The organism is Alcanivorax sp., from assembly GCF_002726155.1.
In the GTDB taxonomy this organism is placed as follows: domain Bacteria; phylum Pseudomonadota; class Gammaproteobacteria; order Pseudomonadales; family Alcanivoracaceae; genus Alcanivorax.
The window spans coordinates 1-55,692 of sequence record NZ_PBSH01000017.1 but is presented as its reverse complement, the minus strand read 5'-3'; the positions used below and the strand labels follow the sequence as shown (position 1 = coordinate 55,692).

54 protein-coding genes (1 of these 54 only partly in view) are annotated in these 55,692 nt (G+C 57.9%); 36 read left to right on the top strand and 18 right to left on the bottom strand.

Going from position 1 to position 55,692, the window contains the following annotated elements; all coding sequences use genetic code 11:
- Positions 1-1,775, top strand: partial view of a type II secretion system secretin GspD gene (gspD, locus tag CL546_RS05285; protein WP_290493459.1) — the 3' portion only. Its footprint begins 307 nt before the window's first position; the window shows 1,775 of its 2,082 coding nt (coding positions 308-2,082); the start codon falls outside the window, past its left edge; its stop codon occupies positions 1,773-1,775.
- Positions 1,776-1,958: 183 nt separating this feature from the next.
- On the opposite strand, the gene CL546_RS05280 is transcribed toward gspD, so the two are convergent.
- Positions 1,959-2,978, bottom strand: coding sequence for a tetratricopeptide repeat protein (locus CL546_RS05280; protein WP_290493457.1), 1,020 nt, complete (start codon positions 2,976-2,978; stop codon positions 1,959-1,961).
- On the bottom strand, positions 2,962-4,461 hold the full coding sequence (locus CL546_RS05275; protein WP_290493456.1) for an adenylate/guanylate cyclase domain-containing protein: 1,500 nt from the start codon (positions 4,459-4,461) through the stop codon (positions 2,962-2,964). Before CL546_RS05275 ends, CL546_RS05280 begins: the two co-directional genes overlap by 17 nt.
- Before the next feature lie 218 nt (positions 4,462-4,679).
- Here CL546_RS05275 and CL546_RS05270 point away from each other — a divergent pair, with 218 nt between their 5' ends.
- Both CL546_RS05270 and CL546_RS05265 read left to right on the top strand, forming a co-directional pair.
- On the top strand, positions 4,680-5,648 hold the full coding sequence (locus CL546_RS05270; RefSeq protein WP_290493454.1) for an alpha/beta fold hydrolase: 969 nt from the start codon (positions 4,680-4,682) through the stop codon (positions 5,646-5,648).
- The gene (locus tag CL546_RS05265) at positions 5,638-6,135 is read left to right on the top strand and encodes a nucleoside triphosphate pyrophosphohydrolase family protein (protein ID WP_290493452.1); all 498 of its coding nucleotides are present in this window, start codon (positions 5,638-5,640) and stop codon (positions 6,133-6,135) included. The genes CL546_RS05270 and CL546_RS05265 overlap by 11 nt, the downstream gene beginning before the upstream one ends.
- A gap of 200 nt (positions 6,136-6,335) precedes the next feature.
- On the opposite strand, the gene CL546_RS05260 is transcribed toward CL546_RS05265, so the two are convergent.
- Complete coding sequence (locus CL546_RS05260; RefSeq protein WP_290493451.1) at positions 6,336-8,342, bottom strand: SDR family oxidoreductase; 2,007 nt, start codon at positions 8,340-8,342, stop codon at positions 6,336-6,338.
- A gap of 234 nt (positions 8,343-8,576) precedes the next feature.
- Here CL546_RS05260 and CL546_RS05255 point away from each other — a divergent pair, with 234 nt between their 5' ends.
- The 6 genes from CL546_RS05255 (at position 8,577) to CL546_RS05230 (ending at position 13,350) form a co-directional block, all read left to right on the top strand.
- Entirely contained in the window at positions 8,577-9,209 is a 633-nt protein-coding gene (locus tag CL546_RS05255; protein ID WP_290493450.1) for a TetR family transcriptional regulator, read from the top strand.
- Positions 9,210-9,324: 115 nt separating this feature from the next.
- Positions 9,325-9,654, top strand: coding sequence for a hypothetical protein (locus CL546_RS05250; RefSeq protein ID WP_290493449.1), 330 nt, complete (start codon positions 9,325-9,327; stop codon positions 9,652-9,654).
- A gap of 68 nt (positions 9,655-9,722) precedes the next feature.
- Positions 9,723-10,406 carry a nitroreductase gene (locus CL546_RS05245; RefSeq protein ID WP_290493447.1) on the top strand — a complete coding sequence of 228 codons (684 nt, stop codon included), beginning with the start codon at positions 9,723-9,725 and terminating at the stop codon, positions 10,404-10,406.
- Between the two features lie 90 nt (positions 10,407-10,496).
- Positions 10,497-10,859: a putative quinol monooxygenase gene (locus CL546_RS05240; protein ID WP_290493445.1), complete on the top strand. Its 363-nt coding sequence runs from the start codon at positions 10,497-10,499 to the stop codon at positions 10,857-10,859.
- A gap of 188 nt (positions 10,860-11,047) precedes the next feature.
- Positions 11,048-11,977, top strand: coding sequence for an AAA family ATPase (locus tag CL546_RS05235; RefSeq protein ID WP_290493443.1), 930 nt, complete (start codon positions 11,048-11,050; stop codon positions 11,975-11,977).
- Positions 11,977-13,350, top strand: coding sequence for a vWA domain-containing protein (locus CL546_RS05230; protein WP_290493442.1), 1,374 nt, complete (start codon positions 11,977-11,979; stop codon positions 13,348-13,350). The genes CL546_RS05235 and CL546_RS05230 overlap by 1 nt, the downstream gene beginning before the upstream one ends.
- Before the next feature lie 36 nt (positions 13,351-13,386).
- Here the strand turns inward: CL546_RS05230 and CL546_RS05225 are convergent, their stop codons facing one another.
- The gene (locus CL546_RS05225; protein ID WP_290493440.1) at positions 13,387-15,807 is read right to left on the bottom strand and encodes a hybrid sensor histidine kinase/response regulator; all 2,421 of its coding nucleotides are present in this window, start codon (positions 15,805-15,807) and stop codon (positions 13,387-13,389) included.
- 136 nt (positions 15,808-15,943) lie between these two features.
- Here CL546_RS05225 and CL546_RS05220 point away from each other — a divergent pair, with 136 nt between their 5' ends.
- Positions 15,944-16,495, top strand: a complete 552-nt coding sequence (locus CL546_RS05220) for a porin family protein (protein WP_290493438.1) — start codon at positions 15,944-15,946, stop codon at positions 16,493-16,495.
- Positions 16,496-16,579: 84 nt separating this feature from the next.
- Here CL546_RS05220 and CL546_RS05215 read toward each other — a convergent pair whose 3' ends face one another.
- Complete coding sequence (locus CL546_RS05215; protein WP_290493436.1) at positions 16,580-17,914, bottom strand: ABC1 kinase family protein; 1,335 nt, start codon at positions 17,912-17,914, stop codon at positions 16,580-16,582.
- A 209-nt stretch (positions 17,915-18,123) separates the two neighbouring features.
- Positions 18,124-18,552: a phasin family protein gene (locus tag CL546_RS05210; protein ID WP_290493434.1), complete on the bottom strand. Its 429-nt coding sequence runs from the start codon at positions 18,550-18,552 to the stop codon at positions 18,124-18,126.
- 256 nt (positions 18,553-18,808) lie between these two features.
- On the opposite strand from CL546_RS05210, the gene CL546_RS05205 reads away from it, so the two are divergent.
- The gene (locus CL546_RS05205; protein ID WP_007148508.1) at positions 18,809-19,189 is read left to right on the top strand and encodes a hypothetical protein; all 381 of its coding nucleotides are present in this window, start codon (positions 18,809-18,811) and stop codon (positions 19,187-19,189) included.
- Positions 19,190-19,227: 38 nt separating this feature from the next.
- Here the strand turns inward: CL546_RS05205 and CL546_RS05200 are convergent, their stop codons facing one another.
- The gene (locus CL546_RS05200; protein WP_290493432.1) at positions 19,228-19,419 is read right to left on the bottom strand and encodes a hypothetical protein; all 192 of its coding nucleotides are present in this window, start codon (positions 19,417-19,419) and stop codon (positions 19,228-19,230) included.
- A 196-nt stretch (positions 19,420-19,615) separates the two neighbouring features.
- Positions 19,616-20,452 carry an SDR family oxidoreductase gene (locus tag CL546_RS05195; protein ID WP_290493430.1) on the bottom strand — a complete coding sequence of 279 codons (837 nt, stop codon included), beginning with the start codon at positions 20,450-20,452 and terminating at the stop codon, positions 19,616-19,618.
- 158 nt (positions 20,453-20,610) lie between these two features.
- On the opposite strand from CL546_RS05195, the gene CL546_RS05190 reads away from it, so the two are divergent.
- The 3 genes from CL546_RS05190 (at position 20,611) to CL546_RS05180 (ending at position 22,337) form a co-directional block, all read left to right on the top strand.
- A complete protein-coding gene (locus CL546_RS05190; protein ID WP_063537251.1) occupies positions 20,611-21,627 on the top strand; it encodes an AraC family transcriptional regulator in 1,017 nt (338 codons plus the stop codon).
- A 105-nt stretch (positions 21,628-21,732) separates the two neighbouring features.
- Positions 21,733-22,143: an HIT domain-containing protein gene (locus CL546_RS05185; RefSeq protein WP_290493428.1), complete on the top strand. Its 411-nt coding sequence runs from the start codon at positions 21,733-21,735 to the stop codon at positions 22,141-22,143.
- A complete protein-coding gene (locus tag CL546_RS05180) occupies positions 22,143-22,337 on the top strand; it encodes a CPXCG motif-containing cysteine-rich protein (protein WP_290493426.1) in 195 nt (64 codons plus the stop codon). Before CL546_RS05185 ends, CL546_RS05180 begins: the two co-directional genes overlap by 1 nt.
- A gap of 126 nt (positions 22,338-22,463) precedes the next feature.
- Here CL546_RS05180 and CL546_RS05175 read toward each other — a convergent pair whose 3' ends face one another.
- The 3 genes from CL546_RS05175 to CL546_RS05165 form a co-directional block, all read right to left on the bottom strand.
- A complete protein-coding gene (locus CL546_RS05175; protein ID WP_290493425.1) occupies positions 22,464-22,736 on the bottom strand; it encodes an Rdx family protein in 273 nt (90 codons plus the stop codon).
- A gap of 275 nt (positions 22,737-23,011) precedes the next feature.
- Positions 23,012-23,593 carry a YajG family lipoprotein gene (locus CL546_RS05170; RefSeq protein WP_290493423.1) on the bottom strand — a complete coding sequence of 194 codons (582 nt, stop codon included), beginning with the start codon at positions 23,591-23,593 and terminating at the stop codon, positions 23,012-23,014.
- Between the two features lie 26 nt (positions 23,594-23,619).
- Entirely contained in the window at positions 23,620-24,591 is a 972-nt protein-coding gene (locus tag CL546_RS05165) for a polyprenyl synthetase family protein (RefSeq protein ID WP_290493421.1), read from the bottom strand.
- A gap of 265 nt (positions 24,592-24,856) precedes the next feature.
- On the opposite strand from CL546_RS05165, the gene rplU reads away from it, so the two are divergent.
- The 4 genes from rplU to proB all read left to right on the top strand — a co-directional run bounded on the left by rplU (position 24,857) and on the right by proB (position 27,962).
- A complete protein-coding gene (rplU, locus tag CL546_RS05160; protein ID WP_007148862.1) occupies positions 24,857-25,168 on the top strand; it encodes a 50S ribosomal protein L21 in 312 nt (103 codons plus the stop codon).
- A gap of 45 nt (positions 25,169-25,213) precedes the next feature.
- Positions 25,214-25,474: a 50S ribosomal protein L27 gene (rpmA, locus tag CL546_RS05155; RefSeq protein WP_007149973.1), complete on the top strand. Its 261-nt coding sequence runs from the start codon at positions 25,214-25,216 to the stop codon at positions 25,472-25,474.
- A 126-nt stretch (positions 25,475-25,600) separates the two neighbouring features.
- The gene (gene cgtA, locus CL546_RS05150; protein ID WP_290493418.1) at positions 25,601-26,788 is read left to right on the top strand and encodes an Obg family GTPase CgtA; all 1,188 of its coding nucleotides are present in this window, start codon (positions 25,601-25,603) and stop codon (positions 26,786-26,788) included.
- Positions 26,789-26,855: 67 nt separating this feature from the next.
- The gene (gene proB, locus CL546_RS05145; RefSeq protein ID WP_290493417.1) at positions 26,856-27,962 is read left to right on the top strand and encodes a glutamate 5-kinase; all 1,107 of its coding nucleotides are present in this window, start codon (positions 26,856-26,858) and stop codon (positions 27,960-27,962) included.
- Between the two features lie 153 nt (positions 27,963-28,115).
- Here the strand turns inward: proB and rpsT are convergent, their stop codons facing one another.
- Entirely contained in the window at positions 28,116-28,382 is a 267-nt protein-coding gene (gene rpsT / locus CL546_RS05140; RefSeq protein WP_011587742.1) for a 30S ribosomal protein S20, read from the bottom strand.
- 247 nt (positions 28,383-28,629) lie between these two features.
- On the opposite strand from rpsT, the gene murJ reads away from it, so the two are divergent.
- The 12 genes from murJ (at position 28,630) to CL546_RS05080 (ending at position 42,029) form a co-directional block, all read left to right on the top strand.
- Positions 28,630-30,195, top strand: a complete 1,566-nt coding sequence (murJ, locus tag CL546_RS05135) for a murein biosynthesis integral membrane protein MurJ (RefSeq protein ID WP_290493411.1) — start codon at positions 28,630-28,632, stop codon at positions 30,193-30,195.
- A gap of 83 nt (positions 30,196-30,278) precedes the next feature.
- Positions 30,279-31,262, top strand: a complete 984-nt coding sequence (gene ribF / locus CL546_RS05130) for a bifunctional riboflavin kinase/FAD synthetase (protein ID WP_290493409.1) — start codon at positions 30,279-30,281, stop codon at positions 31,260-31,262.
- Between the two features lie 11 nt (positions 31,263-31,273).
- Positions 31,274-34,087: an isoleucine--tRNA ligase gene (ileS, locus tag CL546_RS05125; RefSeq protein WP_290493407.1), complete on the top strand. Its 2,814-nt coding sequence runs from the start codon at positions 31,274-31,276 to the stop codon at positions 34,085-34,087.
- The gene (gene lspA / locus CL546_RS05120; protein ID WP_290493406.1) at positions 34,080-34,625 is read left to right on the top strand and encodes a signal peptidase II; all 546 of its coding nucleotides are present in this window, start codon (positions 34,080-34,082) and stop codon (positions 34,623-34,625) included. Before ileS ends, lspA begins: the two co-directional genes overlap by 8 nt.
- Positions 34,618-35,088: an FKBP-type peptidyl-prolyl cis-trans isomerase gene (locus CL546_RS05115; protein WP_290493404.1), complete on the top strand. Its 471-nt coding sequence runs from the start codon at positions 34,618-34,620 to the stop codon at positions 35,086-35,088. Before lspA ends, CL546_RS05115 begins: the two co-directional genes overlap by 8 nt.
- Positions 35,089-35,206: 118 nt before the next feature.
- Positions 35,207-36,142 carry a 4-hydroxy-3-methylbut-2-enyl diphosphate reductase gene (gene ispH, locus CL546_RS05110; protein ID WP_290493402.1) on the top strand — a complete coding sequence of 312 codons (936 nt, stop codon included), beginning with the start codon at positions 35,207-35,209 and terminating at the stop codon, positions 36,140-36,142.
- Between the two features lie 249 nt (positions 36,143-36,391).
- On the top strand, positions 36,392-36,880 hold the full coding sequence (locus CL546_RS05105; protein WP_290493400.1) for a GspH/FimT family pseudopilin: 489 nt from the start codon (positions 36,392-36,394) through the stop codon (positions 36,878-36,880).
- Complete coding sequence (gene pilV, locus CL546_RS05100; RefSeq protein ID WP_290493399.1) at positions 36,880-37,398, top strand: type IV pilus modification protein PilV; 519 nt, start codon at positions 36,880-36,882, stop codon at positions 37,396-37,398. The genes CL546_RS05105 and pilV overlap by 1 nt, the downstream gene beginning before the upstream one ends.
- Entirely contained in the window at positions 37,395-38,123 is a 729-nt protein-coding gene (locus CL546_RS05095) for a PilW family protein (RefSeq protein ID WP_290493397.1), read from the top strand. Before pilV ends, CL546_RS05095 begins: the two co-directional genes overlap by 4 nt.
- Positions 38,120-38,659 carry a PilX N-terminal domain-containing pilus assembly protein gene (locus CL546_RS05090; protein ID WP_290493395.1) on the top strand — a complete coding sequence of 180 codons (540 nt, stop codon included), beginning with the start codon at positions 38,120-38,122 and terminating at the stop codon, positions 38,657-38,659. The genes CL546_RS05095 and CL546_RS05090 overlap by 4 nt, the downstream gene beginning before the upstream one ends.
- An 8-nt stretch (positions 38,660-38,667) precedes the next feature.
- Positions 38,668-41,583, top strand: a complete 2,916-nt coding sequence (locus CL546_RS05085; RefSeq protein ID WP_290493393.1) for a PilC/PilY family type IV pilus protein — start codon at positions 38,668-38,670, stop codon at positions 41,581-41,583.
- Positions 41,580-42,029 (top strand): type IV pilin protein, encoded by a 450-nt coding sequence (locus tag CL546_RS05080; protein WP_290493391.1) that lies wholly within the window; start codon positions 41,580-41,582, stop codon positions 42,027-42,029. Before CL546_RS05085 ends, CL546_RS05080 begins: the two co-directional genes overlap by 4 nt.
- Here CL546_RS05080 and CL546_RS05075 read toward each other — a convergent pair.
- A complete protein-coding gene (locus CL546_RS05075) occupies positions 42,026-42,538 on the bottom strand; it encodes a GspH/FimT family pseudopilin (protein WP_290493390.1) in 513 nt (170 codons plus the stop codon). The genes CL546_RS05080 and CL546_RS05075 overlap by 4 nt on opposite strands.
- Positions 42,539-42,641: 103 nt before the next feature.
- Between CL546_RS05075 and CL546_RS05070 the strand changes: the two genes are divergently transcribed.
- The gene (locus tag CL546_RS05070) at positions 42,642-43,757 is read left to right on the top strand and encodes an NAD(P)/FAD-dependent oxidoreductase (RefSeq protein WP_290493388.1); all 1,116 of its coding nucleotides are present in this window, start codon (positions 42,642-42,644) and stop codon (positions 43,755-43,757) included.
- Here the strand turns inward: CL546_RS05070 and CL546_RS05065 are convergent.
- The 3 genes from CL546_RS05065 to CL546_RS05055 are packed head-to-tail and all read right to left on the bottom strand — an operon-like array spanning position 43,697 to position 46,894.
- On the bottom strand, positions 43,697-45,097 hold the full coding sequence (locus CL546_RS05065) for a sigma-54-dependent transcriptional regulator (protein WP_290493387.1): 1,401 nt from the start codon (positions 45,095-45,097) through the stop codon (positions 43,697-43,699). The genes CL546_RS05070 and CL546_RS05065 overlap by 61 nt on opposite strands.
- A gap of 11 nt (positions 45,098-45,108) precedes the next feature.
- Positions 45,109-46,662 carry a sensor histidine kinase gene (locus tag CL546_RS05060; RefSeq protein WP_290493385.1) on the bottom strand — a complete coding sequence of 518 codons (1,554 nt, stop codon included), beginning with the start codon at positions 46,660-46,662 and terminating at the stop codon, positions 45,109-45,111.
- Complete coding sequence (locus CL546_RS05055; protein ID WP_290493383.1) at positions 46,652-46,894, bottom strand: PP0621 family protein; 243 nt, start codon at positions 46,892-46,894, stop codon at positions 46,652-46,654. The genes CL546_RS05060 and CL546_RS05055 overlap by 11 nt, the downstream gene beginning before the upstream one ends.
- A 389-nt stretch (positions 46,895-47,283) precedes the next feature.
- Here CL546_RS05055 and CL546_RS05050 point away from each other — a divergent pair, with 389 nt between their 5' ends.
- On the top strand, positions 47,284-48,909 hold the full coding sequence (locus CL546_RS05050; protein ID WP_290493382.1) for an NAD+ synthase: 1,626 nt from the start codon (positions 47,284-47,286) through the stop codon (positions 48,907-48,909).
- Between the two features lie 94 nt (positions 48,910-49,003).
- Here CL546_RS05050 and CL546_RS05045 read toward each other — a convergent pair whose 3' ends face one another.
- Positions 49,004-49,822, bottom strand: a complete 819-nt coding sequence (locus CL546_RS05045) for an outer membrane protein assembly factor BamD (RefSeq protein WP_007148454.1) — start codon at positions 49,820-49,822, stop codon at positions 49,004-49,006.
- A gap of 68 nt (positions 49,823-49,890) precedes the next feature.
- Between CL546_RS05045 and rluD the strand changes: the two genes are divergently transcribed.
- From rluD to clpB, 4 genes are all read left to right on the top strand, one after another.
- On the top strand, positions 49,891-50,865 hold the full coding sequence (gene rluD / locus CL546_RS05040) for a 23S rRNA pseudouridine(1911/1915/1917) synthase RluD (RefSeq protein WP_007148636.1): 975 nt from the start codon (positions 49,891-49,893) through the stop codon (positions 50,863-50,865).
- A gap of 15 nt (positions 50,866-50,880) precedes the next feature.
- Complete coding sequence (locus CL546_RS05035; RefSeq protein ID WP_290493379.1) at positions 50,881-51,285, top strand: hypothetical protein; 405 nt, start codon at positions 50,881-50,883, stop codon at positions 51,283-51,285.
- 14 nt (positions 51,286-51,299) lie between these two features.
- Entirely contained in the window at positions 51,300-52,055 is a 756-nt protein-coding gene (pgeF, locus tag CL546_RS05030; protein ID WP_290493378.1) for a peptidoglycan editing factor PgeF, read from the top strand.
- A 272-nt stretch (positions 52,056-52,327) separates the two neighbouring features.
- Positions 52,328-54,925: an ATP-dependent chaperone ClpB gene (clpB, locus tag CL546_RS05025; RefSeq protein WP_290493376.1), complete on the top strand. Its 2,598-nt coding sequence runs from the start codon at positions 52,328-52,330 to the stop codon at positions 54,923-54,925.
- An 81-nt stretch (positions 54,926-55,006) separates the two neighbouring features.
- Here clpB and CL546_RS05020 read toward each other — a convergent pair whose 3' ends face one another.
- Entirely contained in the window at positions 55,007-55,468 is a 462-nt protein-coding gene (locus CL546_RS05020; protein ID WP_290493374.1) for a DUF4124 domain-containing protein, read from the bottom strand.
- Between the last annotated feature and the right edge of the window lie 224 nt (positions 55,469-55,692).

Here is a 55,692-nt window from a genome sequence, read left to right as displayed (position 1 = left end):
CCAACACCACGGCCAAGCAGAGCAATCTGCCGCTGGTGGGCAAGAATGCAGCCGGTGGAGAAGAGTTGGTGACCCGGGTGATTCCGGTGGAAAACTCGCCGGTGGAAGAGTTGGTGCCAGTACTGCGCCCGTTGGTGCCCCAGTACGGCCACCTGGCGGCGGTGGGGTCTGCCAATGCGCTGATCATCAGTGATCACATGGACAACATCCGTCGCATGGAAGCGATTATTGCCAGCCTGGATAGTGCGGAATCCGAAGACGTTCAGGTGATCAAGCTCAAGTATGCCTTCGCTGGTGACATGGTGAAGATGCTCGAAAGCCTGACGCCGCAGACCGGTGGCCGCCGTGGGAAAACGCCGGAAGGTGGCGTTACGGTGGTGGCGGATGAGCGCACCAACCGGTTGATCATCAAAGGTGACCGGGTCACCCGCCAGCGCATGGTGCAGATGGTGAACAGCCTGGACACCGAAGAAAGCGACAATGGCGGTGTACAGGTAATACGTCTCAGCCATGGTGATGCCAAGACCCTGGCCGAATTGCTCAAGAACTTTGCTGACGGTGCCTCGGTGACCAAGGCCGGTGGTGACGGCAAGGCCGTCACAAGCACGGCATCGAACAACAGCAAGGTATCCATCCAGGCAGACGAGTCGCTCAATGCCCTGGTGATCCGGGCTGAACCGGCAATGATGAAAGAGCTGCAATCGGTGATCAGCCAGCTGGATGTGCGTCGGGCGCAGATCCTGATTGAAGCGGCGATTGTGGAAATTTCCGGGGAGCAGGGCAAGAACCTGGGCTTTCAGTATGTGGCCGGCAGCGATGATAGCGGTGTGGGCGCAGTGAATTTTGGCGGTAACGGGCTAAGCATCAACTCTGTACTGCAGGCTGTGGCCACAGATGATCCTTCCAGTCTGAGTCTGGGGGATGGCATTACCGCCGGGCTTGGCGAAACCGATTCCAATGGCGACTTGAAGTGGGGGGCGTTGATTCAGGCGCTGTCCACATCATCGGATGTGAACCTGTTGTCCACGCCCAGTATCCTGACCCTGGACAACGAAGAGGCGTCCATCGTGGTGGGGGAAAACGTGCCGTTCGTGACCGGGCAAAGCACCAACACCGGCTCCGGGGTGTCTAATCCGTTTACCACCATTCAGCGGGAAGACGTGGGTCTGACCCTCAAGGTCACCCCCCATGTGGCGGGCTTGTCCACCATTCGCCTGGAGCTGGAGCAGGAAAACTCGGCGGTGAAAGATTCCGCCGGCGATGCAGTGGATATCGTTACAACCACCCGCAAGCTGCAAAGCACGGTGTTGGCTGATGACGGTGAAACCATCGCGTTGGGTGGTCTGATCAAGGACGATATTCGCGTTACGGTGCGCAAGGTGCCGTTGCTGGGGGATATTCCGCTGTTGGGCTTCCTGTTCCGTTCTACCAGCAAGGACCGGGTGAAGAGTAATTTGATGGTCTTTCTAAAACCGACGATTCTGGCGAACAATGATCGTCTGGTGCAAATGAGCCGCGAGAAGTACATGGGCCTCACCGCCCTGCAGTTCCGCCTTAACAATGATGGCGAATTGGAGCAGGTGGAGAAGAACCCGATCCCGCAGACTCTGGATCATATTTTTGAAGGGCGTACACCGGTGCCGCAGGACTTCCGTGATGCCTACTTCAATGAGCAGGATGCGCCGATTCCTGCCACCAAAAAAGACATCGAGGACAAGCAGCCCAGGAAGGTTCCAGGGGTTGATCGTCAGGCGGAGGGGGATTCCGACCTGTAGTAAGTGTTCCTTCGTTCGAGTTAAAAAACGCGCTTCGGCGCGTTTTTTTATGTTCATTACAAGTAAAACGAGCAAGCCGGCTGTCCGGATTGTGATGGGCCTTTCGTGCTTTGCTGAGGACTTAGAGCAGAGAGGTTTCATTCGCTCCCTCAGAGGAAATAACACTCAGAAGGCAATGCCTTGTCAGGATTGCTGAAGGCTGCGCAGATTGCTCAGCACACGCTGGCTGCGTTCCAGTTTCTTGTTGAGCTCTTCGTTGTCCGGGTACAGCGGCGCGACCTGTTTCCATATCCGGTAAGCCTCGCGGTACTGGCCGCGGGCATAGAGGGCCTCCCCGGTGTTCATCTCTTCTGCAAACCGGCGGCGGCACCATTGCTCCAGTCGTTTGCGATGGCTGGCCAAGGCGGGGTTGCCTTGGTGTCGGCTCAGGAACGCACGGGCGGCGAGCAGGGATTGCAGCTGGCCGTTGCGCTGGTAGCGGCTCATTAGTTGTTCTGCTTCGGTTTGCAGGGCCAGGTTACGCTTGGCGCGTGCGCGCTGCTCTTCGTTGTTCAGCACTTGCTGGGCCTGGGCCAATACCGGAGATGGTTCGGTCTGGGGGGCCAGCTGATGGGCAGAGCGCAGCAGGTCGCGGGCCAGCATCCACTGTTCCCGTTCACCAAAATATTCGCCCAGCGTGGTCAGGTCCAGGATCAGCTGCTGGCGTTCCTCGGCCAGGGTCTGGCGTTCTTGCTTGGCGTCGACCGCGTGAAAGTTGGCCAGTTGCTGTTCCAGCCTGTCGTTGGCCAGCATGGCCGTCGCCTGAGCCTGGCGTCTCTCTGCCAGTAGCTGGTTCAGCTGGCGCTCTTCCAAAGTCGTCAGGGCGGCGCTCAATTCATCCATGGCCGCCGGGTTCAACACCTTGTCGCGGTTATCGTCCAGCAGCCTGAAGGCGTCCTCCCACTGCTGTTTCCTGCCCAGTTCCTGTGCCTGCTGAATGATGTGCTGGCGGTAGGCCTTGCTGGCCTGGCGAATACCGGGGTATTGCTCCTGCAGGGCGGGGTATTCCGGGTGCCTGGGTTTGGTCTGTTCAATAATGGTTGCCGCCCGGGCGTAGTCGTGCTGCTCCAGGGCGGCGCTGATATCGCTTTCCGGGTGGGGGTTGCCGAAGGTTGCACAGCCAGCCAGTACCGTGGCCAGGCTCAGGCTACTCGCCTTGTACACGTTGATGCTCCGTGTTCAGTTTTGCCAGAAACTGGGCAATACGTTGTTCCATCAGGGTTTCCGACAGGGCATGAACACCGTCAATGCGGTGAGTGCTGACCGGTTCGGCCTTGCCGCGAATGCGCATGGCGCCGAATTCCGTGGCGCGCACCCGGGAAGCAATGTTGGGGTTGGATAGGAGGGGGGCGGCGGCAATGATCTCGTTGCCGCCAGCCATGTTCGATAGTCGCGAAGCCAGGTTAACCGCATCGCCAACCACGGTGTACTGCATGCGATCACGCGAACCCAGGTTGCCGGCCAGCATGTCGCCGGAATTGATGCCGATGCGGAACGCCACCGTGGTTTCGCCACGGGCGTTGCGGTATTCATTAAGCCGTTCCACCAGCCGCTGGATCATCACCGCACAACACAAGCCGTGGAATAGGTGCTCGTCATCTTTCTCCGGTACGCCAAAGACAATCATGGCGCAATCGCCCATGTATTTGTCGATGGTGCCTCGGTAAAAGCTGGTGGCGGTGGTGATAGCATCAAAGTAGACGTTGAGCATGTCGGCAATGGCATCCGGGGCCAGATTCTCGGACAGCCGGGTAAAGCCGACAATATCCGCGAAGACCACGGTGGCGGAAACGTCGCGGCCACCTAGCTGCACTTGATCCAGGTCAGCCATCATGTTGCGGGCCACAGAGGGGCTGACGAAACGTTGTAGCACCCGTTCCACCTGGTCTTTTTCCAGCATGCCGTGAGCCATGGTGTTGTAGGCCTCGATCAGGCCGCCGATTTCATCGTTACGGCGGTCCTGAATGCGATAGTTCAAATCGCCTTTGCGCATGGCGCTGGTGGCGGCCAGCAGATCATGAATGGGCTGGGCGAGCCGGCGGCTGATCAGGAAGGCAACGATAATGGCAATCACGCTCATGATCAGAGTGGCAGTCACCATGGTGTCCTGCACGGCCTGGCGGGCCGCCATGATCGGGCGGTCAGACAGGGAGATGGCAGTGTGCCCGGCCACTGCATCGCTAATCTTGATGGGGGCGTAGTAGGTGGTGACCGGCTCGTCTTCCAGGCTCCAGCGCTTTACCTGCTCGTGCAGTGGGCTGGCGGCCAGCGGCAGAATGCCGGCCTTGTCGATCAGGTTTCCGTCCCGGCCGAACAAGGCGGCGCCGCGAACACTGTCGCTGCGGCTCAGGTTGTTGAGCTGAACTTTGAGAAAGAAGGTGTCGTCAGCGAGCAGGGGTTCGCGGGCGGTGTTCGCCAGCTGCTGGGCAATGGCGGTGCCGAAGCTGTCGGCCTGGTCGCGCATGCGGCTGAGCTGATTATTGAGCAGCAGGGTGCCGAGGATGGTCATTCCGCAGAGGATCAGCAAAGAGATGGACAGCCCCAGTTTCCAGGCCACCGGGAAATACGCAGGCACATAGGGAGCCAGCCACTCGCCGAGGCGGGTGCGTGGGGGGCTGGATTGTTCAGGTCCCTTTGGCGTATTCACGTTGCATCCCTGGTGTTGCTGTGGGGGTGGATCTCCGTGTTTCTGTCAGCAAGCAGGTTGGCGCAGACCGGAACCCGTGGGCTTCGGTCTGTGCTTGTCAGCGGCAGTTCTTGCTGTCAAATTCAGGCATGTGTCTTATGCCAACAATAGCATTTTCGTCGTGCCGGGTAAGTAGCCGTCTGACTGTTTATTGCCCGGCCCTGAATTAGGATATGAGTATGGCGTTTACGCGAGAGCGGCAGGTCCCCGCGAATGGGCTGGATTTCTTTGTGGCGGAGGCCGGTGAAGCCGGCGCCCCGCTGGTGCTGTGCCTGCATGGGTTCCCCGAATGCTGGGCATCCTGGCGATACCAACTGCCGGTGTTGGCGCAATCTGGTTATTACGCGGTGGCTCCGGATCTGCGGGGGTATGGCTTTACCGGTGGCCCCAAAGAGGTAGATGCCTACCGGCAGAGTTTGCTGGTCGAGGATGTGATGGCGCTGATTCAGGCGTTGGGTTATGAAAGCGCTATCTTGATGGGGCATGACTGGGGATGCGGTCTGGCCTGGCAGGTCGCACGGCAACATCCGGAAGCTATCAAGGCGGTGATTGGTATGTCGGTGCCCTATGGTGGGCCGGCTCCGGAGCCGCCCACTGCGGCCATGCGCAAACTGTTTGAAGACCGTTTTTTCTACATGCTCTACTTCCAGCAGCCGGCCTTGCCGGAGCAGGAGCTGGAAGTCGATGTGGCCCATAGCTTGCGATGCATCTTCCATGGTTTGTCGGCGGATGGCATTGCGGATTTCAATGTGAAGCCGGATGACACCGGTTTCCTTCAATCCATGCCGGTGCCGGAGGCTCAGCCGCGCTGGATGCGCGAGGAAGATCTGGCTTATTACGTGGAACGTTTTGAGCACAGTGGCTTTACCGGGCCAATCAACTGGTACCGTGGCATGGATGCGTCCTGGCAAGAAAGTCGTGACGACAGCAACTGGCAGATCACGATGCCGACCTTGTTTATCGGGGGGTTGCAGGACCCGGTAATCATGTTTGGCCAGAAAGCGCTGCAGCGCATGCCGGATTATATTCCGGACCTGCGCACCGTGATGCTGGATCAGTGCGGTCACTGGATCCAGATGGAGCAGGCGGCCGAAGTGAATCGGGAAATCCTGGCGTTCCTGGAGGAGATTCAGGTTGATGGGGAATAGCGTCAGCAATTTTGACAAGGTGGGAGCGTTTCATCGGGCCTTTTCCTTGCCGGTGGAACCGACGCCGATGGTGCCAGACGATGCCACTGTGCGTTTGCGGCTGGCCCTGTTGCTGGAGGAGTTTCATGAGCTGGCCGAAGCGACCTGCCAGGAGGCCAACGAGAATCAGCAGGCGTTTCTAGCGACTCTGGCCAAGGCCCGCGAGCAGCTGGAAACGCTGGACGGTTTTCGGGTGGACCTGGTGGAGGTGGCGGATGCGCTCACCGATATCAACTATGTCACCTACGGTGCCGGGCACACCTTTGGTATCGACCTGAATGCCTGCTGCGAAGAAGTGCATCGCAGCAATATGAGCAAGCTGGGCGCTGATGGCAAGCCGGTGAAGGATGCACGCGGCAAGGTATTAAAGGGGCCTGATTATTCGCCGCCGGAACTGAAGGCGGTATTGGCGGCGCAGGACGAAGTTGGCGTGCGCAACGATCCGTAATCCTGATCCATATCAAGGCGAGGCGGGGGCATGCGCGGCACTATGGCTGCGGGATTTGATCCCGCTGCGTATGCTTCCGGTTGTCTCCGGAAACAGTTAAGGCCCCGTTTTCGGGGCCTTTTTTTTGCTGTTCTGCGGTCGCAACACGCTTCACGCAGCACGCTGTGATGCCAGGTGCATGTCGCGTGAAGCGTCTCCCTTTACCAATGGATCCCTTTGAACAACCGTGAGAAAGCGGCCTGTTCGCGGCGAATCTTCTTCGGTGTCCCTTCTTTGCCCCCCAGGGCGGCAGAGGAATCAGAGAATAGTTTGTACCCGGTATTCATGATGGTTTCGGTGACCCTGGGGGTGATGAAGTGCATTACCTGCCCCATGACACCAAGATTGGTGGCGATGCGTTTGGGTTGACGCACAATGGCGTCGCAGATCATGTCCGCCGCCTGGGTGGGGCTGATGGTTGGCACGTGGTTGTAGATCTTGGTGGGCGCGATCATCGGTGTGCGCACCAGCGGCATGTTGATAGTAGTAAAACGAATTCCCTCGTGGGCCAGCTCGCTGGCGGCGCAACGGGTGAATGCATCCAGTGCGGCTTTGGACGCCACGTAGGCGGAAAAGCGGGGCGCATTGGTGAGCACGCCGATGCTGGAAATGTTGATCACGTGGCCGCCGCCATTCTCAATCATGCTGGGCATCAGTTGCATGATCAGCCGCAGGGCGCCGAAGTAATTGAGTTGCATGGTGCGTTCGTAATCGTGGAAACGGTCAAAAGCATGCACCACGGAACGGCGAATGGAGCGCCCGGCGTTGTTCACCAGAATATCCACATGGCCATGGTCGGCAAGAACCTGTTGAACCAGGTTGTCCACGTCGGTCAGGTCGGAGACATCACAGCTATAGGCCTGTGCGGTGCCGCCCAGCTGGTCGATCTCGTGCAGGGGTTCTTCCAGTTTTTCGGCAGTACGGGCAATAACCAGTACTGTGGCGCCGGCGCGAGCCAGCTTCAGCGCGCTGGCCTTGCCGATACCGGAGGTGGCACCGGTGACCATGACGACTTTGCCTTCCACCCGTTCGGGCAAGGTGGGTAGCGGTTGCAGTTCATCCTTGCGCTCGCCGCGGTCCGGGTCCAGGTGGTTTTCCCAGAAATCCCACAGTTGCTGGATATAACTTTCCAGCTCGGGCGCCGCGATGCCGGTGCCTTCCAGGGCTGCTTTGGCGCGGCTGTTATCGTACTCGGTGGGGAAGGTGAGGAACTTCATGGCCGAGGGCGGAATGTCCAGGTTGTCCAGGGCGGCATTGACCAGCAGGTTGGGGGTCATGGCACTGACGCCTTTGCGAACAAACCCGGGCACGACGTCGAATAGCCGGTTTTCCAGCTTCAGGGCCATGCGCGGGGCCTGGGCTGCACCGGCGATAATGTCCATGATTTCGCCCAGGCTGTAGCTGCGGTCTGCGGTCAGGTGGAAGCATTGGCCGTCGTGGTCAGGCTGGTGGGCAATGTGATCCAGGGCATCCGCCACGAAATCCACCGGCACTACGTTGAAGTGGCCGCCCTCCACACCGATCAGAGGCACCCAGTTGGGCAGCACGTCTTTCAGCTTCTGGATGAACTTGAACAGGTAGTAGGGACCGTCCACCTTGTCCATGGCGCCGGTTTCGGAGTGGCCGACGACCATGGCAGGGCGGTAGATACGCCAGGGGATTTTGCTTTCCTGGCGCACCAGCGCTTCGGATTCGTGCTTGGTCAGCAGGTAGGCGTCATCCAGCCCGGTGGCTTCCTCGAACATGTCTTCGCTAAAGGTGCCGTCGTAAAGGCCGGCGGCGGCGATGGAAGAGACATGATGAAAGTGACCGGCCTGAATTTTTTCAGCCAGTTTCAGCGTTTGTCGCGTGCCTTCGATGTTGGTGTAGCGCTGGGTGTTTTCATCGGCGGTGAGATCATAAATGGCGGCCAGATGGAAGAAATGATCGATTTGTCCGTTCAGGTCATCCTGATCACGCTTGCTCACGCCCAGCAGCTTTTCGTTGATGTCGCCATGAATGGCCACCAAACGGTCGGCATCCACACCAAGCCGGCTGCGCAGGGCATCCAGCTTGTACTCGGAGCCACAGCGAACCAGGGCAAAAACACGCGCATCGTCGCGTTTCAACAGGCGGCCAACCAGAAAACGGCCGATAAACCCGGTGGCACCGGTAACGAAATAGTTCATTGCTTTCCCCTTGTGCTTCCTTGCTGCCTGCTCGGGCAGGCAGGTTGTGTTGTAGCGCTGTCTGATCATGCGCCGTGATCAGGCCGTGTGCCAAATCTTCGGCCTTACATTTGTAAGGTGAATTCTCTTCCAGCTAACAAGTGTTTGTCAAAGATTGTTTTGTAACCGCTGTTCTGTTGCGCTATGGCCGTCGTTTATGGGATTATTTAACTAACATTCGTTAGTGATACTGTTATGGCTGAAACAGCGCGACAGCGCCAGAAACGGCAAACCCGGGAGCGGATTCTGGAATCCGCCCGACATTTGATGGCGGGGGGGCGTGGCCTGGACAGTCTGGGCCTGCGAGAGGTGGCCCGGGAAGCCAGTCTGGCAGCCACGTCCCTGTATAACCATTTCCCGGATATGGAAGCGCTGGGGCTGGCGCTGATTGACTCCTGTTGTTTTCGGTTGCGCTCTGCCATGGAATACGAGCGGCGCAGCATGATCGAGATCGGTGCGGCCCAGGCAGTGCAGGAGCTGGTCGGACGGTTTTCCCGTTACATCGCAGAGAACGGCAATGATTTTCGCCTGCTGGTGCAGCAGCGTCTGGGTAGCCATGACCGCTACCGGTTGAGAATTCAGCGCGAATTACAGTTGCTGGTGGACGAGCTGGCCGAAGACGTGCGACAGGCCGTGGCCAGCCAGGGGCGTGCCCAGGTGCCAGCGGAACAGGAAGCGCAAGCGGCCATTGCGATCATGTTCGGCGCCGGCATTTCCATGCTAGATAGCAGCCCTGCTGCACGCCGTGTGCTGGCCGATCATGCCTGCCTGCAGCTGGAAATGATGGCATTGGGCGGCAGGCAGATGGCAGTAGGTAATCGGCTATGAAATGGCGGTTTGTGACGTGATTCGTGGGTTCGTGCCGCAAAATGCACTAAAAAGGGTCGCTAACTCAGCAACGTTAATACCGCAACGTTGCCGCCGATTGCCACAGGAGGTGGCGATGCCTTTCGATCCCAAGGACCCGTACGACGCCGCTGCGCTGTATGACATGTGGCTCAATTGCAGCCGTTGTCCTGTCACCTTTGATTTTGAACCCGGTGGTGAGGTGAATCTGGATTATTACCACCGTATCGGTCAGCAGGCCCGGCTTGATAAGTGGGCGGTGCTGCCGGCCCGCAATCACGGTGATGAACTGGTGTTCAACGTGCTTTGCCCTGACTGTGCCCGGCGCTTTGGGGTGGATGGCTGCGACGGCCGCATGGAGCTGGCGGCACCGGTGATTGATCAAATCTGCCAGGCCATGCGTGACGCGTCCGAACAAGCGGCCTGATCGCTACGGTCATCGTGTCTGTCCTCTTGCCCCGGTAGACTCGGAGCGAGTTTTGACAGGAGCCCCTGATGACCGCCCACGATATTTCCCTGGCTGATGCCATGATCCAGCGCCGCTCGGTACGCGGCTTTACCGATAAACCGGTGCCCAGCGAGGTGCTGGACGCGGTATTCTCACTCGCCCAGCACTCCCCCTCCAACTGCAATATCCAGCCCTGGAAAGTGTGGGTGGCTTCCGGTGCCGTGCGTGATGCGCTGCGCGAGCGCATGGTGGAGAAGGTTACCCAGGGCGTTCCTTTTGCTCCGGATTACGACAGCCTGCCCCGTTTCGAGGGGGTGTACCGGGAGCGGCAGGTGGATTGCGCCATGGCGCTATACGGCAGTATGGGTATTGCCCGCGAAGACCGCCCCGGTCGCCAGCGTGCAGAGCTGCGTAATTTCCAGTTGTTTGATGCACCCCATGTGGCGTTTATCGGCATGGAGCGGGACTTCGGTGTCACCGTGGGTCTGGATGTGGGCATGTATGTGCAGTCATTACTGCTGTCGATGAGTGCCTATGGGTTGGGCGCCTGTGCCCAGGGGAGCATGCGTTATTATCCCGACGATGTGCGGGAAATGCTGGGGATTCCGTCCAGCACGGCCATCGTGTTGGGGATCAGCTTTGGGTACGAGGACCCGGATGTCGCGGCGAACAGGGCTCGCGTAGATCGGGTGCCTGTCTCCGACTCAGTGCAGTTTTGCGATAGCGTGTAGCCGTCGGGGCCACGCGCTGAAGACAGGGAGGGCCGGCAGTCGCAGCGCGATTGTGCTACAATGGTCGTTTTCCCAGCGTAGTGACCCTCAATGATCATAGTGAAAGGCTCCTTTCCCGTGAAAGAAGACGAACAGCCCCAGGCATTGGAGCTGGTGCAGGCGCTTGCCAGTGCGTCGCGGGGAGAGCGAGGGTGTCTGGCCTACGAGGTCTATCTGCAGGCGGATGCGCCCAGGGTGATCATGGTGTGGCAGCAGTGGTCAAACCTGGATGCGCTGGAAATCCATTTTGGCTCCGAGCATGTGGACGCCTTTCTCGATGCCATTCCCGACATGATTGATGGCGATGTCACCTCGGCCCGTTTTGATGTGTCGAGCATGGATGGCGATCCCATTGTGGAGGATGTCAGCGAGATCGCCCCTGTGGTGCTGGCGGATAACATCATTCTGCATTGATGCACAGGACGAGCCGTTCTGTGCCCGTCTATTGATCCTTCTTCTTCGCTGATTTTTGGCATGCCGCCGTTTCCGGTCGGTGTTGTGTCGTGGTTGGCCAGTGTCTCCCGTCGTGCTCTGCGTTACTCTGTCTGGCTCAGGCAAGGTCCGGCTCTCGCTGTGCCTTGGCAAGGTTGTCAGGAGTGTCCATGAAAACCCGTATCGACTCCGTCGAAGACATTATTCGCAGCTTCTCCGAGCAGGGCTACATTTGCAGTGAGCGCATTGCGCTGGCGGTGTACCTGGCGGCGCAGCTGCATAAGCCTGTGCTGGTGGAAGGTCCGCCGGGCGTCGGTAAAACCGAGCTGGCCAAGGCTGCCGCCGCATTTCTGGAGGCGCCGCTGATCCGCTTGCAGTGCTATGAAGGGCTGGATGAAAGCCGGGCGCTGTACGAATGGAAGTACGGCAAGCAGTTGCTGTACACGCAACTGCTGCGTGACAAGCTCGGTGGCATGCTGGCCGATACGGATAGTCTGGAAGCCAGCATGGATCGCCTGGGCGACCTGGGTGAGGCTTTCTACAGTGAAACCTTCCTGGAGCCGCGCCCCTTGTTGCATGCGTTGCGCAGTGAGGAACCGGCGGTACTGTTGATCGATGAGATCGACAAGGCGGATCAGGAGTTCGAGGCGTTTCTGCTGGAGCTGTTGTCAGATTTCCAGATTTCCATTCCCGAGCTGGGCACGGTCAAGGCTCGCCATCAGCCCCTGGTGTTGCTGACCAGTAACGACCAGCGTGAGCTGTCCGATGCGCTCAAACGCCGCTGCTTGCACTTGTATATTCCCTATCCCGAAGCCGAGCTGGAAGCGAATATCGTGGCGGCACGAGTGCCAGATCTGGATGCGCGTCTGCGTGACCAGTTGGTGGCGTTTATCCAGTACCTGCGCGAGCAGGACATGAAAAAATTGCCGGCCATTTCCGAAACCCTGGACTGGGCCCGGGCCCTGGTGTTGTTGCATGCGGATTCGCTGGAGCAGGAATTGGTGGCGGATACGCTCAATCTGGTTTTGAAGACCGAGCAGGACGTGACGTTGGCGCGGGAATTGTTGCCTGCCTGGTTGCGCAAACTGGGCAAACGCTGATGCCGGTTCGTCGCCTTTCAGAATTTGTGCAGGCGCTGCGTGGTGCGGGCTTGCGGATATCGCCGGATGAGGCCACCCAAGGCATGGATGCGGCGGCGCTGGTGGGGTATCAAGGGCGGCAACGCTTCCATGATGCGTTGGCGATGACGCTGGTGAAGCGCGAAGAGGATCGCCCTGCATTTGAGGAAACCTTTGCACGTTTCTTTGCGGTGACGTCCGGCGTGGCGTCGGCCGGACCGCAAGACAGCGCCATGCCGGCGCCTGTAGAGGGTGCGGGCGACCCGGCTGCGCAGGTGGATGACGGGCAGGCGGGGGATGGCGCAGAGAGCGATACTCCCGACCTGACCACACAAACCCCTGCCGAGCTGGACCAGCGGCTGGCCGAGGCCGCGGCACAAATGGATTTCACCCAGATGGAGGTGATTACCCAACAGGGCCTGTACACCCGTCGTTTGCTGATGAACATGGGCATGGGTGCGGTGGACGACCGTATTCTGCAACTGGATCAGGGCGATGCGACGCGGCAGGTGCGGGCGGAAACACTGCGTCAGTGGCGGCGGGAGGTGCGTGAGCAGGCCGCCGACCATGTGCGCCGCCAGTTTCTGCTGCACGGTGCCGGCAAGGGCCGGGCGTTGCGCGAGCAAACCATGCGCGCGGTGCCGTTCCGCCACTTGCGTGAATTCCAGGAAGTGAAAACCCTGGTGCGTCGCATGGCTCGACGCCTGGCCAGCCTGCATCAGCGGCGCATGAAAAGAAGTCGTCGCGGCATGCTGGATGCCCGGCGGACCCTGGTGGCCGGTATTCGTCACGATGGGGTTCCTGCCCGATTGCACTGGCGCCAGCGGCCTGTGCAGAAAAGCAGGGTGATGGTGATTTGTGATGTTTCCAGCTCGGTGAGTGATGCCGCCCGCTTTCTTCTCCAGTTTCTCTACGCCATGAATGATGTGCTGCCACGGGTGCGCAGCTTCGCGTTTGCATCACGGTTTGATGAAATCAGCGAGGATTTTCAACGCTACAGCCCGGACGTGGCGGTGGGGCGGGTGCTGGATCGCCTTTCTGGCAGTGGTACCGATTACGGCGAAATGTTTGCGGATTTCTGGCGCCGTTGCGAGCGGGAGCTGGATAGCCACACCACCGTTATCATTCTCGGCGATGCCCGCAACAATTATCTCCCGGAAGGTGCGGAGGTGTTGCAGCAAATTCGTCGGCGGGTGAAGCAGGTCTGGTGGCTGAATCCGGAAGCTCGCTCGCGCTGGAACAGTGGCGATGCGGTGATGGATCGTTATTTGCCCCACTGCCGGCTGGCGCGCCAGTGTGCGTCGTTGGACGATCTTGAGCGGATTGTGGATTCGTTGCTCAAGGGGTTGAACTAGCAGGTTGCTAGCATAGTGTTATTCAGGGATTAGTCATTACGGTTTTTTTGGCGGCCGTGTCCCGCCATCACGGAGGATTTGCCGCAAGGTGGTTTGCAGGCGTGCCAGGTTCACTGGTTTGGCCAGATGCCCGATCATGCCCGCATCGTGGCAGGCATGGATCTTGTCCGGTATGGCGTGGGCTGTGAGGGCAATAATGGGCACCCAGGGCAGGCGGCCTTCCTGCTGAAGCTTGATCACTGCCCGCGAGGTCTCAAAGCCGTCCATGTCCGGCATTTCGCAATCCATTAGTACCAGGTCGAAGGGATGTTCTGCGGACATCAAGACGGCGATCGCTTCCAGCCCGCTCTCCGCAACTTCCGTCTCGTAGCCCAGCTTCTGGCACAGCCCTTCGGCCACCATCAGGTTGATGTGGTTGTCGTCCACGATCAGCAGGCGGCTGCCGGACAGGCCTGGCAGGCTGTCTGCGACGGGTTCCGAGGTAAAGGTATCGGCACGTTCCGTGGATGGGATGGGGAGCCGGAACCAGAAGCGCGAGCCCTGTTTGGGTTGGCTGTCCACACCGATTTCTCCTCCCATGATCTCTACCAGTTGACGGCAAATGGCAAGCCCTAGGCCGGTGCCGCCATAACGTCGACTGGTGGAGCTGTCGCCTTGCTGGAAGTGATCGAAGAGTCGGCGTTGTTGTTCTTCGGAGATGCCGATGCCGCTGTCCTGTACCTCAAAAAAAGCGTAATCCGCGTTGTCCGAGTCCCGTTGTACCCGCACGGTGATGGTGCCGTTGTCGGTGAATTTCACTGCGTTGCTGACCAGATTTACCAGAATTTGTCGTAGCCGCACCGGGTCGCCAAGGCAGCGTTCACCCACGTGAGGGGCAATTTCCAGGGTCAGGGTGTTGGAGTGAACGTGCGCCTTGTGCTGGAACAGGGCCAGGGATTCATTGATCAGGTTAAACAGGTTAAAGCTGGTTTGCTCAATGGGCATTTTGCCCGCTTCGATACGGGAATAATCGAGAATGTCGTTGATCAGGTTTAGCAGGCTGTTGCCGGACTGTTCAATCACGTTCAGGTTGTGGCGTTGGTCATCATCCAGGGGGGTGCCCTTGAGCATGTCCACGGTGCCGATAATGCCGTTTAGTGGTGTGCGGATTTCGTGGCTCATGACTGCCAGAAATTCGCTGCGTGCACTGAGTGCGGCGTTCAGCTCGCCGGTGCGTTCGGTGACGCGCTGCTCCAGCTCTTCGTTGGCTTCACGCTGAATGCGCGCGTTTTCGCTTTTCAATACGGTCATGCGATGGGCCAGCGCAAACGACAACAACAGCGCTTCCGTAAAGGTGCCAAGCTGCATGACGTTTTCCAGTATCCAGCCGCCATCGATAAGCTGAAAGGTTTTCAGAATATAGGCGGTGGTCGCCAGTGCCACGGCAGTGAATGCCAGCAAAAAATAACGGGCCGGGCTGTAGCCCTGTCGGATCAACCAGATAGACAGGGCGATGGCGATAAGCGGCCAGGGCAGGATAACGGCGGTGCTGGCCTGGATGAAAAAATGAAAATTGACCAGAGTCAGCGGTGCAAAGAGCGCCAATACGCTGGCGGTGGCCACCAACCAGCGGTTGATGGCGGGCGCGCGCTTTTTCAGCTCCAGAAATTGGCAAGTAAACAGAATGGAAAATGCCAGCGTGAGCAGATTCAGGATGGGTAATGAGTAATGGTTCCACAGCGTGGCCTGGGGCCAGAGCCACTGATAGCTCAGGCCTTCCCGGGTAAACAGGTTCAGGGTGAACGTGCCCAGATAGAGAACATAAAGCAGGTAACTGCGGTCCCGGATGGAGACAAATATCAGCAGGTTGAACAGGAAAATGGCCACCATGGCGCCGAAATACAGCCCATGAAAAATGGACACCTGGGTGTCTTGCTGATTGAAGGCGATGGGAGACATCAGCGAGATTGGCAGCTCAATGACATTGTCGCCCTGGGCACGCAGCAGTAGATAACGTTGCGCATTCACCGGCAAATCAAGGGTGGACACCAGGTGATTGTGGGCAAAGGTGCGGGTGTCGAAGGGAACGCGATCACCAAGGCGGTTGTGCCACAGCCGTGTGCCTTGCCGGTCGAACAGGTAGAGGTCGAGATAGTCCAGATGGGGGCGTCCCAGCCGGACAAACCACAAGGCCTGTTGGCTCTGGTTGTCGATCGGTACCAGAAACCACTGCAATCCTTCACGAAAGCCCAGTGAAGGGTACTTGTCGTGAATTTCTTCGCCTTCGCCATCGATAAAGGCCTGCAGGGCCATTTTCGGGCTATAGGCGTGCTGGCTATCGGCGAGCCATTGCATGCCGAGGGACGCCTGGTAGCTGTCCTGGTTGTCGGTGAGGGTCAGGCTGTGGGCTGACGTGGCCAGCACGAGCAGCAAAAGGCTGGCAATCCCCTGCCTGAAGATGACGAATCCCTGTGTCATTCCCGATCCTGTTATCACTGTTATGTGGATACGGAGTTGGTGTTATTGATTCATTTTACAGAATTTACCGTAGTCACTGGAACTGTGCGACAAACAACGTCTCGAAATGGGTGACTTAACGGAAAAGGAGTCCTGTATGAAAGTCATTATGCGTAATGCACTGGTTCTGTCCTGTTCACTGATTGCTGCTCCGGGTGCGTTTGCGGCCGGTCCTTACATTGGTGGTAACTACAGCCAGATTCAGTACGACAATGAAGAGTTTGACACGGACACCCTGAAAATTGACTCGGCCACGGTGAGTGCCGGGTTTGAGTTTACCGATTTTCTGGCGCTGGAAGCGCGTGGTGGCTTGGGGTTTGATGAAGATTCCCAAGGTATCGCGGACTTCGAAATGGACCACCTGTACGGGGGGTACGTGAAGCTCGGCGCGCCCATTGGCGAAACAATTCGCCCGTATGTCATCGGCGGTTATACCAAGGTGAAAGGCAAGGTGTCGGCCAATGGTACGGTAGCCGGTGTAGATTACTCCTTCAGCGATACCGAAACGTTTGAAGACGAGTCTTATGGTGCGGGACTGGATTTCAATATTACCGATACCGTTGGCGCCAACCTCGAATACATGCGCTATGTGGATACCGATGAAGAAGAAATTTCCGGTATCAGCGTGGGGTTGCGTTCCGCGTTCTGATTGCCGTAGCCAACACAAGGATACGAAAAGCCCCTCCGAGTGAGGGGCTTTTTTGTGGTGGCTGGGGCTGCCTGTTGGCGGGCTTTAATCTCCGGGGGCTGCTGCGTTGATCGCTTTTTCCAGGTTGGGACGGAATGCGGTGTTCACGCCGAGTTTCATCATGGTCCAGTAATGCCCGCTGATGACCCGTTCGACTAGCAGACTGCGCGATGAGGGCTGGAATTTGAGCATCTGCTCCAGCGGGGTGCGTTTCACTTGACGCATGATGTCGGTATGCAGCTGTGAATCTGCGAAATCGTAGGGCTCGTCATCAAAGGCGCGCAGCAACAGCTCGATCCAGACGGCATAAAAACCATCGCTGACCCGGGTATCTTTTTTGCGGGCGCCTAGCTCCAGTAGCAGGGTGTCCAGAGCGCCCCATTCCCTGTTGATGGCGGTGCGCACCAGGCGTTTCAGCAATTCGGCATCCTGCTCGGGCAGGCGTTTTACCGCGCCAAAGTCGTAGATCACGATGGTGCCATCCGGGCGGAAGGCAAAGTTGCCCGGGTGAGGGTCACAATGGACTGCACGTAACTGAAAGATTTGCTGGCCGATGGCATCGAAGAGTCGTTCGCCCAACTGGTTACGGGTGCTCTGGTCGAAGCCGTGGGCATCGTCCACCTGGTCCAGAGGGGTGCCGGTTTCGTAGCTCAGTGTCAGCACCTTCTCGCTGGAGAGGGCGGGGAAAACCTGGGGGATCACCAGCCAGGGCTGGTCCTGGTGGAAGACCTGAAAATGCTCCAGGTTATTGGCTTCCTGCCGGTAATCCAGCTCCTCATGGAGCTGATTGCGAATTTCCCTGAATACCGCATCCAGTGCTGCTTCATCCACTTTCAGCAAGCTGCCCAGGCGTAGAATGCGGCGTAGGTGTTTCATGTCCGAATCAATGGATTCCTTGACCGCCGGGTATTGCACTTTTACCACTACCTCGGCGCCGTCCGGAGTCAGCGCATAGTGCACCTGGCCAATGGAGGCTGCGGCAAAGGGTTGTTCATCGAACCGGGTGAATAATTCGTTCAGTGGCGCGCCGAGTTCGCGCTCCAGTTGCCGGCGTATCACATGGAACGGCATGGGGGCGGAGGCGTTCTGGAGCACTTTCAGTTGATCACTGATTTCGGCGGGCAGGATGTCCTGCATCTGTGAGGCAATCTGGCCGACTTTCATGACCGCGCCTTTCATTTCCCCAAGCGTCGCCGCCACTTCCTTGCCGATGTGTTGCAGCAGCTTTTCCCGGTCAGCGGCTTTTGATTGGTCCGACTGGAACAGCCCCTTGACCTGATGGCCCGCCACGCGGGTGGCGATAGAGGTGGTCATGCCGGTGAGCCGGAACAGTCGGCCGGTAGCGGTGGTGGGGCGTTTTCGGCGACGGTCGTCGGCCATGATAAAACCTCGTGGGGTTTCTTGTTATGTTTGCGATTGTGTCAAGGCTAGCGCCATGCAAGGCGTGGGCACAAGGTGCGATAGTGCCAGAAGAGATGGGTGGCGGTTGTGAGAGGGAGAGCAAAGAAAAGGGGCCCAAATCGGGGCCCCAAAAGGAGAGTAAGCAGAATTAAAACAACACGGTTTACAGCATTAACGGTCAAACAGAATCAGGCGCGTTTTTCGCCGGTGGAAACCAGTTCGTTGAACAGTTTCTCGCCTTCTTCGCGGGCCGTAGCAACAGCGCCCAGTCCAGCCAGCAGGTACTCATTGGTTTCTTCGGCTTTCTCGCCGCGCTCTTTCTTGCCGGCTTCCAGCAGCTTTTCGTACAGGGCCTGGCGTTTTTCCGGCGCGCTGTCGAGCAGTTCGCGGGCGGCAACCAGAGCGCCACGGCTAGCCAGCAGGGCTTTAGGCTTGTTCTCGGCGTCGTCGCCAAAGGCTTTGGAGCCGTTTTCGACGTATTTGTTGAGCAGCTCTTCAGAGCCTTCTTCAGCCTTTTCGTAGGCGCCCAGACCAGCCAGGTACAGCTTGTTACCCAGTTCCTTGGCACGGTTTACCAGAGATTCGCTTTGTTCGCGGAGATCTTTCAGTTCGCCCATTTCGATCGTTCCTTAACGTTGTCCGGTGAAAAAGAAAAAATTTCGCTGCAACGTTTGTCGCGCTGCGTGGACAAAGAGTAAGGATTCTCGTGGGTAGAGCGGGCCGTAACTGTCTAACAATTAGACATGAGGAAAGTGACGGCGAAGTTCCAAGGTGTGATATCCATCAAAGTCAGTACGCCAAACCGACCATGGTCGGGATTTCGTCTCATGCGTACACTGGCAAAAAAGACTGTACCGGCTTAGAGAGAGCGACATGATTGAAAAGTTTATCGCCAAGGTGCCCTCCCGAATCTGGGCGGATGGCCGCCCGGCCCGTGCTCGCCAATGGGAGGCCGAGTTCAATGTGGCGTCCTGGGTGCGTATCGCGGGTTCACCGGGCAAGGTGCAGCTGCTGGTGCGCTATATTGATAACAAGAATGACAAGGCGGTGTTGGTGGATACGGCTGATGTGGGCGGTGAGGGCAGTGCTTTGCTGTCCGGGTCAATCCGACTCAAGCTGAGCGCCGAGGTGGAGCAGGTGCAGATTTCCCTGCGTCTGGCGGACCCCGCCATGACCCATGTGGTGGAGGAGCTGTTCATGCAGCGGCGCGGTGCGGCACTGAAGTCTTCCGACAAGTTGATTTCCAACTACTGACTCTGCGTTCCGTACAGTCGGTTGCCTAAAGGCTTGTGTCAGCCTTGTCGGCTGACGCGTTGCGGGGTGGCCGGCCTGTCCGTGTCTTCGCTGTCCTGCGGGCGCACTGTGGCGTCACCGTTGTCGATCAGCGATTCCGGCCAGCTCTGAAAATCCAGCCCGGTGAGCCGGTTCAGGTTCTGAAGGGCCGCTTCTGGGCGGTGTTTGTGTAAGGTCAGTATCTTGCTCATGGCACTGTTCCCTGGGGTTTGGGATCAATAAAGCGAGAACTGTGCCAGTCGCGGACTGCTAATTTTCTCTTTTCATAACAAAGACTTAAAAATTTGCTATGAAAAAGGGCACAGGGCGGCGGGCGGGGGGCGGCAGCAAGTGACAATTTTGGTAACCCCTGCCTGCAAGCCGGCCCTGTGCTGTTGTCTGGCCTGTCTAGTCCAGGAAAAAATCTGGTAGCAGCTGGTTGTCTTCCAGTGCCGGGTCGACCCGGTACGGGCTGAAATCCGTCGTGCCGGTTTCTCTCAGAATCTCTTCATCAATGAAAAACCGCCCGGAGGCGCTGGCCATGGGGCGAGACAGGATGGCGTGGGCGGCATCGGCCATGATGGAGGGCTGGCGAGCTGCCTGCACCGCCGGTACGCCGCCGAGTTGATTCTGCACGGCGGCGGTGTTGATGACGGTTTTCGGCCACAGCGCATTCACAGCGACTTTCCCCCGGTATTCATCGGCCATTCCCAGCACACACAGGCTCATGCCGTATTTAGCCATGGTGTAGGCCACATGACGGCCAAACCAGTGTGGAGTCATGTTCAATGGCGGGGACAGGTTAAGAATGTGGGGATTCTCCGCCTTGCGCAGGTGGGGCAGACACAGCTTGCTGGCGAGAAAGGTGCCGCGGCTGTTGATCTGATGCATCAGATCATAGGACTTCATGCTGGTGGCTTCGGTGCCGGTGAGGGCAATGGCGCTGGCGTTGTTGACCAGGATATCAATGCCGCCAAAGGTGGCGACAGCCTTATCCACGGCGGCCTGAAGCTGGTCTTCGTGACGAATGTCCCCTACGCAGACCAGCGGTGTGCCACCGGCTTCGCGAATCTCTTCAGCGGCGGTGTACAGGGTGCCGGGTAGTTTCGGGTGAGGTTCTGTGGTTTTGGCGAACAGAACGATGTTGGCACCGTCGCGCGCGGCGCGTACCCCGATGGCCTTGCCAATGCCGCGGCTGGCCCCGGTGATGAACAGGGTTTTCCCTTTTAGTGATGCTGTGCTCATGCTGCTCTCTCCCGAGCCTGTATGTAGATAAACATGAAACCTACCAAGCGCTTGGTTTGTTGGCAAGTAAACGAGAGTTACTTGTCTCTGCAGCGCGGTGACGCTATGGTGGCCTATTCGGTCATTTGGGGCCAGTGTAGCGTAATCGGAATGCAGTCATGACAATTCTAAAAATGGACCCGACGGAGTACTCCGTATCAGCAGAATATCTGGCGTTGTTGCTGGATGTGTTGTCCCGGCGCGGTGTGGCCACGGAAACGTTGCTGGCAGATACTCGTATTGAACCCGGTTGCTGGCGTGATCCCCAGGCGCGCATCACCGCCCAGGATTTTGAAGTGGTGGCGACACGGGCCATGGCGTTATCCGGTGAGCCCTGGCTGGGCTGGGAGCTGGGCGCGTCCATGACGTTGTCGTCCCATGGTTTTCTTGGCTATGCGGCCATGAGCAGTGCCACTCTGGGAGAGGCGCTGGAGCTGGCGGTGAAATATTTCCGTACCCGCAGCACCCTGGTGCAGCTGGAAACCTTTACCGATGGCGACATGGCCGTGATGCAGATCAACGAGCTGTTGGCATTGGGGGACTTGGCTCCGCTGATCATGGAGAGCTTGTTCTCCAGTTTCCATTTCATGGGCGAGAAGCTGGTGCCGGGGCTGGATGTGATTGGCGAGTTGCGTTTTTCCTACCCCGAGCCTGACTATTTCGCGCGTATGCGCCCGGTGATGCCGGTGCCGGTGTATTTCGATTGTGCCTATAACCAGATGCGTTTTCCGGTGGAGCGGATGCAGTACCCGCTGCAGTTTGCGGATCCCCGCCTGGCGAGAATGGCGGCGGACCAGTGCGAACAGGAAATGGCCAGCATCAAGCTGCCGCCGCCGTTGTTGGGGCAGGTGCGGCGCATCATTCTGGGCGGTGGCGGCCGCTTCCCCGGGGTGGAGGAGGTGGCTGGCGAGCTGCATATGTCATCGCGGACCCTGAAGCGCAAGCTGCAACAGCTGGGTACCAGTTACCAGGAGGTACTGGATGGGCTGCGCAAAGGGCTGGCGGTGGAATATCTCACTCAGTCGGAAAAAACGGTGGACGAGATTGCGATGACGCTGGGGTATTCCGATGCATCGAATTTCGCCCGCGCGTTCCGCCGCTGGACCGCGCGGAGTCCCTCAGATTATCGCCCATAGCGTGGCGCCTGAGCCGTAGGCTGGATGGTAGGTTCGCGCTGGTTTGGCGTTGAATCCGGCCATGTGGCATGTGGTGCCATGGGTTGCGTTATTTAAGGAGAGATTATGGCCTCGCTTCACCCCCGTCTTGCTGCCGACACCCGGGCTCTGGGAGAAACAGAGCTTTGCTGGTTGCGATGGATGAACGATCAGCGGTTTGCCTGGATTATTGTGGTGCCCAAGCGGGACGGACTGCGCGAATGGCATCATTTGCCTGAGGATGAGCAGCAGGCGTTGCTGGCGCAGGTGAATGCGCTGGCTGGCCAGCTTGAACAGGTGACCGGCGCAGACAAGATCAACATTGGCGCGTTGGGCAATATGGTGCCGCAGCTGCACATTCATATTATTGCCCGCTTTGAGGGTGACGCTTGCTGGCCCGGGCCGGTCTGGGGTCAGGGTCAGCCTGAGCCCTGGGTGGGCGACCAGGTGCCTGACTGGATTGCCCGGTTAACCTTGCCAGCGGCAGGGAAGGCCTAATGGACGGATTGCTGCCAGTGACAGTCCAGTGTCCACATTGTTGGGAGTCCATCGAGGTGTTGGTGGATCCTTCGGTGGAAGAGCAGGAATACGTGGAAGATTGCCAGGTATGCTGCCAGCCGTTGTTGTTTACGGTGGCGGTGCCGTTTGGCAGTGAAGAGCCGCAAGTGGATGTGCGGCCGGAGAATGAGTAGCCGGTTCCATCAGGCTGTATCGTGTTTTGGGGTTGCTTTTCGAAACTCGTTTCTCGCAACTCGATACTCCGGTTATTTTGTCGCCGCCAGCGATGCTCCTGCGGCGCGATTAGATATCCAGTATCGTCAGGCGTTCTTGCGATCAATATGCCCCAGTGCCCGCTCCGGGCAGACTGCATCCCGCACCCGCCGTTTTAGCTCGGTAATCTCCGGGAAGCCGCCGTCCTGTTTGCGTTCCCAGATCTGCTGGCCGTTGGCTTCAACCCAGAACGACCCGCCGGTGCCCGGTTGCAGGGCCACTTCATCCAGTTCATCGCTGAAGGTAGACAGCAGTTCCTGCGCGTACCAGCCGCTACGAAGCAGCCAGTTGCATGGGATCCCCTGTATAACTCCTTGCATGCTCAGCGTGATCTGAAGTGCGTAGCTGTTGTTCTTTGTCGCGCAGGCAAGGGTGGTTTCCTTTTCAAGCGGCAAAGGGCAGCAGATGCGCGCTTCAGGTCACGCCCTGCGGGGCTTTCAGGCTGGCTCGCACTCGTTGTTGCAATTTCTCGATGGGTCGACACACACCTTCACAATTGCGCCTAGATTGCGAACCAGCCTGAAAGCCTGAGTACGCAAGGAGTTATGCAGGGGATCCCTGCTGCAATAATGGATGACGACGCGATTATTGGGCATCAGGGGTTGTCGTTGCCAGCCAGAAAGCCTTGCATCTCGGGGTCGTTCAGCATGCGGGTGATGGCGCCGCTGAGGATCTCGTTGACCATGGCCTGATTGCGGTCAGCAGTGGGGGTGAGCGGCAGGTCGTGGACCACGCTGCTCTTGTAGGTGCCGGTATGCACCACATCACCACGGGTGGCTTCGGCGAGAAGCGTCAGCGACAGGGTGACTTCGTTTACCACCGAGCCTTCTTCGGGCACATAGTCCAGCTGTTCCAGGCGCACTTCCAGGCGGGTGGCGTCGGCGCCGGCGTTGAAGGCGTTAAAGCCCTGGGTTTGCAGTCCTTTGCGCACGGCGTCTTCAATGGCGGCTTTCACGTCATTGGCGGGCTGAACCAGGGCGGTTTCCTTGTAGACGCCGCCGCGGGTGCCGAAGGCGCTCTGGTCGCGGGAATCCACGGCGATAACCTGCACCGGCTGGTTCTGGCCGATGTTGGCTGCTTCAACGTCCGCCTTGGGGGTTACGTTGATCATTTGTGGGCTCAGGGCGCAACCGGCAAACAGGGTGGTCGCGGTCAAAATCAGGGCTGCACGCAGCATGGGAACTCCTTAGTGGGTCGGTACGCTCAGTAGGTGCGCTTCAATGACTCTTCCGCCAGGCGGAACAGGGCATCCTTGTACGGTGAGGCGGGCACATGGTCGATAGCCGCCAGGGCAATGCGGGTCTGCTCTGCCGCCTTGTCCACCGTATATTGAAGACCGCCGCTGGCGCGAACGGTTTCAACGATTTGTTCCAGATGCTCTAGCCCGCCGCTGCGAATGGCATCCTTGATCAGCGTGGCCTGTTCGGGGGAGCCGTTGGCGATGGTGTAGATCAGTGGCAGGGTGGGTTTGCCTTCGGCCAGGTCGTCGCCCACATTCTTGCCCAGTTCGCTGGCGTCACCCTGGTAGTCGAGCACGTCGTCGATCAACTGGAAGGCGATGCCCAGGTGGCGGCCGTAGGTGGCAAAGGCGTCCACATGATCGCTGATCTCGTCTGCGCCCAGTACGGCGCCGGTTTCGGCGGCGGATTCGAACATCTTGGCGGTCTTGTGATGAATCACCCGCATGTAGTTTTCTTCGCTGGTGTTGGGGTCACGCACGTTGATCAGTTGCAGCACTTCCCCTTCGGAAATGGTGTTGGTGCTCTGGGAGAAAATGTCCAGAAGGCGCGGGTGTCGCAGGGCAACCATCAGTTGCAGGGCACGGGAAATCAGAAAGTCGCCCACCAAAACGCTGGCGGCGTTGCCCCACACCGCATTGACGGTGGGGCGCCCGCGGCGCAGGTTGGACTCGTCCACCACGTCGTCATGGAGCAGGGTGGCGGTATGCAGAAACTCAATAATGGCGGCCACATCCACGTGGCGATCGCCCTGATAGCCGGCGGCCCGGGCGCAAAGAATGGCGATCAGCGGCCGTAGCCGCTTGCCGCCGGATTGAATGATGTAATCGCCCACTTCGCGGATCAGGGGGACGTTGGAATCCAGGTGGTGACTGATAAACTGGTTCACCGCCTCGAAGTCGTCATCGACGACGGCATAGATAGCCTTGAAATCCATGTATTCAGGTCCAGACAAAGGGTGGCGCGACAGCGGGCAATGCTAGCAGTGGCTGGCGGGTAGTCAAGAAAACCGCAGCCCCCGTGATTACTGGGTCAAGGCGAGAAGGAAAGGCTTGTAGGCCCTGGTTGCTTAGCGTACACTTCGCGACCCAATTTCATCCTCTGCCTGGCTTGCAAGTGGTGGTGGCTGTTTCCCACACTGTTGAAGGTGTCGTGGACGCCGTGGATCGCCCGCCTGAGTGGAGTTGTGCTGGAGCACACACATGTACGCAGTAATCAAAACCGGTGGTAAGCAGTATCGCGTTGAAGAAGGCGATGTTGTTCGCATCGAGAAAATTGAAGTAGCCACCGGCGAATCCGTTGATTTCGACCAGGTGCTGCTGGTTGCCAATGGCGACGACGTGAAAGTCGGCCAGCCCATGCTGGATGGTGCCAAGGTAACCGCGGAAGTGCTGGAGCAGGGCCGTCACAAGAAGATCAAGATTGTGAAGTTCCGTCGCCGTAAGCATTCCCGTAAGCAACAGGGTCACCGTCAGTGGTACACTGCGGTGAAAATCACCGGGATCCAGGGCTGATCCTTAAGACCTGATTTTTAGAAATTGAGTAGAGAGGATTGAGACATGGCGCATAAAAAAGCCGGTGGTAGTACTCGTAACGGTCGCGATTCGGAAAGTAAACGCCTTGGCGTGAAACGCTATGGCGGCCAGGTTGTCAGCGCGGGTGAAATCATTGTTCGCCAACGCGGCACCAAATTCCACGCTGGCGTAAACGCCGGCATGGGCAAAGACCACACCATCTTTGCCAAGGAAACCGGTCGTGTGAAGTTTGAAGTCAAAGGCCCGCTGAGCCGCAAATATGTGGTAATCGAGCCCGTGGCCTGATCCTGAGGGATCCTGAAAAGCCCCGTGAGGCTCTCGCCCGCGGGGCTTTTTTGTATGTGTTTTCCGTGTTCCAAGTCGTACCTTATGCCGTAAAATGGCATCTACCCCGTTGAGAGTCTGTTCCCCATGCAATTTGTCGATGAAGCCACTATTGATGTCCATGCCGGAAAGGGCGGTGACGGCTGTCTGAGTTTTCGTCGCGAGAAATACGTGGAGTTCGGCGGGCCGGACGGCGGTGACGGTGGTGCCGGTGGTCATGTCTATGTGCAGGCCGATACCAATATCAACACCCTGGTGGATTACCGGTACGACCGTATCTTCAAGGCGCGTAATGGTGAGCCGGGCAAGGGCCGGCAGATGACCGGCAAATCCGCTGACGATGTCATTCTCTATGTGCCGGTGGGCACCACCGTGGTCGACCTGGATACGGAAGAGGTGCTGGCGGACCTGACTAACACCGACAAGCCAGTGATGGTGGCCCAGGCCGGTCGTGGCGGGCTCGGCAATATCCACTTCAAGAGCAGTGTGAACCAGGCGCCGCGTAAAACCACCAAGGGCAAGCCCGGCGAATCCCGGCGCTTGCGTCTGGAGCTGAAGGTGCTGGCGGATGTGGGGCTGTTGGGGATGCCCAATGCGGGCAAGAGTACGCTGATTCGTGCCATTTCCGCGGCCAAGCCGAAAGTGGCGGATTATCCGTTTACCACCTTGATCCCGAATCTCGGGGTGGTGAAGGCGGACCGCTACCGCAGCTTTGTGGTGGCGGACATTCCCGGCCTGATCGAAGGGGCGGCGGATGGCGCTGGCCTGGGGATCCGTTTCCTCAAGCATTTGGCGCGCACCCGTTTGTTGTTGCACGTGGTGGACCTGGCGCCCATGGACGGCTCCAGCCCGGCGAATCATATTGATGCGATTGCTGATGAGCTGGACCGGTTTTCCCCGGCATTGGCGGAGCAGGAGCGCTGGTTGGTCTTCAACAAAATCGATCTGATGGCCGATGACGAGGCCCAGGCGCAGGCGGATGCCATCGTGGATGAACTGGGCTGGCAGGGGCCGGTCTTCAAGGTTTCGGCCGCCGCTGGTGTGGGCTGTGACGATCTGGTCTATGCCCTGATGAATGCGATTGAGGATCGCCGTCGTCTGGAGCAGGAAGACCCGGCCTACGCTGCGGCGCAGCTGGATCTGCGCGCCCGGCTTGAGGAAGAGGCTCGCGAAAAAGTGCAGGAGCTCAAGGCCGAGGCTCGACGCGCTCGAGAAAACGACAGTGATGACGACGACGATGATGATCACGACGTGGAAATCGTCTACGAGCCTTAGCGAGCAGCTTTTGCTGCGCGATCGGCAAGTGCTATCAGATCTTCGGCCCAGGGAATAAGGAGTGAGCGTGGCGGATCGCCAGCGTTGGGTAATCAAGATAGGCAGTGCCCTGCTGACCAATGATGGCAAGGGACTGGACTGTGCGCTCATGCAAACCTGGGTGGACCGCATGGTGGCGCTGCGTGAGCGCGGCATCGAAGTGGTTATTGTGTCATCCGGGGCGGTGGCAGAGGGGATGACCCGGCTGGGCTGGTCGGTGCGTCCGGATTCCGTGCATGAATTGCAGGCCGCCGCTGCGGTGGGGCAGATGGGGTTGGTGCAGGCCTGGGAGTCCCGCTTTCAGCAGCATCAGTTGCATACCGCCCAGGTGCTGCTCACCCACGACGATCTGTCTGATCGCAAGCGCTATCTCAATGCTCGCTCTACCTTGCTGACCCTGCTGGGGTTTGGTGTGGTGCCGGTGGTGAATGAGAACGATACCGTGGTCACCGACGAAATCCGTTTTGGGGATAACGATACCCTGGCAGCGCTGGTGGCGAATCTGGTAGAGGCGGACCGGCTGCTGATTCTCACGGATCAGGAGGGCCTGTTCGATGCAGATCCGCGCAACAATGCCGATGCTAATCTGATCCGCGAGGCCCGGGCCTCGGACCCGGCCATTGCCCGTGTCGCTGGTGGTGGCGGTTTATTGGGGCGCGGTGGTATGGCCACCAAGGTGCGGGCTGGCAAGTTGGCCGCTCGCTCGGGTGCGATTACCACTATTGCCTCCGGGCGTAGCCCGGAAGTGCTTATCGAGTTGGCGGATGGCCAGGGGCCGGGCACGACGTTGTTGCCGGATACCTCGCCCATGAACGCCCGCAAGCAGTGGTTGGCCGGGCATTTGCAGATGCGCGGGCGCCTGGTGCTGGATGCCGGGGCGGTGGCGCGTTTGCGTGATGGCGGCTCGAGTTTGCTGCCGGTGGGGGTGGTGGATGTGTTTGGTCAGTTTTCCCGTGGCGAGATGGTGGCGTGTGAGGATGAGCAGGGCGAGCGGATCGGCTGCGGTCTGGTGAATTACGATGCGGCGGATGCGCGCCGAATTTGCCGCAAGAAGAGCGCCGAGATCGCTGATGTTCTGGGCTTTATGAATGAGGAAGAACTGATCCACCGGGATAATCTGGTGGTGTTTGAGTGAGATGCTTCACGCAACAAGCGAAACGCATGCACGCTAACCGTTAATCTAGGCTTGCGTGCGGCCGCAGGTCGGCGTGTTGCGTGAGGCGTGCCAGCGTTTGGTGGACATAAAAAAACCGGCTCAAGGCCGGTTTTTTTATGTCCACCAAAGAGCTTAGGCAGCCATCGCCTTGATCTTGGTGTTCAGGCGGCTCTTGTGACGAGCGGCCTTGTTCGGGTGAAACTTGCCCTTGCGGGTGGCTTTGTCCAGCACAGACACCGCCTGGTTGTAAGCTTCCTGAGCGCTGCCTTGGTCGCCGGACGCAATAGCCGCGTTCACCTTCTTCAGGTATGTGCGCACCATGGAGCGCATCGCTGCGTTGTGCTGACGGCGATTTTCCGCCTGACGCGCACGCTTGCGTGCTTGCGGTGAGTTAGCCAAGGTCCTGCTCCTATCTAAAATTCGAGGTCAAATTCGGTTTACGACACTGGCCCTGAAGGGCCGACCTGGGTGTTAGAAGCCAATCTATGGTCAAAAAACACACGGGTCACGGTCTAAAGACGCGCAACTATGCCGATCAAGGCGGCCTGTGTCAATGGGAAAAGCCCGCTGAAATGATGATTGGCACGTGCCTCTCTGGCGGTTTGGGTGGCCTTTCGTTAACCTTCACCGGTTTCCTGGAGCAACCATGACTGATACCCCCGAGCAGCCCCCGAAAAAGGCAGGTTTACTGGCCTCCACCGCCGTGGTGGCAACCATGACCATGCTGTCACGGGTGCTGGGATTGGTGCGCGATGTGGTGATTGCCCGGATGTTGGGTGCGTCTGCCGGGGCCGATGCTTTTTTTGTGGCCCTGAAAATTCCCAATTTCCTGCGCCGGTTGTTTGCTGAGGGGGCGTTTAATCAGGCTTTTGTGCCGGTGCTCAGCGAATACCGCAGCAATGGCAGCATGGCCGCCACGAAATTGCTGGTGGACCGGGTGGCCGGCACCCTTGGGGGCACCCTTGTGCTGGTGACGTTGGTGGGTGTGCTGGCCGCGCCGGCGATTATCTGGGTGTTTGCGCCCGGTTTTGGCGATGACCCGGCAAAAAGGGCGCTGACGGTAGAGATGCTGCGCCTGACGTTTCCTTATCTTTTCTTTATTGCGCTGACGGCGTTCGCCGGTGGCATTCTCAATAGCTGGAACCGCTTTGCCGTACCGGCTTTCACTCCGGTGTTGCTGAACCTGAGCCTGATCGGTTGCGCCCTGTTTTTGGCGCCGCACTTTGCTGAAGACCGCATGGCGGTGGCGCTGGCCTGGGGGGTATTGATTGCTGGGGTGGTGCAGTTGTTATTCCAGTTGCCCTTCCTGGCCCGGCTGAATCTGATGCCGATCCCGCGCATGGGGTGGCGTGACCCGGGTGTGCGCAAGATCATGAAACTGATGGCGCCGGCCCTGTTCGGGGCCTCGGTGTATCAGCTCAACTCCCTGGTCAACACGATTCTGGCCTCCATGCTGGAAACCGGGTCGGTGACCTGGCTGTACTACACGGACCGTCTGATTGAGCTGCCGCTGGGGATTTTTGCGGTGGCCATTGGCACGGTGATTTTGCCCAGCCTGTCCAGCAAGCATGCGGATGTCTCGCCAGAGGCGTTCTCGCGCACGCTGGACTGGGCTATTCGCATGGTGCTGCTGATAGGCTTGCCGGCGGCACTGGCGTTGTTCGCTCTGGCTGAGCCGCTGCTGTCTACGCTGTTCCAGTACGGGGAGTTTTCCGCCTTTGATGTGACAAAGACAGCGGCCTCGCTGCGGGCCTACAGCGCCGGGTTGCTGGCGGCCATGCTGATCAAGGTGTTGGCGCCGGGCTTCTATGCCCGACAGGATACTCGCACCCCGGTGCGTATCGGGGTGTTGGCCATGCTGGCCAATATGCTGCTGGGCGCCTTGCTGGTGTGGGAGTGGCGCCATGTGGGGCTGGCCTCGGCCATGGCGCTATCGGCTTGGCTGAATGCCGGTTTACTGTATCTGGGCCTGCGTCGTAGTGGGGTGTATCAGCCGTTGTCGGGTTGGGCGTTGCAATGGTTGCGGATGTTGTTGGCCGGGGCGGCTATGGTGGCGGCGTGCTACTGGTTGTCGTTGCAGACGACGGTGTGGAATGAAGCCGGGGTATGGCCCCGGGTCGGCTGGCTGTCCTTGATCGTGGTCGCTGGCGTGGCAATTTATTTGTCGTCTCTGGTGGTGTTAGGTTTGCGGGTGCGGCACCTGCGCCGTTAGTGATTTCGCATTGTGGCGCCCCGGCGTGTGTCGTGGGCCTGCTCAACGCTGTATAATCTGGCGTCTTTTGATATGAGGGTGAGATGCGACTGATTCGCGGCATTCACAATCTGCGCGACACGCATCGCGGCTGTGTGGCTACCATCGGCAATTTCGATGGAGTGCATCAGGGTCACCAGCGCATTCTGGATCAAGTGATCGCAGAGGCCCGTCGTCGTGGTTTGAAATCCACGGTGATGTTGTTTGAGCCGCAGCCCCAGGAATTTTTTTCTCCCCAGACTGCGCCGCCACGGCTGATGTCGCTGCGCGACAAGTTGATCGCCCTGCGCGAGGCTGGTGTGGATCAGGTGCTGTGTGTGCGCTTTGATGAGCGCTTCCGCTCACTGACCGCAGAGGCTTTCGTGAAAGCCCTGTTGGTGGATGGCCTGGGCGTGGAATATCTGGTGGTGGGGGATGATTTCCGTTTCGGTTGTGGCCGGGATGGTGATTTCGCCTACCTGCAGCGGGCTGGCACGCAATTCGGTTTTGCGGTGACAGATACCGCCACCTGTGAGGTCGATGGTGAGCGGGTGTCCAGCACACGAGTGCGGGCGGCGCTGTGCGACGGCGATTTCGCTCTGGCAGAGCGCTTGCTGGGTCGGCCTTTTGCCATCAGTGGGCGGGTGCGCCATGGTGACAAGATCGGCCGGACCCTCGGCCTGCCCACGGTGAATCTGGCGCTGAAGCGGTTGCAGTCCCCTTTACACGGGGTCTTTGCGGTGACGGTCACCGGTGCCGGACTGGCCGACCAGCCAGGGGCAGCCAATATGGGCACGCGGCCCACGGTGAATGGCACGGAAAATCGCCTGGAGGTCTACCTGCTGGATTACAGTGATTCGGCGGCTGGTTCTGGTTCGGGCGACGCGCAGCACATGCATCAAGACAGCCTTTATGGCGCACACCTGACCGTGGCTTTTCGCCATTATGTGCGCCCGGAAGAAAAATTCGCGGATCTGGACCAACTCAAGACTGCCATCCGGCAGGATGTGGACGCGGTTCGGGCTTTTTTTGATATGCCTACGGTGTAATAAGCGGAATCATGACGGACTACAAGGCAACGCTAAACCTTCCCCAAACCGGCTTTCCGATGAAAGCCGGCCTGTCCCAGCGTGAACCTGCGCGGCTCAAAGAGTGGCAGCAAAAGCAGCTGTACCAGAAGATTCGCGAGACCTTTGCCGGCCGACCCAAGTTCATTCTTCATGATGGCCCTCCCTACGCCAACGGCGATATTCATATCGGCCATGCGGTGAACAAGATCCTCAAGGACATGATCGTCAAGTCCCGCACCCTGGCGGGCTTCGATGCGCCCTATGTGCCGGGCTGGGATTGTCATGGCTTGCCCATCGAGCTGATGGTGGAGAAGAAAGTCGGCAAGGCTGGGCACAAGGTGGATGCCGGCACCTTCCGTAAAAAATGCCGTGAATATGCCAGCAAGCAAGTGGCCGGACAAAAGTCCGACTTTATGCGCCTGGGCGTGTTTGGTGACTGGGACAATCCCTATCTGACCATGGATTTTGCCTTCGAGGCGAACATCATCCGCTCGTTGGGCAAGATCGTGGATAACGGTCACCTGCAGCAGGGCTTCAAGCCTGTGCATTGGTGTCTGGATTGCGCCTCCGCGTTGGCGGAAGCGGAAGTGGAGTATGAGGACAAGATTTCGCCAGCCATTGATGTGGCATTCCCGGTGGCTGATGTCGCTGATTTTGTGGCTCGCACCGGCATTGAGGCCAGCGCCCCGGCGCTGGTGATCTGGACTACCACGCCCTGGACCCTGCCAGCCAACCGGGCGGTGGCGGTGCACCCGGAACTGGACTATGTATTGCTGTCCGGGGAGCTGGACGGTGCGCCCCGTGAGCTGCTGGTGGCGGAGGCGTTGGCTGATGATTTGGTGACGCGCTGGGGGCTGGACAATGTGTCCCGTTCGGCGACCGTTACAGGCAGCAAGCTGGAAATGCTGGGCCTGCAGCACCCGTTCCTGGATGCCCAGGTGCCAGTGATCTTCGGCGAGCATGTCACCACCGATGCCGGTACCGGCCTGGTGCATACCGCGCCGGGTCATGGTGCTGATGACTTTGTGGTGGGCAAGCAGTACGACCTGGATCCGATCAGCCCGGTGCTGGATAACGGCCTGTTCCGTGAGGATCTGCCAGTAGTGGGTGGTCTGCATGTGAGCAAGGCAAACGAGCCGGTGATCGAGGCGCTGCAAGAGAGCGGCAATCTGGTGAAGCTGGCGAAGATTGAACACAGCTACCCCCATTGCTGGCGTCATAAAACGCCGTTGATTTTCCGCGCCACCGCGCAGTGGTTCGTGTCCATGGATCAGGCGGGTCTGCTGCCCCGTGCCCGCCAGGAAGTCGACAAGGTGCAGTGGTTGCCCGAGTGGGGTAAGGCGCGTATCGAAGGCATGCTGACCGATCGCCCGGACTGGTGTATTTCCCGTCAGCGCACCTGGGGCGTGCCGATTGCCCTTTTCGTTAACAAGGAAACCAGTGAGCTTCATCCTGACACTCCGGCCCTGATCGAACAGGTGGCTGCGCGAGTAGAGAAAGAAGGTATTGATGCCTGGTTCGATCTGGATCCGGCGGAGCTGCTGGGCGAGCAAGCGGATCAGTACAGCAAGGTCACCGATACGCTGGACGTGTGGTTTGACTCCGGTGTCACCCATTATTGTGTGCTGGACCAGCGCGAGCAGCTGCGCGCGCCGGCGGACCTGTATCTGGAAGGCTCGGACCAGCATCGGGGCTGGTTCCAGTCGTCACTGCTGACCAGCCTGGCGATCCGTGATGCGGCGCCGTACAGCACCGTGTTGACCCATGGTTTCACCGTGGATGAGCACGGCCGCAAGATGTCCAAGTCGATCGGCAACGTGATTGCGCCACAGGAAGTCTGGAACGATCTGGGTGCCGATATTCTGCGCTTGTGGGTCTGCGCCACGGACTACCGCGGCGAGATGTCCGTGTCCAAAGACATCCTCAAGCAGATGGGTGACAGCTACCGCCGCATTCGCAATACCAGCCGTTTCCTGCTCTCCAACCTGAGCGGTTTCGAGCCTGGGACGGATGCGCTGCAGCCGGAGCAAATGCTGGCGCTGGACCGCTATATTGTGGACCGGGCGCTTCAAGTGCAGGCTGAGATTAAAGACCTGTACGACGGCTATCACTTCCATCAGGTCTACCAAAAGCTGCATAACTTCTGCGCCCTGGATCTGGGCGGTTTTTATCTGGATATCATCAAGGATCGCCAGTACACCACCCAGGCCGATTCCGTGGCACGGCGCTCCTGTCAGACAGCCTTGTACCATATCGCCCAAGCGCTGGTGCGCTGGATGGCACCGGTGCTCAGTTTCACCGCCGAGGAAATCTACGAGAACTTGCCCGGTGAGCGGCTCGATTCCGTGTTCCTGACCGAGTGGTACGACGGCCTGTTTGCGCTGGCCGACGATGCCGATATGGGCCGGGCGTTCTGGGACAAGGTGCAGGATGCCAAGCAGGCAGTGAACAAGGCCATCGAAGGCGCTCGTGCAGCCAAGCTGATCAAGGGTAGCTTGAGTGCGGAGGTGGTGTTGTTTGTGGATGCCGAGCAGAGTGCGTTGTTGCAGCGTCTCGGTGATGAATTGCGTTTTGTCACCATTACCTCCGACGCGGTTCTCAAACCGTTGTCTGATGCGCCGGCAGAACTGGAAGATACCGCCGTGGCGGGCCTGAAAGTGCAGGTGCTGGCTTCGGATCATGCCAAGTGCGCTCGCTGCTGGCATCACCAGCCGGACGTAGGTAGCCACGCGGAGCATCCTGAGCTGTGCGGCCGCTGCATTACCAATGTGGATGGCGACGGCGAGGTTCGACACTATGCCTGATAATACGTCGGATGCCGGGCGCAAGACGCCGGACAGTACAAAGAAACGGCTGCCTGGTCAGCTGAGCTGGCTGTGGCTGACGGCTTTGATCATTGCGTTGGACCAGTGGACCAAGCATGAAGTGGTCGCGGTGTTTTCCCTGTATGAGCGTTTGGAAGTGTTCCCGCATTTCAATTTGACCCTGGCCTATAACAGTGGGGCGGCCTTCAGCTTTCTGGCCGATGCCGGTGGCTGGCAGCGTTGGTTCTTTACCGCTATCGCCGTGGGTGCATCGGTGATGATTTTGATCTGGCTGACTCGGCTTACTGCTGCTGAGAAACTGCAAGGAGTGGCTCTGTCGCTGATTCTTGCCGGTGCTCTGGGCAATTTCTACGATCGGTTGGTGCTGGGGCATGTGGTGGATTTTCTCGACTTCTATTGGGGCGATTATCATTTTCCGGCCTTCAATATTGCTGACACTGCCATCACTATCGGTGCCGGCTTGATTCTGCTGGATATGCTGCTGGGAGCCATAAAGGAGCCCAAAGATAATGACTGAGTTACTGCGCGCAGGCCCGGAGACCCGGATTACCCTGCATTTTGCTGTGCGCCTGATGGACGGCACGGACCTGGATTCCACCTTTGATGGTGAGCCGGCTTCTTTTGTGTGGGGGGATGAGTCCCTGCTGCCCGGTTTTGAAAATGCCATCCGCGGCCTCAAGGCCGGCGATCGCCGCAGCGTCTTCCTGGAAGCCGCCAAGGCGTTCGGCGAATACAACGAGCAGAATGTGCAGCATTTCACCCGCGACACCTTCGCCGAGCATGATTCCCTGGAGCCCGGCATGGTGCTCAGCTTTGCCGATGCGGCGGGCGCCGAGCTGCCGGGGGTAATCAGCAAGGCGGACGATGAGTGGGTGATGGTGGACTTCAATCATCCACTGGCGGGCCGGGATCTCACTTTTGAAGTGGAGATTATCGGTATTGAGCGTTATGCCCCTGAGCAGCCTGTTACCCTCAATTGAGATTGGACAGTTGAGGGTGAAAAGAGGAAGGTGCTCAGGTAAGCGCTCACGGCGCCGGTTCGCGGAATGTTTGTGGTTTTCCGCTGTCAATTATCAACCGTCAACGACCAGCTGATTTATGGAAATTCGTCTCGCCAACCCCCGTGGCTTTTGTGCCGGGGTGGATCGTGCCATCGATATCGTCAACCGGGCGCTGGAAGTGTTCGGGCCGCCGATTCATGTTCGTCACGAAGTGGTGCATAACCGCTATGTGGTGGAAGACCTGCGTCAGCGCGGCGCGGTCTTTGTGGAAGAACTGCACGAAGTGCCGGACGACGCCATTGTCATTTTCAGCGCCCACGGGGTCTCCAGAGCGGTGCAGGAAGAGGCGGAGCGGCGTCAGTTGAAGGTCTTCGACGCCACCTGCCCGCTGGTCACCAAGGTGCATATGGAGGTTATCCGTTATGCCCGTGAAGGCCGCGAAAGTATCCTGATTGGCCACGCCGGCCATCCGGAGGTGGAAGGCACCATGGGGCAATACGACAAATCCTATGGCGGTGACATTTATCTGGTGGAAGACGAAGCCGATGTGGCGAGCCTGACGGTTCGCGACGAGAGCAAACTGGCATTCGTGACCCAGACCACCCTGAGCGTGGACGATACCGCCAGAGTCATTGATGCCTTGCGCCAGCGCTTCCCGGCTATCCTTGGCCCTAAACGTGAAGATATCTGCTACGCCACGACCAACCGCCAGGACGCCGTGCGTCAGCTGGCACTGGAATGCGGCCTGGTGCTGGTGGTTGGTTCGGTAAACAGCTCCAACTCCAATCGTCTGCGTGAGCTGGCCGAGCGCTGCGGTGCCGATGCCTACCTGATCGATGAGCCGTCGCAGATTGATGCGGACTGGCTGAAAGGGAAAACCACTGTCGGTGTTACCGCCGGCGCCAGCGCGCCTGAAGACCTGGTGCAGCAAGTCATCGCCACCCTCAAAAGCCTGGGAGGCGAAGACGCCGAAGAAATCCCCGGCCGTGAAGAAAATATCCGCTTTTCCATGCCCAAGGCGCTACGCCCGTAGCGCCTGTCCCGCTTGTTTGACCGTTCATCCCCCGCGTTAAGGTCTGAGTCTTTAGATTGGGCAAAAAACTGCATCAGTCTACGATTAAAGTGTGAGCCCTCTCACACACTAAAGTACCAAAACTCATTATTTTTCAGCAGCTTATACCGTTCGGCGACAGCAAGGCTCCGCTGGTCTCCATTCAATTGAAGGCATATCCCGCCTTGCTAGAGTGATACCACGTACAAAAACCGATAGACCGGGGCAGGGATGAAAACAGGATTTAAAAGCCGCAATCAGTTTGGCTTTACTATCATCGAGTTGATGGTTGGAGTTGTTGTGGCGGGCGTTCTTCTGGCTATCGCCGTACCGACGTTTAACGACTTTCAGGCAAGAAACGCGCTCCGATCTACCTCCGCTGACTTTATTGCTGCGGTAAACACGGCACGCATTCAGGCGATCAACCTCCGCACTTCCGTGGTCCTCAAACCGATTTCAGGCAATGACTGGGGGGCTGGCTGGATGATTGAATATCCGGCATCGGTCATCACAGAAGAAAATCAGCAGTTTCAACCAACGGGTAGCGGAAAAATTGTTTCTGAAGATGGACTAAGCGAAATCGAATTTCGCAGCAATGGTCTGTCGGGTGCGGGTGAGGCGGAGTTCTCTTTATGCGATGACCGCAGTGGAGAGCAAGGAAGAACGATAACCGTATCGCCGTTTGGCAAGGTCACCAACGAAGTGAAGAGTTGTAGCTGATGAAGATCACAGGAAAACAACAACGGGGTGTGGGGCTTATCGAGGTGATGATGGCCTTGCTGGTACTGGCAATCGGTGTGCTTGGCTATGCGGGAATGCAGCTTACCGCCCTGAAAGCGGCAGAAGATGCCAACAACCGTGCACAAGCAACTTTGCTGGGTCAGGATGCGTTGGAGCGCTTCCTGACCAATGAAGCAGCAATGGCGGCATACACAAATGTCGATGAATGGCCAGATAGGAGTGTGACTCCTGGGAAAAAGCCGGCAGAGCTGAATGATTGCATTAGCAAGTCCTGTAGTTCCGATGATCTGGCTTCCTGGGATATCAACATGCTGGCTTGGCAAGCTGCGAATCGGTTGCCGGGTGGGATGATCGCCGTAGACGAGTGCCAGCATGCCGCCGGGATCAGTTGTGTCGTCATTAGCTGGAACGAAGATGAGCCCGGTGACTGCATGACCAATGATGGGGTGAACACGGATGAAGGGACGTCTTGCGTGGTGCTAGAGGTGGCGCGATGAAAAAAAGTAAAGGGTTCAGCCTGGTTGAATTAATGGTGGCGATGTTGCTCGGGCTGCTGATAACCGGGGCAGCCTTGCAATTATTTCTTGCTAACCAGCAATCGTTTGCCTTGCAGCAGACGTTGTCCCGCGTTCAGGAAAACGGGCAACTTTTCGTGCGTTTCCTCGTGTCTGATCTACGCAGGGCTGGTCTTGAAAGGGATGGAATTGCTGCGCTACCCCCTGAAAAAGGGATTCGGTTTACTCTTTCAGGAACAGTGCCGGGCTCGGATAACGGCAGTGATTATGATCGGTTGACGCTCGGTTATCACGGCCTGTCGGATTGCGAAGGCTCGGTGGTCAGCGACCTGACGGAAGTGGTGAATACGTATTTTGTGAATAGCGATGCTGAGCTTGTCTGTCAGGGGAATCTGACTGGAGGTAATGGTGTGGTGTTGCTGGATGGTATTGAGGCCTTTGAAGTGCTTTACGGCATTGATGAAAATAAGGACGGTTATGCAAACGTCAGTCGCTATGTTGAGGCTGGCTCTCAGGGCAGTTCACCTGTCATCGCTGTTCGATTTTCTCTTTTGCTCAAAGAGGAAAGCAATTCACTACCTGAAAGCGATGGAACACGGAGATTTTATGTGCTGACCAAGACTGTGGATGAGCCAGAAGACCGTTCTGTTCGTCGCATCTTTATGTCCACAGTCAAAATGCGTAACTACCAATGGGATGCTGTATGAATACCAATATCGTGACATGGCGACGCCAGCAGGGGGCTGCCTTGGTGGTCGCATTACTGATTCTGGTGGTGGTGTCCTTGCTTGGGGTGTCCGCCATGAAATCCAGCGTGTTTTCGGCAAAGGTGGCCACGGGAACCCAGGCTGATGCTATGACTTTTGAGGCTGCGGAAACCAGCCTGACGGGGGCCTATAAAGAGCTGAATGGCATGTCCGGTGCGGACCTTTATACCAATCTGGCGGGAGGGAAATGGCTCACCCGATGTGTGACGGAAGAAAATACCGCTAAAGCTGGAGACTGCGCCCAAGGCGATACTCTCGATTCCAGAGGGTTAATTGTTGCGCAGTCTTTCTCGACATTGAATGGATATGCGCTTGTGGAGGGGGCTGAAATTGGCACGTCGGCGGGATCAATGATTGATGTGGACTACAAGGTGGCGATGCTGGGTGAGAGCACCATGGCCAGTTTTAACCTGAATAACCATCACCTTCAGGAAGCGTTAAAGCGTGGCCTGAAGCCTGGCTCTGAAATCGAGTAGGGGGAGATATGAATACAGTAAAAACAATCATGGGGCTAATGCTGGTTTGTGCGCTGGCACCTACGGGCGTGTATGCGGATGATACCGAAATATTTTTTGCTAAAGCGAATGCGGATAACGCGGAAAACAAACCAAAGGCTAATGTGCTTTTCCTGATTGATACATCAGGGAGTATGGAGCGTGACGCCCCTAATAGTAATAGAACTAAAATGCAGGAACTGCAGTCTGCATTTTCGACAGTGATTGACAATCTGGGTTCGGATATTGATGTAGGGCTCGCAAAGTTTAATGGTGGTTATGATAACTCAGGCTATGGCGGGTATGTTTTCTACCCTGTTTCTGAAATGAACGATACCGCCAGGGCCGAAATTAAGCAGATTGTAAATGGTCTGGAAGGTACTTCTAATACGCCTACCATGGAGGCGTACAGCGAAGCTGCCCGTTACATGTTGGGCTACAGTCCAACCGATTATGCTGAAAGAGGCGAGGCGGTAGAGAACGAGCCGCGGCCGGCAGTCAATGTCGAAAGAAAAAGAGTTTGCTATCAATGGTGCCAGTACCCAGGGTACGAAAAGTATAGATGGGAATATGTCTATGACTCAAAATATGACTCTCCGACCAATTTAAAGAATCAGTGCGAGAGTAATCATATTATCGTCATGACTGATGGTGATCCCACATCCGACAGTGACTATTCATCGGTGACTAAAATTACGGGCGGAGGTTGCAACGGGAGCTATAGTTGTCAGGCGAAACTGGCAAAATGGCTATATAATGATGACAAGGATGTGGAAGGAAGTCGAAAGTCTGTCAAGACATGGCAAGTCGCATTGGGCGTTGGGAAAAACTCAAGCCAAGCAAGAAATATGAAGAACGTTGCTGAGGCGGGGCTTGGTGATCCCTCTGCAGAAGTAAGGTTTGCTGATAATGCTGACGAGCTTGCTGCTGAGTTTAAAGAAATTCTGGATTTGGTGGACAAGGATTCTCGCACACTGTCTTCTCCTGGTGTGGCAGTGAACCAAATGAATCGCTTCCAGTATCTTGACCAGCTTTACTATGCTGTTTTTACACCTAACAAGAACAGTAACTGGGAGGGGAACCTCAAGCGCTACCGTTTGAAAAATGGTGAGATTGTTGGGGTTTCCGGCGGAAATGCGATCGACCCTGATACGGGCTACTTCAAGAAGGATTCTCGCAGCCTGTGGAGTGATGAGGATGATGGGGTTGATGTGGAGAAAGGCGGTGCGCGCGGAGAGCTCGTTGATCGTGAGCTTTACTATAACGCAGGAACGGTAGCCAAAAAGCTGGACTGGCAAGAAGTAGAGGATGACCCGGAAGATTGGGCGGCATTCTTCGGGCTTGATGCTAACGCCCCAGACGATGAAGTTCTGGATGTTGCCAATAAATTAAAAGTGCAGTGGGGGGATCCCCTGCATAGTGCTCCGCTGCTAATTAACTATGGCGGGAATGAAAATAACAATATGATTTTTGTGTCCACGAATGGCGGCATGTTACATGCCATCAACGCGGATGATGGTTCTGAAAGTTACGCGTTTATGCCTGAAGAGTTTGTTCAGCAGGCGGAGAAGTATACCTCTGAGACGTATCCACTAACGAACGATAATCGGCGCCAGACATATGGCCTGGACGGTAGCTGGGTTGCATGGCGTAAACCCAATGCCACGGACCCGGTAACCGGAAAGCCTGAACACGTTTATATCTATGGCGGGATGCGCCGAGGCGGGCGAACTTACTATGCACTGGATGTATCCAGCAAGACGTCTCCAAAAGTTAAATGGAAAATCGAGGGTGGGGTGACAAACGGTTTTTCTGACCTTGGGCAAAGCTGGTCCATACCAACGCTGACGCAAATAATGGTGGGGGACAAGAAGGTGCCAGTGCTTGTTTTTGGTGGCGGCTATAGTGCCAGCGACAACGATAATCGACAGGGTAAGGCACGTAATTCTGGCGACTCAATGGGTAATGCCATTTATATCGTGAATGCAGAAACGGGCAAATTAATATGGTCTACAAGTGGCGGTGAAATGAAATGGTCCGTGCCTGGTAGTATTTCTGTGGTTGATAAAAACCTGGATGGTCTGGCTGATTTTCTGTATTTCGGCGATTTGGGGGGGCAGATTTTCCGGGTCGACATCGATCAGAGTGGCGGCAAGAAGATGGCGGTGCACCGGCTGGCTCAATTGGGGGGTGCGGGGGGCAGCGGTAATCGCCGTTTTTACGATGCCCCTGCAGTGGTCTACGTTGTCGAGGACGGGAAGAAAAAGCTTTATGTTGTTGCCGGCTCCGGTTACCGCTCGCATCCGCTGGATGAAAGCGTGGATGATGCGCTCTTTGTCGTAAAAGACGAGACAGCGATGACGACAGCCCAGGCGGCACCGACAGAAGTGGGCCTGGAGGATCTGACAAATGCATCGGCAGAAACCCCTGCGACCACTGATAAGGGGTGGTTCTACCCCATGCAGGTTAATGGAGAAAAGATCTTAGCGTCTCCAACCGTGTATACCACGGTGGATGATGATAAAAATACCATTTCGGTTCTGGCGGCTACCTCTTATTCGCCTACCCGACAGGATCAACAGGAATCGCCATGTGCCGTTACATACGGTTCTGCAGCCCTGTATCGCGTTAACCTTCTCACGGGTTCAGGTGTTGATTATAACAATGATGGAGTGGCCGATGAGCCTCCGCGAACAGAGCTCAAGCAGACCGGGATTCCTCCTGCTCTTACTGACATGCCTGGTGGTAGTGATGGCAGTGGTGGCCCGACCGAAGGGGTCGGCTGTGTCGGCACCGAGTGTCTTGGGCTCAATGATGAAGGGTTTGATCACTTGAGAAAGCGTCGCTGGTACCAGATGGAAAAAGATGAAGCCAACCAGTTTAAGGTGGAGGCGATGCATCCATGAGTGCGATCAAGATGGGAACTCGCAGTCAAGCTGAAAGGGGTTTTACCCTGATTGAGTTGATGGTGGTAGTAGTGGTAGTGGCCATTCTGGCTGCTATCGCTTACCCCAGCTATACCCGATATGTTCAAGATACTCGGCAGGCCGAAGCTCAAGGGGAGATGATGGCTTTATCGGGAGCCTTGGAGCGTTACCGGGCCAAGAACTTTTCCTATGAAGACGCGAATACTAAATTGTCGGAGTTGTCGCCAGTGCTTGCTAACAGTGACTATTTTACTACGGCAATCTCTGTGACGGGGGGCGGAAACCAGCAGTATGAGATTACCACGACGCCGAAAACGGGCTTAATGACAGGTACGGAAGTGTTGAAGCTCAATAGTGAGGGCCAAACATGCATGAAAGTCTCTGGCTGCACGATTGGCACTGACGATTCCTGGAAAGAACACTAACTGCAGTCTTCTGGTTTGGCTGTTTCCACTCTGGGGCGGCCAATCCAGTTCATGACAATTCTTCTTGCCGCGACGTGGTTGCATAAATAGAAGCTGCCATTCTGGAAATGGCTGTTACCTCTGTTGTGGAATACGAGAGCATCCCCCTTGAATCGCTTCCAGACCAGGCGAGTTGCGCCGGGGAGTTGGTAGTGTTCAATGATTTCCGACGCGCTCAGTGTCCCATCATTATTTTGATCAAATCCCATCCATACCTTCTGTGTCTTCTCGAATTTGCTGCAGCCCGTCTGTCCGTCGCAGAGCATGCGATTGCCGTCGCTGATCGCGCCGGCACGGGCCTGTCGGATCAGGCTGTGTAGTGTCATTGTGGCTGAGCGTACCTGGTAGCGGGGCAGGAGGTCGTTCCAGGCATGTGATGCGCAAGCAACGAGAATACCGGCTACGGAGAGGCTCACTAGCAATTCAATCAGTGTGAAACCTTGCTGCTGTTGGCATCGAAAACGGGGCATCGGCGTGGCTCCTGTGACACTGCTATGGAAGCCTACGGAAGAATACGCCTGGTGGTTATGCTATCGTTGCCATCCTTAGTGTCTTCCGTTTCCTCGTATTGCCATGTCAGATGTACTCGTTGTAGGTGGTGGAATTGTCGGCCTTCTTGGTGCGCTTGAGCTTACACGGCGTGGAAGAGCGGTGACGATTATTGACGCTCCGACTCACTATCCCCCGGCTTCCTGGGCGGGTGGCGGCATTCTTTCTCCGTTGTATGCCTGGCGTTATTCCGATGCCATGACCCGTCTGTCCGTGGATGCTTTTTCCCGCTATCAACAGATACTGGATGAGAGCGATGCTGCGGGCATTTCGGGCTGCGAGGCGCTGCTGCATTGTGGAGGCCTGTGGGTGGAAACGGGCGGTGATGATGCGGCTCTTGCCCACCAGTGGGCTCGGCGCTGGCAGGTCCCAGTACAGTCAGTGTCGGCCAGTGAGCAGATGCCAGAGTCTGCTGCCGGGGCGGGGCTGCTGTTTCCGTCACTGGGCAATATTCGTAACCCCGGTCTATTGAAAGTGCTGCGTGCGCATTTGCAGCGGTTGGGGGTTCGTTTTCAATCGGCAGTGGTCAGCCGGGTGCAGCCCACCAGGGTGGGGGCACGGGTTCTGGCCGCTGATGGCAGGAAATGGCAAGGCGATACGGTTGTTGTCAGTGCCGGGCATATGGCGGCGCAGCTTTTGCTACCGATGGGGATAGCGATGCCGCTCTTTCCTGCAAAGGGGGAGATGCTTCTTTTTCGTATGAAGCCCGGCCAGGTGCCTGCGGTCATGTTGACGGAGAGAGGGTATTTGATACCCCGGCAGGATGGTTCTGTGCTGGTAGGGTCAACGCTGAGGAAAGGTGACAATACCACCTATCCCACGGTTGCCGGGCGTTATCAGTTGGAGCGGTTGGCTGCGTCATTATGGCCGGAGTTGGCATCCTGTTCGCCGGCTTTTCACTGGGCAGGGGTGCGGCCGGGTTGTGAGCGGGATATTCCGTTCATTGGCCTGGTGCCCGGTACCAGCGGTGTGTATGCCGCGGTGGGGCATTATCGCAACGGGCTGGTGTCAGCACCGGCCAGTGCGGAACTGCTCGCCCAACTGATAGCCGGTGAGCTGCCCTTTACCGACCCTGAGCCTTATTCGTTATCTTCTGTCTCGCCCTCGTCCCGATCCAGTTCCAGCTTTTTCAACCGGTAACGCAATGAGCGAAAGGTCATGCCGAGTTTTTTGGCGGCGGCGGTGCGGTTCCAGTGGGTAGCGTCCAGGGCCTTGAGGATTTCCTGCTTTTCAATGTCTTGCAGAAAGTCTTCCAGAGGCTGGTCGCCAGGTCTCGTTGATGGTGTGGTTGTCGATGCCTGGGCGTTATGGCGGGGGGCAGCTGCGGTCGAACGGCCTGATGCCAGGCGCAGGTGTTCCGGCAGAATGGTGTTGCCGTCGCACAGGGTTAGCGCCCGCTCCAGCGTATTTTCCAGTTCCCTGACGTTGCCGGGAAAAGCGTAATTTTCTATGGCGTTGAGCGCGTCAGAACTGACGCTGGGTGGTGGTATGTCCCAGGCCTGACTGAGCCGGTTGAGAATATGCTGAACCAGTTTGGGAATGTCTTCACGGCGGTCGCGCAGCGGCGGCACGTGCGCTTCGATAACATTCAGCCGGTAGAAGAGATCCTGGCGAAAGCGACCCTCTTCCATTTCATCTTCCAGGTTCTTGTGGGTCGCGCAGAGAATGCGCAGGTTAACCTGGAATTCCTTGGCTTCGCCTACCGGGCGCACGGATTTTTCCTGAATGGCGCGCAGCAGCTTGACCTGCATATGGAGTGGCAAGTCGGCGACTTCATCCAGAAACAGGGTGCCGCCGTCGGCTTCGCGGAACAGCCCCTTTCGGTCTTCCACGGCGCCGGTGAATGCACCTTTGCGGTGGCCGAAGAATTCGCTTTCCATCAGCTCTGACGGAATAGCGCCGCAGTTGACTGCAACAAACGGTTTTTCCCGGCGTGGCCCGAGAGTATGAATCAGCCGTGCAATACGTTCTTTACCACTGCCTGACTCGCCGCTGATATAGATGGGAGCCTGGCTGCGGGCCAGCTTTCGAACCTGGGCTTTCAGTGCCACCATGCTGGGGGCGTCACCAATCAGATTGTCTTCTTCTTCACGGTGTTCTTCGACTTCGCTGATGCCCAGACCGTCTTCGATCAGCTGCCGTAACCGGTCCAGTGCCACAGGCTTGGCAATGAAATCATAGGCGCCGTATTTCATCGCATCGGTGGCGGTTTCCATGCTGCCGTAGGCGGTGATAACGGCGGTGGGCATGGTTGGGCAGTGTTGTGAGATGAACTGGAGAAGTTCCAAGCCTGTGCCATCCCCCAGATTCATATCGGTCAGGCAGAGGTCGTAATGCGCATCTTTGAGCTGCTGCCTGGCGGCAGACAGGGAGTCGGCTGCGGTGGCCTGAAGCTTCATGCGGCCAAGTGTGATGACCAGCAGTTCGCGCAGGTCAGCTTCGTCGTCAACAACCAGTACGTGGGGGGTATCTGCACTCATAGGCGATTCTGTTATTGAAATTGTCGGTGCGGGTGAGCAAAGGTTATCACAAAGCTGGCGCCTTTCGGGGTTTCCTCAAGGTCCAGTGTGGCCTGGTTGGCATGGCATAATTCCCGGCACAAATAGAGGCCGAGCCCGTTGCCGTCTTTGGCGGTGGTGTAAAAGGGTTCGAAGAGGTAATTCATGGCCTCTTTGCTGATGCCCTGGCCATTATCCTGAACTTTTAGCCAAGGCAGGCCGGTGCGGTCGTGGTGGCCACACAGCAGTGTAACAGTGCAGGGGGTGCCGCCATGGCGAAGCGCATTGCCGATCAGATTGTCCAGAACCTGAATAAGCTGGCTGCGATCAAAACGGACTTCCACGTCGGGCTGGCAATGCAGGCTGAAGCTACCCGTGGCGCCTTTCATTTCCCATTGCGCAATCACTTCCTGAATCAGTGTCGTCAAGGTGAAGCGCTCGGCCTGGCCCTTGGGGCGGCGTGACAGGTCAAGGACGTCATGAATGATGCCGTTAACCCGGGTCACATGGTTGCGGATGATTTGCAGCAGGTGCTGATCTTCCGGGCTGGGGTCGTCGTCCAGTAAAAGGTCCGTGGCATGGTTGATGGCACTGAGCGGGTTGCGGATTTCGTGAGCCAGGGTGGCAGACAGACGGCCCAGCGACGCCAGGTTCATTTGCTGGGCTTCCTGCGCCACTTGTGCGGTATTTTCCAGAAATAATAAGGTCAGGCTTTCGTGCCCGGTATCCAGCTGTGCGAACCGTGGGCTAAGTACGGGGGATTGTTCCGAGACGCGCAGGGTGGGCAAGGGCAGAAGCGGGTTGTCTTGCCAGCGCTGGAAGCGGCTGGTCAGGGAGTCGGGCAGGTGTTTGCCCAGCATCGGGTTGTCAAACAGATTATTGGCGGACTGGTTGGACATGAGGACATGGAAGGTGTCGTCGAAAACCAGAATGCCGGTGCGCATACGTTGCACAATTTGTTGGTTCAGTGCTTCCAGTCGTTCAATGGCGACCTGCTGCTGCCTGGTGATTTTTTCGGTCTGTTCCAGGCGTTGGGCGATTTGCTGAATGATCAGCGACACCATGAAGAATGCAATGCCAAGTAAACCGGATTCGGTCAGGGCAAACGGGGATGAAAGCTGAGAGTGGATGGAAAAATAGAATTGCTCGAACATGGCGGACAGGGTCGCCAGTGCAGCAATAAGAAAGCCCTGTCGACCGCGCAACAGAATATTGCCGGCGGCAACGGTCACCAGCAAAAGCACCGCCAGGCCACCTTCCAGCCCGCCATTGGAGTGCACCACCAGCGTCAGCATGCCCAGATCGCTGATTAACGCCGCCGGTTGCGCCCAGGCAGGGAAGGCCCGCTGATACCGGCGGTTGTCCAGGGTGGCAGAGGCCAGTGTCAGGCCCAGATAGAGAAAAAGCGTGGTTTCGAAAAGGGCCGGGAAATGGGTGCCGAGCAGTGCCTTGTCCGGTCCGTAGTGCAGCAGCAGAAGCACACAGGCGATGGCAATGCGATAGACATTGTAAATGCGTGCCGGTGTCCAGCCCTGGCTAGCGGTCATGGTGTTCCAGATACTGACGTTGATGGTCCTGGCTGCAGAAGTGTTGGCCGTTGTGGCTGAAGGCTTCGGGGGTTGGGACGTGAACGCCGCATTGCGCGCATTTGACCATGATCTGCGGGTTGCCGGCGTTATTGTCGGATTCCGTGGGACGGGCCTGGGCCAGTAATCGTTTTATGACCCGCCAGGCCAGATAGATCAGGGCGGCGATAATAATCAGGCGAATCAGGCCCATGGAGCTCCCCTTTGTTCGGTGTTTTTGTCAGATGTGGCCGTGTTCTGTGTTTTTAGCGCATTCATCGATTGCCGGCTAAGAACCTGCTTGGGGTCTATACGCAGCCGCGTTGCCGCTGAAAATGGCGCCAGGCAAGGCGTAAACTGCAGGGCCTGACGGGTCAAGTTCAAGGTTTACAACACAGCATGGCGCCATTTTCAGCGGCAACCCGAAAGGCCGGGGCCCTTTTGCCGCCAGCCCGCGATTGCTCTTGCTTATGTAGAATGACTACACATCACAATCGCAGTCACGACCTGGCGAAAAAATTACCGCCGGCGCGGCTGCGTATAGACCCCAAGCCGGTTCTAAAGAGTACAATCAGCGCTCACTTGAGGAAAGGCCGGTTGATCATGCGAATTATTATGGCCCAGCAGAACGCGCTGGTGGGCGATATCGAAGGGAACGCCCAGCGCGTTATTGCCGCGGCAGACGAAGCGCGCCGGCTGCTGGGCGCGGACCTTGTGTTGTTTCCAGAGCTGATGCTCACCGGTTACCCGCCGGAAGACCTGTTGCTGCGCCCCAGCCTGAACAGCCGGGTCGATGCGGCGCTGGCCGACATTGGTGCGGCGATTTCGGTGCCCGTGGTGCTGGGCTATCCGGCGGTGCGCAACGGGCACCGCCGTAATGCGGCCGGCGTGGTGTTTCCCGGTGAGGCCAGCCCCCGTCATGAGTATTTCAAGCAGCACCTGCCCAATTATCGGGTCTTTGATGAAAAGCGTTATTTCCAGCCGGGTTCGGATACCTGCACCTTTGATATTGATGGCTGGACGCTGGGCATCACTATCTGTGAAGACATCTGGCACGATGGCCCGGCGGCCCAATTGCAGCAGGCTGGCACCGATCTGATCCTGAACCTGAATGCCTCGCCATATCGCACCAACAAGGCCGATGAGCGTTTCGCCCAGGTACAAGCTCGCAGCCGGGAAACCGGGCTGCCGGTGTTGTATTGCAACCTGGTTGGCGGGCAGGACGAGCTGGTTTTCGATGGGGCCTCGTTCGTCTGCGACAGCCAGGGTAACCGTTGCGTACAGGCCGCCAGTTTTACCGAGGCGTTGGTGCCGGTGGATGTGCAATGCCAGAGCGGGCACTGCGAGCCTTGCGGCGAAGAGTTGCCGTTGCCGGGGGCGGAAGAGGGTATGTACCAGGCACTGGTGTTGGCGACCCGTGATTATGTGAACAAGAACGGTTTCAAGGGCGCGCTGTTGGGGCTATCTGGCGGGATCGATTCTGCCCTGACGCTGGCCGTGGCGGTGGATGCCCTCGGCCCGGAGCGGGTAGAGGCGGTGATGATGCCGTTCCAGTATACCTCTGCCATGAGCCTGGAAGACGCCGAGAAGCAGGCGCGTACTTTGCGCGTTCATTATCGCGTGTTGCCCATTGAGGCCGCGTTCAATGGTTTTATGGATATCCTCAGTGAGCCGTTTGCCGGCACCGCCCGGGATACCACTGAAGAGAACCTCCAGGCCCGTTGCCGTGGGGTGTTGTTGATGGCGCTTTCCAATAAAAATGGCTCCGTGGTGTTGACCACCGGCAACAAGAGCGAAATGGCAGTGGGGTACGCCACCCTGTACGGCGATATGGCCGGGGGCTTCTCGGTGCTCAAGGATGTTTTCAAGACCTCCGTGTTTAACCTGTGCCGCTGGCGTAACCAGCAGGCCGGCGCCGAGATCATTCCGGAACGGGTAATCACCCGCCCGCCGTCTGCCGAGCTGGCCCCGGATCAGGTGGACAGTGATTCACTGCCTGATTATGACGAGCTGGATGCGATTCTGGAACGTTACGTGGAGCAGGACATGAGCGCGGAAGCGGTGATCCGTGACGGTTTTGACCGCGAGACGGTCTACCGGGTGGTGAAACTTACCGACCGTAATGAGTACAAACGCCGCCAGGCCGCTGTTGGCCCCCGTGTTAGCCGTCGTGCTTTCGGCAAGGATCGGCGGTATCCCATCACCAATGGCTGGCGGCCGGGGGATTAGCAAGAGACGCCGCACGCTTCACGCCACACGCTTACACGTAAAACAAAAAGAGCCCGCAGTTGCGGGCTCTTTAGCGTGAAGCGTGCGGCGTCTCTTAAAGTAAATCAAACGTCAGCAGGCTCAACAGTCCTTCATCTTCATCCGGCCACCAAGCCAGATCCACCTGCTTGTCGTCATCCAGAAAGGCACTGTCTGGCCAGTTCAGGGCCAGCACGGCGCGGCTTTTCTCTGCCTGCTCGGGCAGCTCCAGCCGCTGGTAACCTTTGGTCATAATGGCCAGGCCTTCTTCCACCGCCGGGGTCTGCTGGTAGTGTTTGACCACGTATTGTGCCCGGTTTATGGAGGCAACGATGGCGCCACGGCGTGCGTAGTAACGGGCCACGTGCAGCTCCTGACGGGCCAGCTGGTTGCGGATGTGGACCATGCGAGCGCGGGCATCGGGAGAGTATTCGCTGTCCGGGAAGCGGGCGACCAGTCGCTCGAAATCGCGGAAGGCGTCCTTCGCGGCGTCCATATCCTTGCTGGAGCGATCGGAGGTGACCATGTTGTCAAACAGGCCCTTCTCCATGTTGAAGTTGGCCAGCCCGCGCATGTAGAGGGCATAGTCCATGCGAGGATGCGCGGGATAGTTGCGCATGAAGCGTTGCGCCGCCACCACGGTGGCCGGGTAGTCCACGGATTTGTACTGGGCGTAGATCAGGTCCAGTGCAGACTGTTCGGCATAATCCCCATACGGAAAGCGTGCCTCCAGCTCCTTGAGCTGGTCAATGGCCGTCAGGTAGTTTTTCGATTCAATGGACTCGCTGGCCTCCCGATATTGATCGGCCTCGGTTAGTTCCGGGCGATCTTCCGGGTTGCCGGCACAGCCGGCCAGAATCAGTACGCACAGTAGTGGCCATAAAAGTCGTGGCATTCTTTCCTCGTTGAACGGGTTACAATTCGCGAATTCGGTATTTAAGCACAGGTTGAGGAACCTTTTATATGGGACATCTTGGCGGCGAAAAAATTCAGCGCACCGAACAGGTGAAGCCGGAGCACGCCGGACAGCGGGTAGACCAGGTGGCGGCAGAGCTGTTTGACGGCTTTTCCCGGTCTCGCCTGCAGACCTGGATCAAGAATGGCGTGCTGACGGTCAACGGAGCCAAGACCAAGCCCAAAGAGAAGCTGACCGGTAATGAATCGCTGACGCTGGAAGTGGAAATTGAGCCGGAGCTGGATGATCAGCCCCAATCCATTGATCTGGACGTGGTGTACCAGGATGACGACCTGATCGTGATCAACAAGCCCACCGGGCTGGTGGTCCACCCGGCTGCGGGGCACGCAGACGGCACTCTGCTGAACGGTCTGCTGCACCTTGATGAGCGGCTCAACAGCTTGCCGCGTGCGGGCATTGTTCACCGCCTGGACCGCGATACCACAGGCCTGATGGTGGTGGCCCGTTCCCTGGAGGCCCATCAGAGCCTGGTGGCCCAGCTTCAGGACAAAAGCCTGTTCCGGCAATACGAAGCCATTGCCGTGGGCGTGATGACTGGGGGCGGCAAGGTGGATGCACCCATGGGGCGTCACCCGGTGGACCGCAAGAAGCAGGCAGTGGTGAAAACCGGCGGCAAGAATGCGGTGACTCACTATAGGGTTCTGGATCGCTACCGGGCCCATACCCGCATTCAGGTGCAGCTGGAAACCGGCCGTACCCACCAGATCCGCGTTCACATGGCGCATCGTAACTACCCGCTGGTGGGGGATCCGCTCTATGGTGGTCGCCTCAAGCAGCCTGCCGGGGCCACTGAAGCGCTGCGTCAGGCGCTGCACAAGTTCCCCCGTCAGGCACTGCATGCCCGCAAGTTGGGGCTGATTCACCCGGCCACGGGCGAATACCGTGAATTCGAAGCGCCGCTGCCGGCGGATATGACAGGGCTGATTGCCGCACTGGAAAACGATATCAAAGAAGAAGAGTGATAAGAGGTGAAGGGTATGGGGTTGGCTCGGGGAGGCATGGGATGGCTGGGGGTGACGTTGCTGATGGCCGGCTGCGCCAGTAGCTATTACCCCTGGAATGGGGCCAAGGGGTATCAGGATCAGCCTTTGGGTGATCAGACCTACGCGGTAAGTTACCACGCGGAGAAAGGAACAGACTGGGCGGTGCTGGATGGATACCTGCGGCGCCGCTGTGAGACGCTACTGGGCCAGCAAGCTGTTTCAGTGACGGACATCACCCACCGAATCCATGGTAATGTGGCCCAGTCAGACATGGCGACCAGTGCGCCAGTGCGAACCGGAGGCGATGCCATGGGTGGAAACTTCAGTTCTCCCGGCCTGTCTCAGCACGGAGTGCTGTTCAAGTTGCGTGTGGCGGAAGGGGTGTGTTCCCCCGACTGACCAAGGAGCCTGCAATGTCACTGCCTGACAAGAGCCAATGGCTATGCCCGAACTGGAATCCACACCCGGCCGTGCGGGTGTGCGTGACGACCCGTGCCGGTGATCATTCCCCCAAGCCCTGGCATGGATTCAATCTGGGGTTGAACTGCGGCGACCAGCCGGCCCGGGTCGAGCAGGCCCGTCATCATGTGGAAAAAATTCTGCAGGCGGATCACCCCGCCGCCTGGTTATGGCAGGTCCATGGCAAGCAGGTGATACGCGCCGATGCCCAGGATAACGAGGCCGATGGGGTCTGGATTGACCAGCAACGCTGGCCCTGTGTGGTGCTGACCGCCGATTGCCTGCCGGTGCTGCTGGCTCGCACTGATGGAAAGGCTGTCGCGGCGGTCCATGCCGGTTGGCGGGGGCTTCAGGCCGGTATTATTGCCGAAGGCGTGGCCAGTATTGCGCCCAACGGTGAGCCTGTGAGCGCCTGGTTGGGCCCGGCCATTTGTGGGCAGTGCTATCAGGTGGGGGATGAGGTCTACCGTGCCTTTACCGAGAATCGGCCTGCGTTCAAGCCTGCTTTCCAGAAAGATGCTACCCCCAACCACTGGCGATTCTCGGTGGCTCACGCCGCCATCATCGAGCTGGCCCAGCTCGGTGTCGACGATGTTCACGGTGGGGATCTCTGCACAGCCTGTGACCTGTCCCGTTTTTATTCCTACCGCAAGGAAGGCGAGACAGGGCGTTTTGCGTCGCTGATCTGGCTGGATGGCGGTGGTCAATAATTAATAGTTAATAATGAATAATTAATAACGCACGACAGGGTTTTAGATTGACCTTAAATGCAGGAGGCCGCGCCCAGAGTTTGGGCGCGGCCTCATTGTTTGAACGTTCCAACAGCGCTGAACGCGCAGCTATTCATTATTAACTATTAATTGCTCTTGAGTTTGGCCCAATCGGACCCATCTAACTCTCAGTTGATAGATAACCGGTGATCGCATTGACCTTGCCGTCAGGGAGGTGCTGTGCGGATCACGACCGGATAGGAGAGTGACAAATGCGAATGGACAAACTCACCGCTCGCCTGCAGGAAGCCCTGTCAGACGCGCAATCCCTGGCCGTGGGGCAGGGAAACAGCACCATCGAGCCAGCCCACCTGATGCTGGCGTTGATGCAGCAGCAGGGCGGCGCCGCGCGGCCCTTGCTGGAAAAAGCCGGTGCCAACAGTGCTGATGTGATCACCGCCCTGAATATGGCCGTGGACAAACTACCCACAGTGAATAATTTCAATGGCGATGTGCAGATGGGGCAGGCCACTGGCCGCATGCTTAATATTGCTGATCGAGAAGCGCAACAACGTGGTGATCAGTACCTGTCCACGGAAGTGGTGTTGCTGGCGGCCTGTGACGATAACGGCGAGCTGGGCAAACTGTTCAAAAATGCCGGGGTGACCCGCAAGGTGCTGGCGGAAAAAATCGCGGAAGTCCGCGGGGGGGAAGCGGTGAATGATCCCAATGCCGAGGACAAGCGTGAAGCGCTGGACAAGTACACTGTCAATCTGACCGAGCGGGCGGAGTCCGGCAAGCTGGACCCGGTGATCGGTCGCGACGATGAAATCCGCCGTACCATTCAGGTGTTGCAGCGCCGCACCAAGAATAATCCTGTGCTGATCGGTGAACCGGGCGTTGGCAAAACTGCCATCGTGGAAGGTCTGGCCCAGCGTATCGTCAATGGCGAAGTGCCCGAAGGCTTGAAAGACAAACAAGTGTTGTCACTGGACATGGCCGCACTGATCGCCGGTGCCAAATACCGGGGTGAATTCGAAGAGCGCCTGAAGGCCGTGCTCAACGAGCTGGGCAAACAGGAAGGGCGCATCATTCTCTTCATCGATGAGCTGCACACCATGGTCGGCGCTGGCAAGGGCGACGGGGCCATGGATGCGGGCAACATGCTTAAGCCGGCACTGGCCCGTGGCGAGCTGCACTGCGTGGGCGCCACTACCCTGGACGAATACCGCCAGTACATTGAAAAAGATGCGGCGCTAGAACGTCGTTTCCAGAAAGTGCAGGTGGATGAGCCCACGGTGGAAGACACCATCGCGATTCTGCGTGGCCTGAAAGAGCGCTACGAAGTGCACCATGGTGTGGACATCACCGATGGTGCGATTATCGCCGCCGCGCGTTTGAGTCATCGCTACATCACCGATCGGCAGCTGCCTGACAAGGCCATCGACCTGATTGACGAAGCGGGCAGCCGTATTCGCATGGAAATCGACTCCATGCCGGAAGAAATGGATCGTCTTGATCGCCGTTTAATTCAGCTGAAAATGGAACGCGAAGCGCTGCGCAAGGAAGAGGATGATGCCAGCCGCAAGCGGCTGGAAAAGCTGGAAGACGAGATCGACGAACTGGAGAAACAGTACGCGGATCTGGAAGAAATCTGGCAGGCGGAAAAAGCGGCATTGCAGGGTGCCGCCGAATACAAGGCAGAGCTGGAGCAGGCGCGGGTGGAAATGGAGCAGGCACGTCGCGCCGGCGACCTGAGTCGCATGTCCGAGCTGCAGTACGGGCAGATTCCGGAACTGGAAAAGAAAGTGCAGGACGCCCAGGACCGTGAAGAGCAGGCCCAGGCAGAGACCCAGTTGCTGCGCAACAAAGTCACTGACGAGGAAATCGCCGAGGTGGTGGCCAAGTGGACCGGTATTCCCGTGTCGAAAATGCTGGAAGGCGAGAAAGACAAACTGCTGCGTATGGAGGAGGCCCTGCACGACCGGGTCGTCGGCCAGGACGAAGCCGTGGAAGCGGTGGCCAACGCAGTGCGCCGCTCACGGGCCGGCTTGTCGGACCCGAACCGGCCCAACGGCAGTTTCCTGTTCCTTGGCCCCACCGGGGTAGGCAAGACGGAACTGTGTAAGGCGCTGGCCAACTTCCTGTTCGACACCGAAGAGGCCATGGTGCGTATCGACATGTCCGAGTTTATGGAGAAGCACTCCGTGGCACGGCTGGTGGGTGCCCCTCCGGGCTATGTGGGGTATGAGGAAGGCGGCTATCTCACTGAGCTGGTTCGTCGCAAGCCCTACTCGGTGGTCTTGCTCGACGAAGTGGAAAAAGCCCACCCGGATGTGTTCAACATTCTGTTGCAGGTGCTGGATGATGGGCGCCTGACGGATGGCCAGGGTCGCACTGTGGACTTCCGCAACACGGTGGTGGTGATGACCTCCAACCTGGGGTCTGACCTGATCCAGAAACTGGCGGGTGCCGATGTGGAGTCCGCCAGTGACTACGAGGCGATGAAGTCCGCGGTGATGGAGGTAGTGGGTAATCACTTCCGGCCGGAGTTCATCAATAGAGTGGATGAAACCGTGGTATTCCATCCGTTGGCGAAGGATCAGCTCAAGGGCATCGCGTCGATTCAGCTGGGCTTTTTGCAAAAAAGACTGGCGGAGCGGGACATTGGCCTGGCACTCAGCAACGAGGCGCTGGACAAGCTGGTGGATGCCGGTTTCGATCCGGTCTACGGTGCGCGGCCGCTCAAGCGAGCGATCCAGCAGCAGCTGGAGAACCCGTTGGCTCAATCGCTACTGAGGGGCGAGTATCTTCAGGGCGATACCATCCACGTAGGGGTGGAAGAAGAGCGCTTTACCTTTAACCGCTAATCGTCCCTTTGGGCTTGGCTAAAGAAAAGCCGCCGGTGTCATGCCGGCGGCTTTTTTGTGGCAATGCCTGTTTGCCCGGGATTAGCGTGCCTCGCATTTTTCCAGAGCGCTACGAGTCTCGGCGAGCATTTGGTCTCTGACTTCCTGGTCGATTACTTCCAGTTCGCCGGTTTCCGGGTTCTTGCGCCGTACGGTGGGCTTGTTGGTCAGCGTTTCCAGATTCTTGCGGTGCTGCTCGCAACGCTCTTGCGCCACGGCTTCCGGCTCCGTTTCCAGTCGTTTTTCTTCCCTGGCCCGGGTGGCGGCAGCCTCCTTGGCTTTTTGTGCTGCGTCCCTTTTGGCCTCAAGGGCTTCGATGGCCTCGCTCTGATCCGAGCTGGCATTGGCGCGGGTGTTCACTTCGGTCGCGTTCGCCCCCTGTGGAGGCTGGGCGTCGTAATGAGTAACGCCTTTGTCGTCCACCCACTTATAGAACTTGGCCGCCGGGCTCAGGCTGGAAATGGCGAGCAGGGCGCCCCCAAGGATCAGGCTGAATTTTGTCATGGTGTCAGTCTTCTTATGATTTCGGGTGATTCATCAGACTTTAGCATGACGTGAGAAAGGGATTTTCTGCAACCTAAAGTCGACCAAGGGCTTTGATTGGCCGCACATTTCTGCCAAAATTATGGCTTTCCGGAGATCGGGACCCGCATTCGCTTACCGGCGTGTGTGAGGCCGGGACCCGGGGCACCGTTACCGCGATGTCCTGCCAGCAGTATCACTGCACT

What these genes read in the sequence shown, in the direction of transcription:
- CL546_RS05270 (WP_290493454.1), top strand. Translation starts at nt 4,680, where the DNA reads ATGGCGTTTACGCGAGAGCGGCAGGTCCCCGCGAATGGGCTGGATTTC.
- CL546_RS05265 (WP_290493452.1), top strand. Translation starts at nt 5,638, where the DNA reads ATGGGGAATAGCGTCAGCAATTTTGACAAGGTGGGAGCGTTTCATCGG.
- CL546_RS05260 (WP_290493451.1), bottom strand. Translation starts at nt 8,342, where the DNA reads ATGAACTATTTCGTTACCGGTGCCACCGGGTTTATCGGCCGTTTTCTG.
- CL546_RS05255 (WP_290493450.1), top strand. Translation starts at nt 8,577, where the DNA reads ATGGCTGAAACAGCGCGACAGCGCCAGAAACGGCAAACCCGGGAGCGG.
- CL546_RS05250 (WP_290493449.1), top strand. Translation starts at nt 9,325, where the DNA reads ATGCCTTTCGATCCCAAGGACCCGTACGACGCCGCTGCGCTGTATGAC.
- CL546_RS05245 (WP_290493447.1), top strand. Translation starts at nt 9,723, where the DNA reads ATGACCGCCCACGATATTTCCCTGGCTGATGCCATGATCCAGCGCCGC.
- CL546_RS05240 (WP_290493445.1), top strand. Translation starts at nt 10,497, where the DNA reads ATGATCATAGTGAAAGGCTCCTTTCCCGTGAAAGAAGACGAACAGCCC.
- CL546_RS05235 (WP_290493443.1), top strand. Translation starts at nt 11,048, where the DNA reads ATGAAAACCCGTATCGACTCCGTCGAAGACATTATTCGCAGCTTCTCC.
- CL546_RS05230 (WP_290493442.1), top strand. Translation starts at nt 11,977, where the DNA reads ATGCCGGTTCGTCGCCTTTCAGAATTTGTGCAGGCGCTGCGTGGTGCG.
- CL546_RS05225 (WP_290493440.1), bottom strand. Translation starts at nt 15,807, where the DNA reads ATGACACAGGGATTCGTCATCTTCAGGCAGGGGATTGCCAGCCTTTTG.
- CL546_RS05220 (WP_290493438.1), top strand. Translation starts at nt 15,944, where the DNA reads ATGAAAGTCATTATGCGTAATGCACTGGTTCTGTCCTGTTCACTGATT.
- CL546_RS05215 (WP_290493436.1), bottom strand. Translation starts at nt 17,914, where the DNA reads ATGGCCGACGACCGTCGCCGAAAACGCCCCACCACCGCTACCGGCCGA.
- CL546_RS05210 (WP_290493434.1), bottom strand. Translation starts at nt 18,552, where the DNA reads ATGGGCGAACTGAAAGATCTCCGCGAACAAAGCGAATCTCTGGTAAAC.
- CL546_RS05205 (WP_007148508.1), top strand. Translation starts at nt 18,809, where the DNA reads ATGATTGAAAAGTTTATCGCCAAGGTGCCCTCCCGAATCTGGGCGGAT.
- CL546_RS05200 (WP_290493432.1), bottom strand. Translation starts at nt 19,419, where the DNA reads ATGAGCAAGATACTGACCTTACACAAACACCGCCCAGAAGCGGCCCTT.
- CL546_RS05195 (WP_290493430.1), bottom strand. Translation starts at nt 20,452, where the DNA reads ATGAGCACAGCATCACTAAAAGGGAAAACCCTGTTCATCACCGGGGCC.
- CL546_RS05190 (WP_063537251.1), top strand. Translation starts at nt 20,611, where the DNA reads ATGACAATTCTAAAAATGGACCCGACGGAGTACTCCGTATCAGCAGAA.
- CL546_RS05185 (WP_290493428.1), top strand. Translation starts at nt 21,733, where the DNA reads ATGGCCTCGCTTCACCCCCGTCTTGCTGCCGACACCCGGGCTCTGGGA.
- CL546_RS05180 (WP_290493426.1), top strand. Translation starts at nt 22,143, where the DNA reads ATGGACGGATTGCTGCCAGTGACAGTCCAGTGTCCACATTGTTGGGAG.
- CL546_RS05175 (WP_290493425.1), bottom strand. Translation starts at nt 22,736, where the DNA reads ATGCAAGGAGTTATACAGGGGATCCCATGCAACTGGCTGCTTCGTAGC.
- CL546_RS05170 (WP_290493423.1), bottom strand. Translation starts at nt 23,593, where the DNA reads ATGCTGCGTGCAGCCCTGATTTTGACCGCGACCACCCTGTTTGCCGGT.
- CL546_RS05165 (WP_290493421.1), bottom strand. Translation starts at nt 24,591, where the DNA reads ATGGATTTCAAGGCTATCTATGCCGTCGTCGATGACGACTTCGAGGCG.
- rplU (WP_007148862.1), top strand. Translation starts at nt 24,857, where the DNA reads ATGTACGCAGTAATCAAAACCGGTGGTAAGCAGTATCGCGTTGAAGAA.
- rpmA (WP_007149973.1), top strand. Translation starts at nt 25,214, where the DNA reads ATGGCGCATAAAAAAGCCGGTGGTAGTACTCGTAACGGTCGCGATTCG.
- cgtA (WP_290493418.1), top strand. Translation starts at nt 25,601, where the DNA reads ATGCAATTTGTCGATGAAGCCACTATTGATGTCCATGCCGGAAAGGGC.
- murJ (WP_290493411.1), top strand. Translation starts at nt 28,630, where the DNA reads ATGACTGATACCCCCGAGCAGCCCCCGAAAAAGGCAGGTTTACTGGCC.
- ribF (WP_290493409.1), top strand. Translation starts at nt 30,279, where the DNA reads ATGCGACTGATTCGCGGCATTCACAATCTGCGCGACACGCATCGCGGC.
- ileS (WP_290493407.1), top strand. Translation starts at nt 31,274, where the DNA reads ATGACGGACTACAAGGCAACGCTAAACCTTCCCCAAACCGGCTTTCCG.
- lspA (WP_290493406.1), top strand. Translation starts at nt 34,080, where the DNA reads ATGCCTGATAATACGTCGGATGCCGGGCGCAAGACGCCGGACAGTACA.
- CL546_RS05115 (WP_290493404.1), top strand. Translation starts at nt 34,618, where the DNA reads ATGACTGAGTTACTGCGCGCAGGCCCGGAGACCCGGATTACCCTGCAT.
- ispH (WP_290493402.1), top strand. Translation starts at nt 35,207, where the DNA reads ATGGAAATTCGTCTCGCCAACCCCCGTGGCTTTTGTGCCGGGGTGGAT.
- CL546_RS05105 (WP_290493400.1), top strand. Translation starts at nt 36,392, where the DNA reads ATGAAAACAGGATTTAAAAGCCGCAATCAGTTTGGCTTTACTATCATC.
- pilV (WP_290493399.1), top strand. Translation starts at nt 36,880, where the DNA reads ATGAAGATCACAGGAAAACAACAACGGGGTGTGGGGCTTATCGAGGTG.
- CL546_RS05095 (WP_290493397.1), top strand. Translation starts at nt 37,395, where the DNA reads ATGAAAAAAAGTAAAGGGTTCAGCCTGGTTGAATTAATGGTGGCGATG.
- CL546_RS05090 (WP_290493395.1), top strand. Translation starts at nt 38,120, where the DNA reads ATGAATACCAATATCGTGACATGGCGACGCCAGCAGGGGGCTGCCTTG.
- CL546_RS05085 (WP_290493393.1), top strand. Translation starts at nt 38,668, where the DNA reads ATGAATACAGTAAAAACAATCATGGGGCTAATGCTGGTTTGTGCGCTG.
- CL546_RS05080 (WP_290493391.1), top strand. Translation starts at nt 41,580, where the DNA reads ATGAGTGCGATCAAGATGGGAACTCGCAGTCAAGCTGAAAGGGGTTTT.
- CL546_RS05075 (WP_290493390.1), bottom strand. Translation starts at nt 42,538, where the DNA reads ATGCCCCGTTTTCGATGCCAACAGCAGCAAGGTTTCACACTGATTGAA.
- CL546_RS05070 (WP_290493388.1), top strand. Translation starts at nt 42,642, where the DNA reads ATGTCAGATGTACTCGTTGTAGGTGGTGGAATTGTCGGCCTTCTTGGT.
- CL546_RS05065 (WP_290493387.1), bottom strand. Translation starts at nt 45,097, where the DNA reads ATGAGTGCAGATACCCCCCACGTACTGGTTGTTGACGACGAAGCTGAC.
- CL546_RS05060 (WP_290493385.1), bottom strand. Translation starts at nt 46,662, where the DNA reads ATGACCGCTAGCCAGGGCTGGACACCGGCACGCATTTACAATGTCTAT.
- CL546_RS05055 (WP_290493383.1), bottom strand. Translation starts at nt 46,894, where the DNA reads ATGGGCCTGATTCGCCTGATTATTATCGCCGCCCTGATCTATCTGGCC.
- CL546_RS05050 (WP_290493382.1), top strand. Translation starts at nt 47,284, where the DNA reads ATGCGAATTATTATGGCCCAGCAGAACGCGCTGGTGGGCGATATCGAA.
- CL546_RS05045 (WP_007148454.1), bottom strand. Translation starts at nt 49,822, where the DNA reads ATGCCACGACTTTTATGGCCACTACTGTGCGTACTGATTCTGGCCGGC.
- rluD (WP_007148636.1), top strand. Translation starts at nt 49,891, where the DNA reads ATGGGACATCTTGGCGGCGAAAAAATTCAGCGCACCGAACAGGTGAAG.
- CL546_RS05035 (WP_290493379.1), top strand. Translation starts at nt 50,881, where the DNA reads ATGGGGTTGGCTCGGGGAGGCATGGGATGGCTGGGGGTGACGTTGCTG.
- pgeF (WP_290493378.1), top strand. Translation starts at nt 51,300, where the DNA reads ATGTCACTGCCTGACAAGAGCCAATGGCTATGCCCGAACTGGAATCCA.
- clpB (WP_290493376.1), top strand. Translation starts at nt 52,328, where the DNA reads ATGCGAATGGACAAACTCACCGCTCGCCTGCAGGAAGCCCTGTCAGAC.
- CL546_RS05020 (WP_290493374.1), bottom strand. Translation starts at nt 55,468, where the DNA reads ATGACAAAATTCAGCCTGATCCTTGGGGGCGCCCTGCTCGCCATTTCC.